A 57,671-nucleotide genomic window follows, 5' to 3' on the forward strand; every position below is an offset into this window, starting at 1 on the left:
ATTCGTTTTCCAAGGGTTGAATATCCGTCAACTGAATCTGCGAAAACCACCTAATTTTGTGCAAATGATAGACGGTGAAACTCTATCTGCTACTGATGATTTAGCTAGAGATCCCGAAGCAATTCGCCAATTTATCAGTAAAACCATGACATCTATGTTTAATTGGTCAGGAACGCTACCCATACAAACTATTGAAGCAGCCGCTAAACCTCAACCAGATCCCGGAATTCCGGTAAAAACCTTACAGGGTGGAAATCAAAAAGTGACTACTAGTAGTTGGGTAGCTAGTTTTGCGATATCTGAGGATTTTCGTAAAGGTTTCTTAAGTGCGATCGCACAAATGACTCCATCAGAAGTTTTCTCTAACAATCCTAGCCAAGCTATATCAGCAGAGTTAATCATCAAGCGGATTTATCCACCAGAAAAAATTGCCCCTGGTAAGTGGCGAGTGGGGATGGTAGCGGACTTGATTCAAAAAAAACGCACAGATGATAGAAGAACAATAACGCCCTTTAATAAAGATTTATTAGTCCGTGCAGTAGATTATTATCCCTATCCCCTACCTGAAATTAGCACTAATATTCAAAAAGCAATTTATAGCAACCGCGCTCAAAAATTAGAAATTTATGAAATTAGAAATTTATGCTTGATAGATAACTATAGTAATCTCAATCAGGATCAATCAAACCCCTGTGGAAATAGAAGCACATCTGATAGCTTTCTTAGATAAATTGTAAATTCCCATTCCCAATTACCTAAATTATGCAACTTGTAAAATCAGAAACTAAAAAAAGTAGCATCTTACCACTTTTAGCAGTTGGAACATTTGGATTACATTTATTTACTCTGCTATTACTTTTATTTAACGGTTCTATGTTACAGGATTTAAAACGACAATTAACACCCCAAAGTTTAGTGCAACTTGTTGATGGTCGTGCCATCACTGTAGACCCCAAACCAAGTTATGACCGACATTCAGAAACAATTCGCCATTTTGTTGGTGAAACCATGACCCTCATGCTTACCTGGTCACGACAACAGCCACCACTTACGGTATGGGAAATTAGTTCACAACTCTTATCCCCTGAATTGAAACCGAAATTTCAATCAGAAATTACTAATTTAAATGCTAACAATCAATTTGCCAATATTAATCAAGATAATGAATATGTATTAGTCATAGAAAAAATTTCTCAGCCCACACCAATAGCTAATGGTAAATGGAAAGTAGAGATACTTGCTAATCAATTAAATTTTAGCGGTTATAATAATTTGGGAACATCAATTCCGTTTAATAAACAAATATTAGTTAGAGCCATTGATCAATCAAAAACGTTTCTGCCAACTAAACCACTACCTTGGCATTTAGCCGCTTACCGTCTTGGTGAAGCTAGACTAGAAATTTACGATATATGTGATCTCAAAGATAAAAAATGTTCTGGAAAATCTAACTAATTAATAAATTATGACTTCCTATTCAATTCAATCACCAATTCCTACACAACCTGTCATTGAACCCGATGCTGTTAACTCTCAGTTGGAAGTAGATTCTACAGATTGGGAATCTAAAATGGCCAAATTAGTTGGTTTTGAGGAAGAATCACCAATTTTCAATATTGACGCATTAGAAGCAGATATAGATAGTTTAGAACCGTCCCAGTCTCCAGTTCAAGAAGTTGCAACTGCACAATCTCTATCATCTAATCCTTTTGCTAAGTTAGCTTTGGTCGGCGGTGCTACTTTGGTTGTAGTGCTAGTAGCTGGGGTGTTTTTATCGCAGATTATGAGTACAGCCAATCAAAAACCAAAAAATAATCTTGTTTCTTCGGCAGCTTCGTTACCACCAAAAATTGAACCCATTGAGCAAAATTTAGAACAAGAAATAGAGATTCTCAAAACGAAATTGGCTCTTGCTGAACAAGCACAGGCTGTAACAGCAGCCCAACAAAATCTGAGAAATAGAGTTATTTCATCGTTGGCAACTCCACGAGTTAATAACAGAACACAAACACCTGTGCAAACTGCTTCTGTTCCTCGCGTAGTCACGGTTGAGCGCATCATTGATAGACCATCCTATTCTCCACCAGCAGTTGTACCACCAGTTGCTGTTGTTCCGACTGTTGCACCACCAACTCCCCCAATAGAACCAAGCCCAAAAGCCCAACCATCTCCACCTGATCCTCTCCAAGAATGGACACAGTTAGCCAAGTTAGGTAGTTATGGTCAGGTGTACACGACTGGCGAATCTAGTGAGAATACAGCTAAATCTGCGGCTGCTAATAATACTAATGTTGCTCAAGAGCCAACTGAGTCTAACTCTGAAACAACACCATCAGAGGAAGATGTTTTAGTCAACCAAGCACAACCACAAAACTCGAAATCGGTCAAAGTAGGAACTAGTGCTAAAGCTGTTTTGGCAACGGCCGTTTTTGGGGAAACTACGAGGGCAAGGAATAATCAAAGGAATAATGAACAAGAAGAAAATACCGAAATCTTTGTGGTGCGGTTGAAAGAACCACTAAAATCTATAGATGGTGCGATCGCATTACCGGCTAATACTGAGTTGTTAGCTCAAGTTCGGTCTATCTCTGAACGAGGATTAATGCGCTTGGATGTAGTCAAAGTGATCTCACAAGATAAAGACCAACTTCAAGAGAGAAGCTTACCCAACAATGCTATTATTGTTCGCGCTCCCCAAGGTAGACCACTAGTAGCAAATAAATTTCCTAATAATGGGTCATCTATAGCCAGAATGGATGCCAGTTTATTTGTTTTGGGCGGTGTCAGCAAAGCCGCTGAGTTATTGAATCGTATTGATACTGAAGTTACCACAAATGCTGGTAGCACTATAGTCAGCAATAATAACGCCCAACGTAATCTAGCAGCGGGGATTGTTGAAGGTGGTTTAAAGTCGGTGGTTCCACAAATTTTACAACGTAATCAACAGTCAGTTTCGCAAATGATGCAACAAACGAATGTTTGGTTGATACCCGCTGGCCAAGAAGTGGAAATATACATCAATAGCACCATGCAGTTTTAGCTATAGTGCTTCTTGGTTGAGTGAGATACAAGAACCCCACCCCCAACCCCCTCCTCCTTCGGATTCACCAGTCGCCTACGGTGGGAAACCCGCCTACAGCGCTGGTTCACCGCAAGCGATGAGGGGGCTATGATGTATTTCATTCAAATGCAATCCACTGTAATTTACGAAAAACTTTAAATTACACCAATGTGAAAAATGATGGTGAAAGCTAGATTTATAGACTTATACTGTATATGCAGAAAAGGATTCCCAATCCAAAATCCCAAATGGTATGATCCTCATTTCTTACCTCTGGCTGCTCTAATTTTCTCAGGGGCTATGTTATTATTGGCAGGTCGTGCTGTAGCGAATAATGCTGTTCTCCGTTCCATGTTTTCCTGTCAAGCCCAAGGTTTAGGGGGAGTTGTACCGACTATCGACGTTTCTTATCAACAAGGTACAAATTTAAGCTTTCTTCCTGCTGGCGAAACCATTAAAAAAGTTTGGTTAAATGATCCGTCACAGGTAACTATGGATTTTGATGGCGCAATGTGTATGCAGTTCGGACAAGAACGTAATTTGAGTTCAGGGGATTGTAAAAATTCAGCAGCAAATGTCATACAACTGCGGCGAATTGAAAGGATAAAAATCCCCGGATTATCCAAAATGGAAAATACACTTTTAACTGTGATTACTGAAGGGCAAGGTGAAACTAAGCTTTATACTTTCAGAATACTTTATCAAGATGCTGCTCCTGGATATCACACTTTAGCTATTTATCCAGATTCATCTGCTGCTAATGGCGCAAATTGTGCGAGAACGGCATCTTAATCAAGAATATAGCTATCTGAGGCTGGAGTCCTGTAGCGGTAGGGAGGTGTTTAGCCCGTATAAACCCGGTTGCTATAAGAATCCTGCTATTTTATTGTCAATTAAGGAAAATCTCAACAACGCCAGCAAAAATTTATTTAAGCAACAAATGAAGTTGAGTAAAGAAGACAGAATAGACGCTAAAATCGATTCAGCCTTTGTATTTTCGTGGTTTTGTCCCAGATAAATCAGAGTGCGGTTCACTGCATAAATCCTAACTGTCAACGACCCTATCCTCAACCTTGGGGAAACAAATTTTGTAATAGCTGTGGCGCACCGTTACAGTTGTTAGACCGCTACGACCCTATTAATCCTTTGGGTTCAGGAGGGTTTGCCCAAATTTACACGGTTTGGGATGAAAAAACCGAGACTGAAAAAGTTCTGAAAGTCTTAGTAGAAGATTCTCCTAAGGCTTTGGAATTGTTTATCCAGGAAGCGGAGGTTTTAAGTAGTTTCCGACATCCGGGTGTTCCCAAAGTTGATGCTGACGGGTATTTTCAAATTAATTTAACTAGTCCTAAACCGCACCAGTTGGCTTGTCTGGTGATGGAAAAAATTGATGGGCAAAATTTGGAGGAAATTCGCAAAAATTATCCTCAAGGATGTCCAGAAGATTTGGTGTTAAATTGGTTCGCCCAGGCTGTAAAAATTTTACAGGAACTGCACAAACGCCAAATTATTCATAGGGATATTAAACCTTCTAATTTAATGCTGCGGAACCCTTCACCAAGCGCCCTTCTGCAAGTAGAACAATTGGTACTAATTGATTTTGGTGGTGCTAAACAATTTAGTGGGGCAATATTGCGATCGCACTCTCCCTCCACAAGACTATTTTCCTCTGGTTACAGTCCCCCAGAACAGGTAATTGGCGGGAATGTGGGACCAGCAGCGGATTTTTACGCCTTGGGGCGAACAATGATTGAATTACTCACCGGTAAGCATCCGCAAAATTTAGAAGATCCCATCACTGGGGAATTACGTTGGCGCAATTGCTGCAATGTTAATCCCCGGTTAGCAGACTTATTGGATGAAATGGTAAAAACGGATGTGCGATCGCGTCCCGCCCATGCAGCTATAATTCAAAAACGCTTACTGAAAATTGTCCCCGCAGCATCACAACCAAATTTATTTATCCAACTCAAAACCACTGTTATTCAATCTGTCACCCAATTTACCCAAGCTGTGGGTAGCACAACTCTATTTACAGTCCAGGCAATTTTCAAATTCTTACTAGCTTGTCTGTCAACAATTTGGGCGATGATTTTAGGCGGTATTGGCGCTAGTTTAGGTACTATCGTCGGTTTTATCTTGGCTTATCAAAGCAAATTAGGCGCTTTCGTTGAGGAATTTATATCCCGCCAATTGCCAGCATTAATCCAAAATTCTCAACCAGCTTCAGCCAAAGAAATGATAGTATTTGCGATCGCAGGTTTAGGAACCGCTTGGGGAATTACCGTATCTGGCAGTTTTGGTCAAAAACGGCGATTTTTGATAGCAGCACTCATGGGTTTAATTGGCAATAGTTTAGGCTGGATAGCTTGGCAATTCATCACCCCACATCATAGCGCCGAGGGTTTAGTTGCATGGATGTTAGTCTCAATTTCCATACTCACCTTGGGTTTAGGTCTGCGTACCCATTATCTAGCTTACGCCTTCATAGCTTCCTTTGGGAGTGCAAACATCTTAGCAGCCTTAATTCATCTAGGTTTACCAGTCCCTTCTATCCATTTCTCCTCCAGTCAACCAGGCTGGTTAGAGTTATTTGTACCCATAGCTTTTTTTGGTTTTGTGGGTATTTTAATAAGTCTTTGTTTAGGGTTGAGTTTCTACCTTATTGTTCCTTGTTTGCGTTGGTTAGGATGGCGATAATTTGTAAATAACCTGAGTTCGGGTTAAAAATTATAAAGGAACATAGAACAGTTTGAACTTATTAAAAAAATACATATTTTCCAAGAAAGCTTAAAGTAAAAATATGGGGAATTTTCTGATTTGACAGAATTATTGCGAGAAGATAGAGACAGATGCTCACAGATAAAATTGTCAAGGATGTTGTAAATGAACTTTAGTTGATAATTCTTCTTAATCCATCACGAAAAACCTGAAAACTTCTAGATTGGTTATTTTCTACATTCATGTGGGGTGATACTTTCTGAGCGAAGTCCATTTTTTGTAACCCTGTCTCATAGCCATACTTTTTTAGTATCTTATCTAATTCTTCCCATGTCCCACCTTTGATAGCATCTGGATTGCGAAATTTGGCTTGCTGGGATAAAGAAACAGGTATTTTTTCATATTCAGCCCTGATTGCTGCTACATCACCTATAAACCAAGATTCAAGTTCTTCTACAACAATTCGATGAAGAACAATATTTCCTTTTTTTCCGGTTACAACACTACTAGCATCACAGAGCTTCTTTTTTAATTCTTGACAATTTGCTCTATCTTCATCTACTAAAATCACTATTCGCCAGTCATCAGGTATAAAATTAGCATAGGCTTTCATCCGGTCAGGCAATCTTTTTAAAAGTCTATCTTTATTTTGAAAGTTATGAATTCTAAAAGAATGATTTTTACCTATAATTTTAGGAACAATTAAATTTAAAGCAATTTCAGTTGAAGATTCTTCTACTAAAAACTCTATGTGCATAATTGGTACTATTAATAAGGTAATCCTCTAAGATATCCTTCAGACCAGAGATCACCTAAACCAGCCTCAGATTCTATAAAATTTTTAGCATCCTCGATTTTATCAGCCCTGGTAACAGTTGCATAACCATTATCATCTCGTTGAAAAATCCAGAGTTGTTTGGCATCTGTGATAGTATTAACAAAAAATGGTGAGTGGGTAGAAACAAAAACTTGTGCGCGTTGTGAATAAGCCTTTAATTCTTCACTCAAAGGATCAAGAAGCCGATGATGAAGCCCATTTTCTGGTTCTTCAATACAAAGTAGTTGGGGTGGATTTGGATCATTTAATAATATCAAATATGCTAGTAACTTGAGAGTCCCATCTGAGGAAAATCTTGCTAAAAATGGTTTACTAAAAGGCGCATCTTTAAATAAAAGAGCCAGCCTCCCATCAATTGTCGTTTCAGATTCTACTTTTTCTAATTTAGGAATACGTTTGGCTAATAACTCCAAAATTTTGGATAAAGTTTCTCGATGTTCATCAGCAAGATATTGAACTACATTGGCAATATTGTCTCCTTCACGAGTAAGATGTTCCGTTGCACCAGCCGTTGCTAATTGACGAGCTTGATCTGGTATGAAATAAGAGAGAAACCAACCTTCAATAAAACGTCGCAAACTAGCAATGCGTGGGTTATCTGACAATTGCCCAATAGTTTTAATTGCTAGAGAACTTGGATCATCCATTTGATAATGAATTCTACGGTCATTTATTTCTGGATCTTCACCACTGATGACTTCACCTTCACCATTTTCAAACTTTAGAAAATCAAAGGGTTTGCCATGACTACCTCGTTTCCATCTGAGGGCTTCTCTAGAAACTATTGGCGCTCCATTTTGTAAAGCAATAGCAACTGTATAGGTAATAATAGGAGATTTTTTTTTCTTATCTTCACGATACTTAATTATAATTTCAATTTCCTGACCTTCACAATCACGGGAGATGACTTCTTGAAATCTTCCCCGCTTTTCCAAGGCTTTTCTCACATTAGTAGTTAGGCAATCTGAAAGAAAACCTATAACATCAAAAAAAGTAGTTTTGCCACTACCATTAGGACCCAGGAAGACTGAAAAAGGTTTAATATCTTTTAGAGTAATATTTTGCAAAACCCTATAATTTTTGACGGAAATTTCTTCAATTCTGGCCATTACATCATCACTTATATAACTCTGGTGCTGCTAAAACTATTAACTATAGACAATGGCAAGGGTACGGCATACCGCACCCCTACTCAAATTGTCATTAGTTAGTGAACTTTAACAACTTACGCTTCATCTAAAGCTGCAATACCAGGTAAAATCTTACCTTCTAGCAACTCCAAACTAGCACCACCACCGGTAGAAATGTGGCTCATTTGATCAGCCAAACCTACCTTTTCAACTGCTGCTACAGAGTCACCACCACCGATAATGGTAGTTGTGCCGGTTTTGCCGATTTCTGCTAGAGTATGTGCGATCGCTTCCGTACCCGCAGCAAACTTATCAAACTCAAACACACCCATAGGCCCGTTCCAAATCACAGTCTTACAATCAGCCAAAGCCGCTTGGAAAACCTTGATAGAATCAGGACCAATATCTAAACCCATGCCATCAGCAGGAATATTCTCAATGCTGACAGTAGTAGCATTAGCATCAGGAGCAAACTTATCTGCTGAGACAATATCTGTAGGTAGCAACAAAGCCACACCGCGTTCTTTCGCCTTTGCTTCCAAAGCCTTAGCCAATTCCAGCTTGTCTTCTTCCACCAAAGACTTACCAACACTCAAACCACGGGCTTTGTAGAAAGTGAAAATCATCCCACCGCCGATGATCAGCTTATCGCACTTTTCCAACAAAGTTTCAATTACGCCGATTTTGCTAGAAACCTTAGAACCGCCGATAATAGCCGCCAAAGGCCGCTTAGGTTCTTCAATTGCACTTTGCAGATATTGCAATTCCTTCTCAACCAAATAACCAGCTACAGAAGGACTTAAGAATTTAGTTACACCTTCAGTTGAAGCATGGGCGCGGTGAGCAGTACCAAATGCATCATTTACATAAAAATCAGCGTTTGCTGCCAATTTCTTCGCAAATTCAGGATCGTTCTTTTCTTCTTCTTTGTAGAAGCGGACATTTTCCAATAACAGCACTTGGCCATTTTGCAACGCCGCAACCGAAGCCGCCACATCATCACCAATACAGTCATCAGTCTTGACAACTTCTTGTCCTAACAACTCAGAAAGGCGTTTAGCAACAGGTGTTAAACGTAATTTGTCATCTACACCCTTGGGACGGCCGAAATGACTTGCTAGAATGACTTTAGCACCCTTTTTGGTCAAATCCTGGATAGTTGGCAGCGCAGCCCGAATCCGGGTATCATCGGTAATGCTGCCTTGATCATCCACAGGCACGTTAAAATCAACCCGCACTAAAGCGCGTTTTCCAGATATATCCGCCGCAGATAAACTTGCTAAACTTTTTTTCGACACAGCCAAACTCTCCTGATTGCCTTTTTGTTATGGTTTTGGAATATAACTATCAAGATTTTACCGGAGTGAGGGGTGCTGAGGTGATCTATGTTTAAAACAGTTCTGTTTCCAATTGATCAAAGTCGCGCTGCGCGGGAAGCTGCCGAAGTAGTTACCAACGTTGTGCAGAAATATGGCAGTCGCTTGATACTGCTCTCTGTGGTGGAAGAACCAGCCGCAGACGCGCCCAATAGCGATCCTATGATGTCTCCAGAGGCTGTTGCTAAACTTCTGGAAAATGCCCAAGCTTTATTTTCCCAGCAGGGTATTACAGCCGAAGTCATGGAAAGACAAGGTAAACCAGCCTTTACTATCTGTGATGTTGCAGATGAAATTGAGGCCAGTTTAATTATTATGGGCTGTCGGGGTTTAGGCTTAACTGATGAGGGTGCAACTGATAGCGTCACTAGTCGCGTTATTAATCTTTCCCCTTGTCCAGTTTTGATTGTTCCTTAAAAACCTGTAGGGTGCGTTAATCAAATAATGCACCGTCTGAAGTTATCGCTTATAAAAATACTGGTTGAAAACGCCAGTTTTTATCCCTCAAAAACTTTAGAGTTTTGAGGGATAAATTTTTTTTTCTCGTTCCCATACTCTGTACGGGAATGGCTTCTAGAAGGCTCTGCCTTCCTTTTGAAAGTAGAGTCAGAGCCTCTATGATAGCATTCCCAGCCAGAGACATCTTTTATATCTTAAATAGACATAGGCGTGAAAATTAAATGTGCGTTTCCTAGAACCCTTGTAGAGACGTTACATGGAATGTCTCTACATTCTTTTCTGGAGATGTCTAATAGGCGATCGCAATTGAACTGAGAATAAATACCTCTTAGGGAGGTTTACAGAGAAGCTGTCTTATATTTAATCTGAACTACGTATTTAATTCTCATGGATGTTTAATTTTTTATGGTTCAAATTACTGGGTCTCAGTCTTCACCAGAACAGTACAAAGTCGGTTCAGAAAAGACATCTGTAGAAGCGATTATACAAGCGACAACATCAGATACAGAGATTGATCTAGAGTTTCTTTACACCAGAGATATCGAATTTCGCCAAGAAACGATTTACTTTCTTGTAGTTGATCGCTTTCATGACGGTGATCCAGATAATAGTGAAGGTGCTAACTCAGAACTATATGATCCCACTGGAAAAGATTGGGGTAAGTATTGGGGTGGCGACTTACAAGGTGTAATTGATAAATTAGACTATTTGCAAAAAATGGGAGTAACTACTCTTTGGTTAACTCCCCTATTTGAGCAGGTAGAAGATTTATTTATTAGCAATGCGGCAATGCATGGCTATTGGACTAAAGACTTTAAGCGAATAAATCTGCGCTACATTGCTGAAGGAGAAGATCCTTCCTTAAATAATACCCAAGAAGAAAGAAATACGACATTTGACCGCTTAATTGCCGAACTGCATCACCGCAAAATGAAGTTGGTGTTGGATATTGTCTGCAACCATAGCAGCCCTGATACTAATGGTAGTAAGGGTGAATTGTATGATGATGGAGTCAAAATTGCTGACTTCAACAACGATGTCAATAATTGGTATCACCACTATGGGGAAGTGCAGAATTGGGAAGATGAATGGCAGGTGCAGAACTGTGAATTAGCCGGTTTAGCTACATTCAATGAAAATAATAGTGAATATCGTCAATACATCAAGTCAGCGATTAAACAATGGCTAGATAGGGGTGTGGATGCACTGCGGGTAGATACTGTCAAGCATATGCCGATTTGGTTTTGGCAAGAATTTACCGGCGATATGATGAACCACAAGCCGGATGTATTTATTTTTGGGGAATGGATTTATAACCATCCTAGTGACGATCGCTCGGTGGAATTTGCTAACCACTCCGGAATGACTATTTTGGATTTTGGCCTGTGTACGGCGATTCGGGCAGCACTAGGACAAGGTTCTGAAGATGGATTCCAAGCAATTCAAGATATCTTTGATCAAGACCATGCTTACAACGGGGCGACTGAGTTAGTTACCTTCATTGATAACCATGATATGTCCCGTTTTCAATCGCTGAATTCTGATCCAGCGATGTTGAAAGTGGCGATCGCTCTCATTATGACTTCTCGCGGTATTCCCTGCATCTATTACGGCACAGAACAATATCTGCACGACGATACCGATGGCGGTAATGATCCCTACAACCGCCCAATGATGGATAAATGGGATAACGATACAGAAATCTATCGCACTATCAGACTGCTATCTGGTTTGCGACGACTAAATCCCGCTGTCGCAATGGGTAGCCAATGGCCAAAACACCTCACACCTGACGTTTACTGCTACATACGCCGTTATCGTGATTCTCTGTGTTTTGTGGCACTCAATCGGGGAGGAGCAGTCACTCTCCCAGAAGTTGAAACCGAATTACCCGACGGTGAACATACCTGTGTAGTGACTCGCAATAAGTATGAAGTCAAAGATGGCAAGATTTATAATTTGCAACTGGAAGAACGGGGAGTAATTGTTTTCAGCCGCGTTGGAGAACGCATTCAAGCGGAAACAATTGTCCGTGTGCAACTCAATGGGGTAAATACCCAACCAGGAGAAACCATTGTTGTGATTGGAGACTGTCCAGAGTTGGGTAACTGGGATATTAGCAAGGCATATCCTCTAGAGTACATCAACGCCAATACTTGGTTTGGGGAAATTCCCTTTGATGAGAGTACTGGTAACTTAATCAGTTATAAATATGCCATGTTGCGGGAAGGGCAATCCCCTCTGCGGGAAAATCTCGTCAATCGTCGTTGGGTAATTGCCAAAGAAGGTACTGTTAAATGGCGTGATACTTGGGCTTCGGGTAGGGAATCTTAGGGAACACCAGAAAATAAATTATTCAATCTTGTGGGATGGGCATCCTGCCCGTCCTTGATAATTTGCGGGCAAGACTTGTACTGAGCTTGTCGAAGTATGCCCGCACCACAAGAAATTTTTGTACATTTTTTTATTTGGAAGTCCCTTAATTCAGAAATTTTGTAGAAACTTTCTTTTTTCGGCGTTGCTGATTAAGAGTATGATTTTGTTTCACGCAGAGGCGCAGAGTCACAGAGAGTAAGAGTTTGAAATCATTGATTTTTCAATTTCATACTTCAGTTCAGCAATGCCCTTTTTTCAGAGATATCTAAATATACTCCAGACGGCTGAGATTGGAACTTTTACAAGATTACGAAAAAACATAAAAGTGTTGTAGGGGTTTAGCATTGCTAAACCCTTACTTTATGAAATCAAACAATTAAGCATTATTAAAATCATTTAACACCAACACACGTAATTCTGTAATGCGTTTGAAGGTGACATCATTGGTCAAAAATGCTTCACACTCTGCTGCTAAAGCTACAGCAATTTGGAAAGCATCAGGTAACTGTAGATTGTATCTGGCTCTGATTTTAGCAGCTTCTATTGCTAGATGAGCGTTATTAATTGGCACAAATTCAATATTATCATTTTCAGTCATTAACTCTATAAACTCTTGCTGTAATTCTGTTTGTCCTAAACGATAGGGTTGAACTAAACATTCAGCTAAAGTAATAGGTGAAACAACACCAATTAGGGGTGTATTCTGAAGCTGCTCAAACACTTTTCTAGCCAAAGGAAAGTATTGTGGGTGTTGTTCCAAGAAGTAAATAACTGGTGCAGTATCCAGAAACAAGCGTCTCACACCCTGTAAACTGTTGGTAATATTCACTCCTTTTTACCTAATTGCTTTTCTGCAAGTTCTAAATCAGGGAACTCTCCATGCCTCATGCGAGTGACATATTCCTGAGCATCCATACCACCTAGTAGATTAGGTGCTATTCCCGCAAATTCCATCAAGTCACGGCTTGGTTTACGTTTGATTTCACAATGTTGTAGTCTTTGGGTTAGGTAAGCAATGAAACTCAATTGTTCATCGGGTGTGAGTGCATCTGCTAGTCGCATCAACTCAATTAATTCTTTAGACATTTGGGTTAATGGTTATTTATTTAATCCTATCTTAATCAATGACACTTTTAATTTAGCCATCAAGATAAAAAACTACACCCCAATATCTCACATCACCTTATTCCCCCAACTTCTCAAACAAATCTGCCAACACCACATTAGAAAACAAAAACCCATTAGGATCAATTAAACGCAATCTTTCCCCCACAACTTCCACCCAACCCTTCGCAAAATAAGGTTGCAAACACTGTTGAATTTCCTCTACTTTTCCTTCTCCAAACTTCTCCACCAACACCGTTAAATTCAAACCTTCTGCTAAACGCAACCCCAACATTAAAGTTTCTAACAATTCTTCCGCTGGTGGGGTGACTTCACAATCAATCACAGCGCCATTTTCCAACCATTCATAATATTCTTTAGTTTTTCGGGGACGCGTAAAGCGTTTACCTTGCACATAACTAGCTGCACCCATGCCAAAAGCATAATAAGGACGATTTTGCCAATAAACCCGATTATGTTTACATTGATGTCCTCTTTTGGCATAGTTGGAAATTTCATAATGTTCATAACCTGCATTGGTTAAGACTTTTTGCGCCTGTTGGTACATTTGAACAGTGGTTTCATCTGTCGGTAGGGGATTATCTCCCGGTTTGTAATAACGCCCAAAAGCTGTCCCTGGTTCAATGGTTAAATCATAAATAGAGATATGGGTGGGGGCAATTTCTACTGCTTTAGTAAGGGAATCTTGCCATTGAACCAAAGACTGATGTGGCAACCCGGAAATTAGGTCTAAGCTAAATTCGGGTATCTCGACTTGGTGGATTAACTCTATAGCTGCAAAGATATCTTTAACTGAGTGCGATCGCCCAGCAATTTTTAACAACTCTGCCTGAAACGCTTGTACACCCAAACTTACCCGGTTCACACCTGCACTGCAATAACCCGCAATATGTGCCAAATCAAATGTACCGGGGTCCATTTCCATAGAAATTTCTACCCCAGCCACAATCCCAAAACGCCCCTCTAACGCTGTTAATATACATTGCAACTGTTCTGTCGATAACAGCGAAGGCGTACCACCACCAAAAAAAATCGTCTCTAGGGGTTGACTAAAGACTGGTGAAATGCTGATTTCGTGACAAACTGCCTCAACATAATGGGCAATAGTACCAGAATTTTCTCCCCGCGAGCTATCGCCCACCACAAACACCGGGAAATCACAATAAAAACACCGTCGCCGACAAAAGGGAATATGCACGTAAGCCGCACTGGGAAATTGAACAGCAATATCTTTTAGGCTCATTATGATCAAAAATTAAATTAATTTCATGGACAAATACAAATCATGAAAATGAGTAGTTTGTTTACAACTTGTTATCTTTTTACAACAAAAATAAGAATAGTTATGCAGCGAAAACTCTTTAGTTATAATGTTTGCATATATTGTATTAACTGCCGAAACCCCTAGCTTAAGTCCATATTTCTCAATCAATCTCACCGTTGATCTAAAAAATACCTGACTCTACTGGGTAAATCACAGTTGTAGGAAAAAACCACAATCATGCTTGATTTCATTATCATTATCTCATTTATTCTGGCTGCATCGGGAATAGGTTACTACAGCACCGAACTACTTCCCCCTGGAACCCTCAACGGAGTCACAAACCTAGACGCATTGCGCTTAGTTGTTGCTGTCTTTGCTGCAATTCTCGGTGGTGCAATTGGGCTGAGTTTCCAAACGGCATATCGTCGCTTAGAAGCGCAAGTCCGCGAAATGCCCCTAGAAGTCATCTTAACCCGTGCCATTGGCTTAGTAATTGGGCTATTACTCGCCAATTTAATGTTAGCCCCGCTATTTTTACTACCCATTCCCGCAGATTTTGGATTTATTAAACCTCTCGTGGCAGTTGTCGGCAGCATCATACTTTCCGTCACTGGCATGAATTTGGCAGATACTCACGGACGGGGTTTATTACGGTTAATTAATCCCAACACCGTAGAAACCTTAGTGGTAGAAGGAACCCTGAAACCAGCTAATACCAAAGTCTTAGATACTAGTTGCATTATTGATGGTCGCATTGAAACCCTACTAGAAACAGGATTTTTGGAAGGAGTTATACTTGTACCGCAATTTGTTTTACAAGAATTACAACAAGTTGCTGATGCCAGCAAAGATCAAAAGCGGGTGCGGGGAAGACGGGGACTAGAAATACTCAACCGCATTAAAGAAACTTACCCAGAACGCATTCTCATCAACCCAGCAGACTACGAAGACATTGCCACAGTTGATGCTAAATTGGTAAAATTTGCCCAAGAAATCAACGGTACGCTATTAACTAATGACTACAATTTATCTAAAGTTGCTAGTGTGCAGAAAGTCCCAGTTTTAAATGTCAATGATTTAGTAAATGCAGTTCGTCCTTCTTATTTACCCGGAGATAATCTAGATTTGAAAATTCTCAAAGAAGGTAAAGAACCAACTCAAGGTGTCGGCTATTTAGACGACGGAACAATGGTAGTCGTTGAAGAAGGCCGCAGTTATGTTGGTGGTGAATTACGGGTAGTTGTCACCAGTGCCTTACAAACCTCCGCTGGGAGGATGATTTTTGCCAAACCTCAAGCTTCCGCATTAGCGTGAGGGAAATGTGCGGAAAACAGAATTAATCCTAAAAATCGGTGCAGTTTCCTACACCGATTTTTATTTGGAAATCCCTTATACAAATTTTATATGAGGCTGCACAGAATCCTGAAATTCATCTTTATTTGCGGTCAACTATTCTTGATATTTTATTCTATACAGCTTCATATTATAGCGTTTCCCACTAAGTATGATATACAAAATTACCCCTCCCCAACCCTCCCCTTACCAAGGGGAGGGTGCGCGATAGCGCGGGTGGGGTGCATTTCATGAGCTTGGGAATTGCTATAATTTATTATTAAGTCTCGTAAATTTCTAAGGGTAAATTATCTGGGTCTTGAAAAAATGTAAATCTCTTGCCTGTAATTTCATCAACTCTAATATTTTCAACTTCGATATTGTGAGATTTTAAATAACTCACACTTTCCTCAATATCCTCAACAGTAAAAGCTAAATGTCTTAAACCACAAGCTTCAGGATTGCTAACTCTTTGGGGAGGATGGGGAAAAGAGAATAATTCAATTTGGATATTTCCTATTTTTAAATCTAATTTATAAGAATTCCTTTCGCTGCGAAAAGTTTCTTGAATAATCTCAAAACCTAAAACTTCAACATAAAATCGTTTTGAGTTTTGATAATCAGCACAAATAATAGCAACATGATGAACACCTAAAATTTTCATACAAGTATATTAGATATAGAACTCTGGTTTGATTCGTGAAAATATCTGTAGAGTTTTTAGCTAAGTGCAAACCATACAGCATAACGCACCAAACCTTTGATTATGGTGCGTTATAGCGTTTCTCGGTTGAGTAAGACACAAGAACCCCACCCCCAACCCCCTCCCCGCAAGCGATGAGAGGGCTATGATGTATTTCATTCAAATGCATACCGCTATAGCGATTTTATCGAAATCTTGATTTAGCGACAAAATCCAAAAGTTCTAGGGACAAAATAAAGTTTCCCGTGTATCCCTACCTGTCACAGGATTAGTACCTTTAGCCAGTTTGCACAATTTTTTTTGCTCATCTCCGCGTAGCAGTGCATCAGTAAAATCCGCTCCGTCAACAATAGCACCATCAAATTTGGCACTAGCTGCAAATGCTCCTTCTAAAACTGCATTGGTTAAATTGGCTCTAATTAGACGAGCCGAATCCAAGGTAGCATTAGTTAAATCAGCCCCCTCCAAGTTAGCCGATTCTAGATTGGCTGCAAAGAAGCTCACACCACGCAAGTTCGCATGACTGAAATTACTCTGACGCAGATTAGCTTTGGTAAAACTGGAGTCTGTTAAATCACGTCCAGAAAAATCAGCTTCAATCAAGATTTCTTTGTTGTATTCGAGTCCCAACGCCGTTGGTGCTAAACCTATTAATGCTGTCATAGGAATGATTGCCCAAAGCGATAAACTGAGTATGAGTGACAAAATCCGATACTTAGTATTCATGATATTTTTAATTTAATGCCTAAACATCCACCATCTAATTATCTAGATATCGGTGACTTAGGAGAAGACCTAGTAGCCCAATGGTTACAATCTACAGGTTGGGAGATTCTGCACCGTCGCTTTTCTTGTCGCTGGGGAGAAATTGATATTATTGCCCAGTATCACGATCAAAAAGTAACAGCAACCCAGAAAAATGGCAATCGACAGGAGATAATACTAGCCTTTGTGGAAGTGAAAACCCGGAGTGCAGGCAATTGGGATGCAGGAGGCAGAATTGCCATTACCCAACAAAAGCAAGCAAAACTCTGTAGCACGGCACAAATATTTTTATCTCAGTATCCTGAAAAGGCTGATTGTTATTGTCGTTTTGATGTAGCTCTTGTTTATTGTCAACGGTTATCAAAAAAGCTTGTTGGGGCTATAGTTACCCCAGAATCCCCAGCTAGTTTATCAATTGCTGGGTATCAGTTAACGCTGCAAGAGTATATTGCCGCAGCTTTTGATAGTGTCAATTTGTAATTAAAAATAGATCAAGTTTGCTAACTTTTAAGCCAGTGTTTCTGGGCAATAGCCCAAACCTCGAACAAATTGTTGGCGGAATGCTTCGATTTCTTCTTTTTCCGAGCTACCATGAGATACAATTGCTACTTGGTAACGGCGCATTACGTCCACAGGATATTGTCCTGCTTCCAAGCTCCAAAGTGCCATTTGCACTCTCATGGGTGGTTCGTAACTAATTCCTAATTCATTGAAAAAAGCCCGCAAATCGCCATCTTCTTGGGATGAAACTGGTTCTTTAAGTTTGATTCTCACTACCCAACCATCAATTTGATGAATTACGCTGATGAAGGAAACAGGGGTTTGGGGTCTGTTGTGCAGATGTTGAACTATTCTAAGTGTCAGGCTGGCATTTGCCAGATAGTATAAATATTCCATGATGGTGTTTGGGAGCAAATCCAATCCTACTTCTTTATTTTCGTGAATAAAGTACAGTTCCCGGTAGGGTAAAAGCACCCGTTTTTATATGGGGAGATTTACCCAATTTTGATCCTGATGCCAAGTGCTTAGGGACTTCCAAATAAAAAAATGTTCAATTAATTTTTGTGGGGTAGTCCGAAAAGCCTGCCCTTAAACCCGGACGGACGGGCTAGAAGCCCATCCCACAAGATTGGATAATTTATTTCTTGGAAGTCTATTAGGGACTGGGGACTAGAAATTTTATCTTTCTCCTGTACCCTGCCTTCAATACCCAATACTTATTAATCTAATACATGGAGCCACAAATCTCACAAGCTAATTTACAGGAAACGTCTAGCCTAGAAACACTAGATTTGAGTTTAGACCGTTCTTTATCTGGCTATGACTATGAACTCCCAACGGAACTGATTGCCCAAAATCCGGCTGTTCCCAGAGATAGTTCACGTTTATTGGTGGTTAATTCTCCCAATGCAGGCCAGGAAATGTTAGCCCTAAATCACATTTTCCGGGATTTGCCTGAACTGCTGCAACCTGGAGATTTGTTGGTGATGAATAATACGAAAGTCATGCCAGCACGTTTGTATGGACGCAAGTCAACGGGGGCAAAGGTGGAAGTTTTGCTGTTGGAAGAAAGACGGCATAATTGTTGGTTGGCGTTGGTGAAGCCAGGAAGGCACTTTAAAGTTGGAACTCAGATTGTTTTTGATGGGAACAAATTAGCACGGGCTAAACGCTCCACTACTACTCTAGGCGCAACTATGCCTGCGGGGCTTGACAGTACTCAAGACTCAGCACTCAATACTGGACTCACGGCTAAGGTTTTGGAGACTGATGCAGCAACTGGAGGACGGTTGTTGCAATTTGATTTACCTGAAAATATTTCTTTGGTGCAAGTTTTAGAGGATTTTGGGGAAATACCTCTGCCTCCTTATATTACGACTTCTACGGCTGCGGATGAACAGTATCAAACTGTGTATGCTCAAGAACAAGGTGCGATCGCAGCTCCGACGGCAGGATTACACTTTACACCAGAACTTTTACAAAAATTGCGCGATCGCTCTATCAATCAAGCTTTTGTCACGCTGCACGTTGGTGTGGGGACTTTTCGCCCTGTGGAAGTCGATGATGTTACCACTCACCAAATGCATGAAGAATGGATTGAAGTCAGCGCTGCTACAGTTGAGCAAATCCGGGCTACTAAAGCCGCTGGGGGGCGGATTATCGCCGTGGGGACTACGGTTGTCCGTGCTTTAGAAGGTGCGGCTCAATTTGGCGATTTACAGCCTTATGTAGGCAAGGTAAATTTGTTTATCTATCCTGGCTTTCAATGGCGGGTTGTAGAGGGTTTAATTACTAATTTTCACCTGCCTCGTTCCAGTTTGTTGATGCTAGTCAGCGCTCTAATTGGGAGAGAAAGGTTATTGAAAATTTATCAACAAGCGATCGCATCTCAATATCGTTTCTATTCCTTTGGTGATGCCATGCTTATTCTTCCAGAAGGAGTAACGAGTAACGAGTAATGAGTACCGAGTACCGAGTAATGAGTAATGGGTAATGGGTAATGGGTAATGAATTAAATTGTGAATTTTTGATGTAGTTATGGGTACTCTGATTGTGTCAGGATTTCAATTACAAATATAAGGTTACAAGTTATGGCTAAAAAAAATCTACTTACTGAGTGCTTACACAGTTCATTTCCAGCCGATTTTTACAAAAGTTCCGCACAGCGATTAGGACTTTTGTTTGCTTCTTCGGCATTTTTGGTGTTGGGTTTACCGACAATTATTGATTTACCAGAAAGCAAGCTGTTGGCGCAGAATGTGGTTTCTCAGGATTTGGACGCAGCTATTTTGTATCAATTGGGAGTTACTCGCTATCACCGCAAAGACTTTAAAAGTGCTGAATATGCCTTTAGGCAAGCTTTACAGCGAGATATTAATATTGGTTTAGCACGGAATTATTTAGGTAATATCTTGATGGAGCAAAATCGCCTAGATTTAGCTGTACAAGAATATGCGGAAGCAATTAAACTTAATCCCAATTTTGGCGATGCTTATTACAACTTGGGGTTAGCTCTGCAAAAACAAGGACAAAAAGAAGCGGCAGTTAGTGCTTACCGGCAAGCGTTGGTAGTCAGTCCGACGATGGCAGCAGCCCAGTATAATTTGGGAGTTGTTTTGTATGAACAAGAACAGCGAGAAGAAGCAATAGCGGCTTATCAACAAGCGATTAATTTAGATGGTAGCAATGCCAATGCTTATTTTAATTTAGCGATCGCACTCCAGCAAGAAGGACAAGTAGAAAATGCGATCGCAGCCTATCGTCAAACCTTAACGCTAAATCCTGAAAATACCGTAGCTTACAACAATTTAGGCAGTCTCTTCGTAATTCAAAATCAGCCCTTAGAAGCTATTGCCATTTACCAAAAAGCTATTCGCCAAAATCCCAAAAATGCCTTAGCTTACTATAACTTAGGAGTAACTTTATATAATCAAGGCGATCTCAAGACAGCGAATCAAGCATTTAAACGCGCTCGTCAAGAGTATAGCGAACAAGGAAATACTGAGCAAACCGCAAAAATTGACGAAATCACCCAGAAAATTACCGAATATTTAACACCTAAAAAACCACAAACCACAACCCCCACTCCTAAGAATGATGTAATATTACCCGCACCTGAAGAAATAATGCCCGTCAACTCTACTGTTATGCCTAACACTGTAGAACAACAGCCAAAAACACCCTAAGTAGGGTTTGCTGTTTGCGTAGCGTGCCGTTAGGCATAAAAGTTGTTGGTGAGGACAGGGAATAGGGAATAGGCAATAGGGAACAGTTTCAGCTATCTGATAGCCTGCGTGGCGTAGCCATACATCCTCAAGGAGAATATTTATCTTTCTGCTTCCTGTTCCCTGTTTCAAATTGGCAAGCGATTAATATCCTTGTTACAGCCAATAACTACCATTGCTGTACCGCGTTCTAAACGCCTAGTAGGGTCAGGATTAATCTTAAATTTACCATCCTGACTCACTGCCAACAAATTCAAACCATAACGATTACGAAGTTGGATTTCAGCAACAGTTTTACCGTGAAATTCATCAGGGACAATCAACTCAACAATGCTGTGATCTGGGTCGAGGTCAAATCGATCTAGAATTGATGGTTTAGTGAGTGTTCTAGCTAAAGCACAACCAGCTTCAAACTCTGGAAAAACAACATGATCTGCTCCCACTCTTTTTAATAACTTGCGGTGAACTTCACTAGAAGCTTTAGCAACTACATGAGGTACACCAGCTTCTTTGACATTGAGAGTGGTGATAATACTCTCTTGAATATAGTTACCAATTGCTACAATTACTGTATCAAATTCAAAAATACCAGCTTCTTTAAGTGCCGCAGGTTCAGTTGAATCTAGTTGCACAGCATGGCTAACAATTTCATCAGTTAATGCTTCTGAAACTAGCTTTTCATCAACATCAGTAGCCAAAACTTGATAACCTAAATTATGCAGTGTAGAACAAACAGAACGACCAAAGCGACCTAAACCAATTACAGCAAATTGGTTGTTGTCTTGGCGTAAACTGCGAAAAAACTTTAATGATGAAAGATTCATGATTTTGTCAGTTTTTAGGGAATAGGGAATAGGGAATAGGGAACAGGAAAGATAAGAGGTAGAAGTTTTCCTAATCACCGTTCGGCTGACGCTCACGGCGGAAGCCAATTACCTATTAGCCAACAAGTAAATTTTCTTCAGGATAGTGAACTCTGCTAGGGCGAGGATCGCCTAATAAAGCTGACATCAATAATAAAACACCAACTCTACCAATATACATTGTGACAATTAAAATTAGTTTTGCTGCTGTGGAAATACCACCAGTTATACCTGTAGACAAACCAACTGTAGCGAACGCTGATACCACCTCAAACAAGATTTTAATAAACTCTAAGTTAGGATCTGTGAGACTAATTAAAATTGTTGCCCCAATCACGGTAGCTAGAGAACCAAAAACTACGCCGACAGCTTTTAAAATCAGTGATATCGCTATCTTACGATCATACAATAAAACTTCTTCTTTACCTTGAAGGATAGATTTTGTACAACTAGTCAGAACTCTCAGTGTTGTCGTTTTTATACCTCCTCCCGTACCTCCAGGACTTGCACCAATAAACATCAAAGCAATAGTAATAAATAAACCAGAATCTGTCATTTGCCCGATATCAATGGTGTTAAATCCAGCAGTTCGGGGAGTTACCGATTGAAACCAAGCTGATAATAATTGATTGGTAAAACTCAAATTACCAAATGTTTGAGTATTCCTGATTTCTATACAGAAAAAGGCTACTGTTCCCAATACTAAAAGTATCAAAGTTGTGCTGGTTGCTACTTTAAAATCGAGAGAAAATAAAATCGCATTGGGTTTTTTCAAAATTCTATCGCGTAACCACAGGTATATATCTAAAATTACCTGATAACCAATTCCTCCAAAAATAATTAAGCCTGTGATTGTGAAAACTACTAATCCAGAACTTTGATAGCCTATTAAGTTGTCTTTAAACAGACTAAAACCCGCATTATTCCAAGCATTGACGCTATGAAATATAGCCAACCACAATCCTTGATTCCAACCATAATCGGGAACAAAAGCTGGCAATAATAACAATATTCCCGTGATTTCAAAAATCATGGTTGTCGCGATAATTGAACGAATAATTTGTGTGCTACCGCTCATCCCTGGACGGTCTAAAGCTTGTTGAATTGCTACTTTTTGTCGCAGGTCAAATCTCCTGCCAATTAACAAAATCAAAAATGTGGTAGTTGTCATATACCCTAAACCACCAATTTGAGCCAATAGTGTGATAAACAATTGACCCCAAAAGGAGAAAAAAGTACCAGGATCAACTACTGATAACCCTGTAACACAAACTGCGGAAGTTGAGGTAAAAAGTGCTACAATCGGATCATTCCACATACCATTGCTAGTTGAGAAAGGCATCATTAACAGGATAGTTCCTAGCAGGATGACAGCCATAAATCCCAAGCAGATTGTGCGAGCAACAGTCATAAGTAATTTACAATTTTCTTCTGGAAGCAAAGTCGCCTTAAGCAAAATCGCCTTATCTAATTAAATACACAGATGGTAGCCTAACAATATGTTTTTTGAAATTCGGCTTTGTCTTCTCTGGTGACTCATGAGTACAACACTTTATCAGCAAATTCAACAATTTTACGATGCTTCCTCTGGTTTGTGGGAACAAATTTGGGGAGAACATATGCATCATGGTTACTATGGTCCCGACGGGAACCAGAGGAAAGACCGCCGTTTAGCCCAAATTGATTTAATCGAAGAACTGCTGAAATGGTCAGGGGTTAAGGGTGCGGAAAATATCCTGGATGTGGGTTGTGGTATTGGTGGCAGTTCTTTATACTTAGCTGAAAAGTTTAATGCTAAGTCAACAGGGATTACACTGAGTCCTGTACAAGCGGCTAGAGCGACGGCTAGAGCGAGGGAGGCTAATTTGAGCCAGAGAAGTCAATTCCTTGTGGCCAATGCTCAAGAAATGCCTTTTGCTGATGATTCTTTTGATTTGGTGTGGTCGCTGGAAAGTGGTGAACATATGCCAGATAAGACTCAGTTTTTGCAAGAGTGCTACCGGGTGTTAAAGCCTGGTGGGACTTTGATTATGGTGACTTGGTGTCATCGACCCACTGATAGAAAACCACTAAATGCAGATGAACAGAAGCATTTAGATGATATTTATCGCGTTTATTGTTTACCTTACGTGATTTCGTTGCCAGAGTATGAAGCGATCGCACGTCAACTACCATTAAACAACATCCGCACCGCCGATTGGTCAACCGCTGTCGCCCCATTTTGGAATATGGTAATTGATTCAGCATTCACTCCCCAAGCGGTTTTTGGGTTACTGGTTTCTGGTTGGAGTACAATTCAAGGGGCGCTTTCTTTAGGTCTAATGCGTCGGGGTTATGAACGGGGGTTAATTCGTTTTGGTTTATTGTGCGGTCATAAATAAGCAAATTTAAACGCTGTGTAGGGGCGGGGTCTCCCCGCCCTTTGGGTTATTTAGGATCTGCCTACCCTTTGTAATTTTTTTGTAGTTTCCACGTAGAGAGTAGAAAATGAATCAGTTTTATAAACAAATTGCGCCTATTTTTCCAGGAAACTGGCTTTATGCCTTTTGGAAATTTTCCCGACCGCACACAATTATCGGCACAAGTTTAAGTGTGTTGGGTTTATATCTAATTACCCTTGGTGTCACTTCCACAAACTTTTCTAATCCTCATTTCGGTCAAATTTTAGGAACTTGGATTGCTTGTATATCTGGCAATATCTACATTGTTGGTTTAAACCAATTAGAAGATGTTGATATTGACAAAATTAATAAACCTCATTTACCTATAGCATCAGGTGAATTTACCAGAGAACAAGGTAAATTAATTGTCATTATTACCGGAATTTTAGCACTGATTACAGCTTGGTTAAACGGCCCTTATTTATTGGGAATGGTGGCGATTAGTTTGGCAATTGGTACGGCTTATTCTTTACCACCAATTCGCTTAAAACAGTTTCCCTTTTGGGCTGCACTGTGTATCTTTTCTGTCAGGGGAACAATTGTTAATTTAGGACTGTTTTTGCATTTTAATTGGTTATTGCAAAAAAGCCAAAGTATTCCAGGTGCAGTATGGGCGCTGACTGTGTTTATATTGGTGTTTACATTTGCGATCGCAATTTTTAAAGATATCCCTGATATGGAAGGTGATAAACTTTACAACATTACGACATTTACCCTGCAACTGGGACAACAAGCAGTATTCAATCTTGCCCTTTGGGTGTTAACTGTTTGTTATGTAGGAATGATTATGGTAGCTGTGTTAGGTTTAGCCGAAGTAAATGCCATATTTATATTTATCACCCATATAGTAGCCTTAATTGTCATGTGGTGGCAAAGTAGAAAAGTAGACTTGCAAGATAAAAGTGCGATCGCAGGTTTTTATCAGTTTATCTGGAAACTGTTTTTCATCGAATATCTAATTTTCCCTTTCGCGTGTATTTTGGCTTAAAATCATGTTAGAAAATTTACCAGTTAGTAATATTTTTGCTATATCTTTAGTAATTGCCAGTATTGGGACTCTCATTTATTTCGCCTGGAGAACATTAATTACTTCAAACTTGTTTCAAAAAGGCATCAAGCTTTTTCAAGCCAAAGATTACGAAGGTGCAGAAGCAGCTTTTCGTCAAGTAATTGCCATCAACTCTACCAATGATATGGTGCGGTTGTTATTGGGCGATATTTTAAACCACAAAGGCGAAATTGATCAAGCCAAAGAATTATTCAGCGAAGTAATTATTCTTAATCCTAAAAATCCCAATGCTTACCTCCGCTTGGCAAATATTTTGCTACTCCAAAAAAATGAAGCAGAAGCAATAAATAACCTCCAACAAGCAAAAGATTTATTTCAAAAACAGCGTCAACCTCAAAAAGTAGAAACAATAGATAAAATTCTCCAAGATATAACAGGTGAAAGGGAATAGGAAACAGGCTTGCCGTGAGCGGAGCCGATAGCGTAGCGTGGCGTTAGCCATACGGGTGCAGGGAGAAAAAGGATTTTAGCTTTGTTCATACTCAAAACGGCTTAATTATTTGATTCTATAGGTAGGGGTTTAGCACTGCTAAACCCCTACACATCCAGGTTTTTCGTAATCTTGCAAAAGTCCATGTCCCAACCGTGTTCAGTATACTACAGTTTGATTTTATTCTGCCTACCTACTTAACCAATAACTAATGACCAATGACCAATGACTAATAGTAAAGTTTACCTTGTGGGTGCTGGCCCTGGAGATTTGGCATATTTAACTGTAAAAGCATATCGTCTCTTGGCATCTGCCCAAGTGTTAGTTTATGATGCTTTAGTAGATGCTCAATTGTTCGATTGTGTACCACCTGATTGTCTGAAATTAGATGTTGGTAAACGTGGTGGTAAACCCAGCACTCCCCAAGCTGAAATTAACAATTTACTAGTTAAGCATTGTCAAGAAGGTAAACAAGTTATTCGGCTGAAATCAGGAGATCCTTTTATTTTTGGCCGCTGTATTTCTGAAATAGAAGCTTTAAAATCTGCCGGTTGTGAATTTGAAGTGATACCAGGAATCTCTTCAGCTTTAGCAGCACCTTTACTTGCAGGAATTCCTCTGACAGATACTGTTCTCAGTCGCTGTTTTGCTGTATTGACAGCACATGAACCGGATGTTTTAGACTGGGAAGCACTATCAAGATTAGAAACTTTAGTAATTTTGATGGGGGGGAAAAATTTAGCAGAAATCGTTTATCAACTGCTACGCCATAACCTATCGCATTCCACACCAATTGCTATTATCCGTTGGGCAGGAACTCCCAGTCAAGAAATCTGCATAGGTGAATTAGGCAATATTTTGGCACAAACTGCGGGTTTATCTCTCTCCCCAGCAGTAATTGTCATTGGTGAAGTTGTTCGGTTACGCCAATATTTATAGTATAATTACTTATCGAAGGCAGGAGTTAGGGGGTAGGAGGCAGGAGGGAAACTGACCCTAACGTCAGATGCGAACCATTGCGGAGCATATTTAAATTCGGTCGATGTCTATTCGATCATCGCTCTTCCCAATTACCAATTGCAACAAATATAACCTGAGAAAAAATATCTTCTAAATAGCCAAAACTCTTGTATTTTCCCTATGTCAAGCAATCTTCCTCTTTCAGGTAAAACCATTCTAGTCACACGTTCGGTTGGACAGTCAAGCCAATTTAGCGATCGCTTGTCGTCAGCAGGTGCTACAGTCATTGAAATGCCAGCTTTAGAAATTGGCCCCCCTTCTAGTTGGAAAGCTTTAGATGAGGCGATTGTTAATTTATCGACTTTCGACTGGTTAATTCTCACTTCCAGCAACGCTGTAGACTACTTTTTTCAGAGGCTTCATACCCAAGGTAAAAATAAAAATAATTTAAATAAGATTAAAATTGCCGTTGTTGGTGAAAAAACAGCCAAAAGTCTGAAAAAACACAATATCCGACCTAATTTTATTCCTCCTCACTTTATTGCTGACTCCTTAGTGGCCAACTTTCCTGAAAACTTAGCAGGTAAAAAGATTTTATTTCCTAGAGTTGAAACTGGGGGTAGAGAAGTTTTAGTTAAAGAATTAACCGCTAAAGGTGCAGAAGTTATCGAAGTTCCCGCTTATGAATCTTGTTGTCCCCAGAATATTCCCCCAGCAGCAGAATTAGCTTTGCAAAATCGTACCCTAGATGTAATTACCTTTGCTAGTTCTAAGACTGTGCAGTTTTTCTATCTATTAGCAACTAGTAAATTAACAAATGGGGTGACACCCTATTTAGACAAAATTTGCATTGCTTCTATCGGACCCCAAACTTCTAAAATTTGCTCCGATTTATTCGGACGTGTTGATATTGAAGCTGAGGAATATACTGTAGATGGTTTAATTAAAGCAATTATCAAATGGTCGAAAGGGTAATTGGGTAAGTAGGTAGGCATAGATAAACCTAACTATGTAACGAAAAGTAAAAATGCTGAAAACCTTGCGATTGCTTTACTCCACTTCGTTACGTATGGCTATAGCTTGCGTGACGACTTAGGAGTCATACGCCACGCTTCGCGAACGCAATGACATAGTTGTAAATTTTCTCAACCACCTAACTTATACTAAAAACGGGTTAAAAGTGTCATTCTGAACGAAGTGAAGAATCTCCGAGATACTTCTCTACGAGACGCTCCGCGAACGCTGCACTACGTTACGTATGGCTAACGCCACGCTACGCGAACAGTATGACATAAGTCCAGATTTCACCCGTTTGCAGTATATTAGGAACCGGGAACCAGAGAAAGACTTTTACCAATTACTAATGACAAAACGTTTAATCGGTTTAACTGGTGGTATAGCTACAGGTAAAAGTACAGTGGCTAATTATTTAGCTACTGCTTATAATTTACCAATTTTAGATGCAGATGTTTATGCTAGAGATGCAGTATCTGTTGGTTCACCTATCATTGCACAAATTTCCCAACGTTACGGCAAAGAAATTTTGCTACCAGATGGTAATTTAAATCGTTCTCAGTTGGGAGAAATTATTTTTAATCAGCCAAAAGAACGTAATTGGGTAGAAAATCTAATTCATCCTTATGTGAGGAATTGTTTTACTCAAGCTATCAATGAATCATCTGCAAATACCTTAGTTTTAGTTATTCCTTTGTTATTTGAAGCTGGTTTAGAGAATTTAGTTAGTGAAATTTGGGTTGTATCTTGTTCACCAGAACAGCAACAAGAGAGATTAATTCAGCGAAATCATTTAACTACTGAACAAGCTGTAGCTAGAATTAGTAGTCAATTATCTATTGCTGAAAAAGTAGCGCGTGCTGATGTGGTTTTGGATAATTCCTCAACTTTAGAATCACTTTTACAACAAATAGATTTGGTGATGAAAAGGGTTTATAGCGGTTATCGGTTGAGTGAGGTACAAAAACCCCACCCCCAACCCCCTCCCCGCAAGCGATGAGGGGGCTATTATGTGCCTTGTTATAATGAGGAAACGCTATATCCCAAATTGATATGAAGTTGCATAGAATTAAGATATCAAGAATAATTGACCGCAGATAAACGCAGATAAAGACTAATAATTCAATTGGTGTCATTATTCTGTGCAGTCTCATATAAAATTGGTATTATGAGATTCCCGATTTCTCTAAAAAATTGGAATAAATTTCAATCCCTAATAACGTAAGTTGCTACTTAGACACATTGTCTGAATCAGGATGTCCAAGATTAAAGGATGAACAGGATGAAAACAGAAGTTTTATTACCAATAACCAATAACCAATAACCAATAACCAGCCTCAACTAGATAACTAGCAACTTGAGTTAATAGGGAGTAATGAAAATTGCAATGGATCGTTTGCGGAGGCAAGACCAGACAATTTTAAGTTTCAATCCCTAATAGGGAGTAATAGAAATTGCAATATCCATCATGCCACCTCCCTTGCAAAGGGAAAGTAGTTTCAATCCCTAATAGGGAGTAATAGAAATTGCAATCTTAAATTCAGACTTTTTTATCTTTGTTAGATGCCGTCTAGTTTCAATCCCTAATAGAGAGTAATAGAAATTGCAATTCTGAAAGCACGTCAGGTAACACTTTCACTGGGTTCGTAGTTTCAATCCCTAATAGGGAGTAATAGAAATTGCAATTGCTAGTAGTTGCTTTACTGCTGAATGCTGGCGACGTTTCAATCCCTAATAGGGAGTAATAGAAATTGCAATTTTATTTTCTGGTATAGGTGGTTTTGCACTTGCTGGTTTCAATCCCTAATAGGGAGTAATAGAAATTGCAATTTAAGTCATTTAAGCTGTCCAAAACAATATCAATGTTTCAATCCCTAATAGGGAGTAATAGAAATTGCAATAGCGGGGGGCGGAAAGCCTATATATATATATGTAGTTTTCAAGGTTCAGTTGCGCGGACGATATCATCATAGTTCATTTCAGGAATTGTGTCAAGAGCAAAAATCGCTGAAACCCTTGCTGTGTAAGGTGCGCGGGAGTGTAGGCAAAAGAAAACCAGCAAAGCCTTGCCTAGAATTGATTTCAGGCATTTTCTGAGAAACTGGATTTTTTACACCCACCCCCTCGCGCATCAAGCGAAGAAAATACTGCTAAAAACGGTTTAAAAATGTCATTTTGATAGCGCAGCGTGACGACAGTATGACATAAGTTCAGATTTCACACGTTTGCAGTATACGGGACTTCCAAATAAAAAAATCCCCAATTCGTAGGGTGGGTTAGCGCCGCGTAACCCACGATTATCCCTAAATTTATGGTGGGTTACGGACTAACGTCCTAACCCACCCTACGATTTTTGGGTAATTTATTTTTTGGTGTTCCCTACCACCCAAGTTGCTAGTTATCTAATTAAGGCTGGTAATTGGTCATTAGTGAGAAAAAACTCTTAAATCCTGGAAATCCTGATTTTGACAGTTTCCCTAACTAGCAACTTAGGTTATTACGAATTAATCTGAACTTTCTCCCCCAACTACCACATCTTTGATTCGCAAACTCGGACCACCACAACCTACAGGTAAACCGTTTTGTCCACCTTTACCACAACCACCTGATTCATCCCAGTAAAAATCATCACCAATGCCTTCAATATCCGCGAGGGTTTGGAAAACGTTACCTGATAGGGTGACATCTTTCACGGGTTCGGCGATTTTGCCATTTCTAATCATCCAGGCTTCACCAGCGCTGAAGGTGAACATTTCCCCGTTTGTCATTCCACCTAACCAATTGCGGGCATATACCCCTTCTTTAATATCAGTAAATAAGTCGGCGACGGGGGTATTACCTCTTTCAATCCAGGTATTTGTCATTCGCACAATGGGCGAAAAGTGATAATCGAGACAACGGGCATTACCTGTGGGCGCTTCTTCTAATTTGCCGGCAGTTTCACGAGAGTGCAAACGTCCGACTAAAACACCATCTTTGATTAATTGCGTAGTTGTAGCAGGTGTGCCTTCATCATCGTAATAATAACTACCACGATGACCTGCTGGGGCTGCACCATCAAAAATTTGCAGTTCTTCTGAACCAAAACGCCTTCCCAGGGTCATAACCTCTAGCAAATCAGGGTTTTCATAGGCCATATCAGCTTCGGAAAGATGACCAAATGCTTCATGAACAAATAAACCACTGAGTATGGGGTCAATAACTACGGTATAAGTATTACCTTTGACTGATGGTAAGGATAAGGCTGTAACTGCTCTTTCGGCGGCGCTTTTGACTTGGGTATCTAAATCAGTTAAATCTTGATAGGCTTTGCGAGAACCGATGGTTTCTCTACCAGTTTGTACGGTGTCGCCATTTCTGGCTGTGGCTGCAAAGCGCATTTCCATATCTACCCAAGATTGCTCAATTAGAGTGCCTTCAGAAGTAGCAATAATTACTCTTTGGGCGCTGTCACCGTAACGAACAGAGGTGGTGGTGATGCGGGAATCAACGCTTTTGAGTAATTGGGTATAGCGATCGCACAATTGTTTTTTCTGCTTCAGGGAAACTTGACGCGGATCTATCCCTGTCAAGGGTAATTCGCATATAGCTTGTATGGGATCAATGGGAGCTAAGATGGTTTCTTCGTCTCCCACTATCCGAGCTGCTGCGATCGCTTCTTCTATCCGTTCTTTAATAGTAGCCAACTGGTTAAAACTACTTAACCCCCAGCCACCTTTATAACAAGCGCGAATATGTCCACCAATAGAAATGCCCTCGCTGAGGGTTTCCACCTTGTCACCACGCAACAAGATATCCGTTCCTTCTGCCTCTTCTAAGCGAATCATCAAATAATCCACACGGGAGGAGTAACAAGCAATTAGCTCAGATAGTAAATTTTGTACGTCAGCAAGTAAGTTAGGCATTCTTGTTAGTGATCATGACGAACTGTATTTATTTTGCAACTATTTAGGTCAATTTTGCTAATAAAAGGCAATCTGCTTTCAAAAGCGTAAATTTTTCTGTTTCTAACACCGAACATTGTTTTTGTAACTGAGCTAAAGCCGGATTTATCCCCTGCTCTAAACTTGTGACAGCTTCTGTAAATGCTGGCTGAAAACTTTTCAGCCAAGTCTTTTGAGTTAGATATTCAGGTTGAAAAGCTGTCCGTTCCAGCAACCAGAACGTGACTCTATACTTTTGAATTACTTGTTGAACTACAGCTAAGTCTTGACTATATTGAGCATAAAGCAAATCAATAGTCCGTTGACGAATCTGACCATAGTAACCAAGATGGAATGGAAGAGCATATTCTCGACCTACTAAAATAGACCTTTTGCCAAAAGTTGGGATATAATCTGCCTCATCAGAGAGCGTAGCAATCATAATATTTTTTGGTTGCTTTTGCAAAAACTCATATATCGCAGACTGTTCTGATATTTTATAACCCGTTGTGGGAAATCGTCCTAAAAAATTAGGATAAAAAAGCAGTAACCCCATTAAAGTTGCTGTTAATAAAAGTTGCCAAAACCTGCGTTTTTGCTGATAAGCATGAAAAAAACCATCCAACATGACAGTGAAAGTTATTCCTCCAGCCAAAGCCATGATAATTCGGAATGTATGCACTGTATATCGAGTGGGAAAAAATAGTTTTAGTAAAACAATATGGGCAGCAAAATATAGAACTAAAGATACAATAGTAACTTGCTTGAAAAGTATAATTTTTTTATTAATTAAACTTACCAAAGGAAAGCGCGAACGAGATTTTAAAACCCAAGGGAAAAACAAGCCAAACCAAATTAACGGAGGCATCAATGGTGGGAGTATACCGCTATGTTGTCCAATTAGCCAAAATCGCCAAGGGTTTTGATCAAAAAAAGGATGTCTTCCTTCTGTCCAATGTTCAGGCATTTGCCAAGCTTGAGCAGCGGTGACAACTGGCCCAAACTCTGAGGAAGTCAAAGCATAAGGCAACATTGCTATTATTCCCAATCCTAAATAGCCTGCCAGCAGCAAATAATTCTTCCTGACTCTAACAATTAAAATTCCCAAAGAAATAAATAATAGTGGAGGATATAAAAATCCTTCTAAGACTATTATCAAGCTGATCATTAGTCTATTTTCGCGTAATAAATAATAGAGAAATGCTAACAACAAAGGATAAATAAAAGCTCTAGGTGTGGCAGAAACTAAATCATCTTTAAACCAAAGACTTTGATTGAGTAGCAAGGTGCTGATAAATCCCCCAGAAGGAACTGGTAAAAATTCCAGGGATAAATAAAAACAATAGATAGTTATAATTAAACCTAAAAAAATAGGCAATATTTTACTAAACAAAACTGGTTCAATACCTAGACTAGTCATTAATTTATAAACGGAGGCATACCCAATGGGAGTAATTGATTTAAAATAATCAGCAATCAAATCATTAGGTAGTAATTCTGAATCACTAAATCTTTGCATCCAAAATACATATTCTCTGGCATCATCTTGGACAACATAATTACCTTGAAATGCTTTTTTCAGTCCTAAGCAACTGTAAAATATTGAAAATATGATACTCCCAATCAAACAAAATATTATAGATTTTGAGATACGTTTACCATCAGCAGAAAATGTGTTATTAATTGGCGTAATTAATAAATTATGAAGATTATAAAATAACATCACTGTTGCAAATTTGTTAAATAAAACTTCTGAAGCGTTACTCTATAAGTATAGAGAAAATCTATGCAAAATTCAAATAAATATTTATTTGAATCATTTTAATTTTATTCAAAAACATATTTTTCAGCTACTTTCCAATAGCGTGAAAACCGCTTCAAGTCAATAAATCCATCATAATCAAAAAATGGTTCTATTGCCAAAACTTCTAAATTTAAATATTTTTCTTCAACTTGATTACAAATCTCCTCAAATCGTGGACTAGGACTATCAACAGTGACAACTAAATTAGCATCATGTTCTTGAGCAAAATTTAAAATCTCTTGTCCCACGTTCCCACGACGAATTTCTACAGGTAATTCTAGTAAACATTCATAGATAAAAGTGAGGCGTTTGAGGCTAAGTTGCCATTCTGCTATTAAAGCATCATCCCAAACCCAAATAGCTGGAGCATTTGGATATTTTTGAAATACCGGATTTTTGGGATTTAGGCAGTCTCCATGTATCCAAATAATTGCTTTATTCATGTTGATCATTAATAATTGATAATTATAAATTATTGTGTGCATTTTTGACTAATCAGATAGACTTTAACAAAGCCTCCTGAAGTGCGATCGCTCGTTGAGGGACAGCAAAACCTCACAAAATCCTTGATTATCTTGGGTTTCCTTGTGTCAACCCAACCTACTATATAACAACTTTGTAGCCTTAACCGAGCAGTATTGAATGTCTGGATAGGTGTGTTAATTGCCGTAAATTCGATTAATATTTAGTTTATCAAACGTCTATCATTCACCTGTAACAACCCAAACGTTAAACTTCATGACCACAAAACGGATTTTAATCACTGGTGCAAGTGGCTGTGTCGGTCACTATATAAGTGAGGCCTTAATTCAAAATACCAATCACGAATTATACTTACTTGTGAGAAACCCAAATAAACTGCAAGTTGATACAGCAGCACGTCCTGGTATCACCGTTTTGCAGGGCGATATGCGAGAAATTAGTAAGTATTCTAATTTACTCAAAACCATTGACACGGCAGTACTAACAGCTACTTCATGGGGTGGAGAGGGAATATTTGATATTAACGTCTTGAAAACATTAGAGTTAATCAACCTGCTAAATCCAGAAAGATGTCAACAGGTAATATATTTTTCAACTGCAAGCGTTTTAGGTTATGACAACCAACCCATGAAACAAGCTGGGGAAATCGGTACAGATTATATCCGGTCTAAATACGATTGTTTACACAAAATAGAAAAATTAGCTCTTGCACCCAAAATAACCACCGTTTTCCCCACCCTGGTTTTAGGTGGTGATGACAACAAACCTTACTCCCACCTCACAACAGGCATTCCCGAAGTTACCAAATATATTGATATAATTCGTTTCTTACAAGCAGATGGCAGTTTTCACTTTATTCATGGACGCGATATTGCTACTGTCGTTCAATATTTAATTGATTATCCACCCGAAAAAGGGGAACCACGTCGATTTGTTTTGGGTCAATCTGCATTAACTGTTAACCAAGCAGTCAAGGAAGTCTGCGGTTATTTAGGCAAAAAGATTTACTTTCGTATTCCTCTATCTTTATCATTAGCTAATTTGATTATTGTTTTGTTTCGTATTCAAATGGCTGCATGGGATAGATTTTGCATGAAATATAGACATTTTACCTATGCTAACACCATTAATCCCGCTAGTTTCGACTTACCAAATTACTGTGCAACTATGAGTGATGTATTGAAAATTAGCGGGATTAACAGTCCTTATTCAGAGGGGACAGGGAAATCCTCATCAGTACAGTGATTTTCAGGTAAATGAACCACATTTTTAATTCTCACGCAAAGACGCATTCGCGTAGCGTCCCGCAGGGAAGGCGCAAAGGAAGAAAGGAGGAGAATAAGAAGGTTGTGGTACCAATATATGAAACCTGCTGTAAAATACGAAGCATTTTTAGGACTTAAAGAACTCCACAAAAAGAAATGCCCAATGTCATAAAGAAATGCCCAATGTCATTCTGAACGGAACGAAGTGTAGTGAAGAAGCCTCCGAGATGCTTCGTTTCGCTTTGCTACACTCAGCATGACAAAACAGGATCATTTATTTTGTGGCTTACTCTTACGCAAAATACCTGTCAAACTCCCATTTCTCCGCGACCTCTGCGGTTCGTCATTCTGTGATTCGTGCGTAAGTCCTAATCTTGAAGAATTTTCTGTAAATTCATGGTCAAAGTCTGTTAAAATTCAGTGCTGCGGCATTTGCTCTGAGTCTTGGCGCTAGTTGCCCATGCAGCCTTTCAAACCATCCGTCCGCCTAAGACTGACGCTGATATTAGCGACAGGCCGATGTTATTTACGGAGTTTTATGTCTTTTTCTAATCTCGGCTTGTCCAATGAAATTATTCGTGCAGTCACTGAGAGGGGGTACACTAAACCCACACCAATTCAAATGCAGGCGATTCCTGCTGTATTGTCGGGTGGTGATTTATTAGCTGGCGCTCAAACTGGTACTGGAAAGACCGCGAGTTTTACTCTGCCACTTTTGCATAAGTTGTCATCAGACCAGAACATTAAAAGCAGTGCTATTGGATGGCTACCAATCCGGGCGTTGATTCTCACCCCTACACGGGAACTCGCTGCACAGGTAGAGGAAAGCGTGCATGATTATGGCAAGTACCTGAAGCTGAAATCAACAGTGGTATTCGGTGGAGTAAGTATCAATCCTCAAAAACGGCAGTTGAAGAGTGGTGTAGATATTCTGGTGGCTACTCCTGGAAGACTGCTAGACCATCTGCAACAGGGGACGGTGAACCTTTCGCGTGTTGAGATTTTGGTGTTGGATGAAGCTGATCGAATGTTGGATATGGGCTTTATTCGTGATATTCGGCGTATTCTGTCGGTATTGCCAAAACAGCGCCAAAATTTGCTATTCTTTGCTACCTTCTCCGATAAAATCAAGGAATTGGCCTCAGGGTTATTGAATCACCCGACGATGATTGAGGTGGCACGCCGCAACGTTACTGCTGATACGATCGCACAAAGAGCTTACCAGGTAGACCGTGATAAGAAGCGTCAATTACTAGCTCATCTGATTCGACAAGATAATTGGTATCAAGTTCTAGTGTTTACTCGTACTAAATATGGTGCAGATCGTCTGGTGAGGCAGTTGAATGACGATCGCATTCAAGCACTAGCAATTCACGGTAATAAGAGTCAGGGGGCGCGTACCCACGCTTTAGCAAAATTCAAAAATGGTAGTTTACAGGTACTAGTAGCCACAGATATTGCCGCTAGGGGTCTGGATATTAGCGAATTACCCCATGTGGTCAATTTCGATTTGCCCAATGTACCAGAGGATTATGTCCATCGTATTGGTCGTACAGGCCGCGCTGGTGCAAAAGGTGAAGCTGTTTCTCTAGTGTGTGTTGATGAGTTCCATTTGTTGGCAGATATCGAAAAACTGATCAAGCAACCGTTGTCATTAGAAATAGTTGCTGGTTTTGGAGTCAACCCCGACATTAAGCCTGAACCAATTCAAAATGGACGCAAACCAAAACCCCAGCCTGGACGTGATCAAGAGACGGCTGATTCTACTGGTAAACGTAAATCGGCACCACGGAGATCTGGTAAACGTAAGGCAGCACCACCAGCAACAGATGGTAAAAAGTATGGTGGTAGTTCATCTGCATCGCGCCGGACTAAAAAAAGCGATCGCTAATCGCCGACATATAAGGTTGGCGTTAAAAATTGTCGTTGGGATAAGGCAGCCCTTATGCTGATGAAATGAAGAATAGAGAAAAGTGAAATTTTATCAAAATCATCAAATTTGACTAAAAAAGCCTTTATTCTCCTGACTTCGATTATGCTCTACTTAGGGCTTGCTGAATAAACCAAAAACCTAGATATATCAACAGTTTCAGGCTGAAAAAGTAGGAGAAGGTGCCAGAAATAAGCGATGAAATCATCAAAAACCGTTCATTTACCCAGATTTGAGAATATTCTGATCTCCTTCTAATTCTTCCTCCTGACTCCTGACTCCTGACTCCTAGCCCTAACGGAAAGACTTTTTCAGCAAGCCCTACTTAGCTCTTAATGATTTTGTAAATCTTTGTTTGAGACGATTTTTGCCATCTTCTAATTTTTGATTTAATTCATTACTTTCTGCTTTTGCTGATGAATTAGAAGATTCATTTTGGTTTAGATAATTCGCTAAAAGCCTAATTGTTGGGTACTTAAACAAATCAACTACTGATAAAGAATTTGAATCTTTCGTCCAAGATTTTTTTAGCTGAGAGTAGACTTTGGTAATTGTTAAAGAATTACCACCAATATCAAAGAAATTATGATTTACGCCTACTTTTTCTAAACCTAAAACTTCTTCCCAAATTTTTGCAATCATCTGTTGAACATCATTTTGGGGTTCTACATAAGTAACTGCAAATTCTTGAAGCAAACTTTCTTGAGTTGGCAGTGCCAAACGATCTACTTTCCCATTAGCAGAAAGTGGTAAATGATCGAGAAATATAAAAGCTGATGGCAACATATACTCTGGTAACTTTTCTCTGAGGAAATTGTGTAAATCTTCAACTGGGGGGTTCTGGTTTTTGCTCAGAATATAGGCTACCAAACGCTCTTTACTATTATGTTTACCTGTGGCAGTGATCACAGCAGTGCGTACTGCTGGATGTTGCATTAATGCTGCTTCGATTTCTCCAGCTTCAATGCGGTATCCGCGAATCTTAATTTGAAAATCTGCTCGTCCACAAAATTCAATATTTCCGTCAGGTAAATAGCGACCCAAATCTCCTGTACGGTAAATGCGTTCGCCTGTGCGCGGATGAGTAATAAAATTAGCACTGGTCTTTTCTTCATTGCGCCAATAGCCTTGCGCTAACTGTACCCCAGCACAGTATATCTCCCCAGTCACCCAAACCGGACAATCTTCTAAGGCTGTATTCAAAATATAATATTGGGAATTAGCCATAGGTTTGCCGTAAGGAATACTCTGCCAATTTGGATTAACTTCTGCAATCAAATAGCCAATATTCCAAATAGTCGTTTCTGTGGGGCCGCCAATACTTAATATTTCTATTCCTTTCACTGAACTTTTGAGACAACGAGGTAGGGCAAGGGGTAGCCAATCTCCACCCAAAATTGCCAAACGCAAACTAGCAGGTAGGAATATAGATTCACTCTCCGCATATTCTACCAACATCTCCATCATGGCAGGGACAGAATTCCACAGTGTTACCTGTTGTTCCACTAGCAATTTAGCCCAGTGTGCAGGATCTTTCACCACTTCAGCATCAGGAATGATAATTTTGCCACCAGCGGCCAATAAACCAAAGATGTCATACACAGACAAATCATGGTTAAGGGCTGTCAAAGCTAGGATACTATCTTGAGAACCAATGTTAAATCGTTGGTTTGTATGGACAACAACATTAACGACGTTGCGATGAGTAATCATCACTCCTTTGGGTAAACCTGTAGAACCTGATGTATAAATCACATAAGCTAAATCATCTGGTGTTTGAACTGGTTGCAGTGGCTGTTTACTTTCGGTTGCTAATTCATCTGCGTCTATACATAAACATTGCATTTGTGATGGCAATTCTAATTTTTCCTGCAACCAAGATTGAGTGAGAATAATTTGGACTTCACTGTTTTCTAGAAGATATTTCTGGCGTTGCTGGGGTAATTGGGGATCTATAGGAACATAAGCACCACCAGCGGCTAAAATACCCAGAACTGCGACAATTTGCTCCCATCCCTTTTCCATGAATACGGCAACTAATTGATTAGGAGTAACTCCTAGTTGGCGCAGTTGATGACCAAGTTGATTGGATAGTTGATATAACTCTTGGTAAGTTAGGGTACGCTGGGCGGAAATAATTGCGGGTTCTGTTCCTCGCTGCTGTGCTTGAGTTGCAAATAAAGTGTGTAGGAGTTCTTCAGAAATTGGTGCAGCGGTAAAATTGATTGCTTCTCGTTGTGCTAGTTGAGCCGGAGGAATTAATTGTCGAGAAGTAACTAGCCAAGCTGATTCGGAGGTAGCTAACAGTTTGAGGAAGTTTCTATAAGCCTCAAACATATCTGCAATTAGTCCTTCAGGAAAAAGTTCTTCTACCACGTCCCAGTTGAATGTTAGTTCTTCCTTTTCTTCCCAAACTTGTACATCCATCCAAGCTTGAGAAGCTTGACTGATACCATAAACTAATTCGCCAAAATGGCTAAAGGTCATGGTTTTTTGTCCTAAGGAACTGAAACCCAAGGTGCTGGTAAAGACAACTGGCATGGCGCTGGGGCCTGTGCCTTTTCTCCGAGCTAATTCCCGGACTACGCGCACTCCACTAATGTAGCGGTGTTCTAAATCTTGCCAGAGTTGTTGCTGGATGCGGCGCGATCGCTCGGTAAATGGTTCAGGGGTGGAATTGTCTACTGCTAAGAGGATGACTGATGTGAAGTCTCCTAAGATATCGTTGACTTGGGGATGGAGTGGTAGACGATTAAATTGGGCTAGATTGATGGTAAATTGGGGATTATTACCCCAAACTGTCAAAATTTCGGCAAAAGCAGCTAATAAGACTCCAGAAGGCGTTAAACCGGCTTGTGCGGCTTTCTGCTTTAATTGCTGCCATTCCGGTTGGGGGAGGGATGCTTGATAGCGCCGACAGCGATGTTGTTTGAGTTGTTTGGGATTTTTGGCTAGGGGTAAGTCTGGGGCTGGGGGGAAATTATCTAGACGACTGAACCAATAATCTTGCGATCGCTTGTATAATTCTGTTTGTTGTAGCGATCGCTCTGCCAAGACATAATCCCGGAAGGATAAATCCAGCGATGGCAATACGGCATCAGGATTTTGATACAGTGCAAACCATTCATCAAATAACCGAAACAAACTCCAAGCATCAAATACTTGCAAATCATAGCTGACGTGTAGCCGCACACGTTCTTGATCCAATTTGGTAGCGCGAAATTCAAATAAAGGCCATTGGTCAGCGGGGAGAACTTGATGAGATAAGCGATCGCGAATTTTTTCTAACTCTAATTTGACACTTTCTTCATCTTTTTCTCTTAAGTCTAAAACCTCCATTTCGTAAGCGGGTACTTGTTCTAGAATTTGCTGCTGACCATCTGCTAACACTACAGACCGCAGCATATCATGACGTGAAATTAATTTTTGCAGCCCCCAATTTAATCTTTCTAGGTTTAAATCATGGCCTTCTATTTCGTAATAACCATGATTAGAAACACTGCCTAAATCTAATACATTACTACGACCCACCCAGAATGCGTGTTGCATATCAGTGAGGGGAAAAGGTTCATAACATAGCTCTGGTTTTGGCACAACAACTGGTAAAGCTTTATCGTTAGCATCTTGACTATTTTGATGCAGCAATCTCAGCAAATCTGCTTTATGCTCAGTTAGTAAATCTCGCAATTCTGGTGTAATTATTCCCTTGGGTGCATCAATTAAAAGTGCATCTTCGTTAGCAGATAGTTTTACACCTTTGTTAGCAAGATTATTTAACAGTAAATGTAAGTTCATATTTTTAACCAAATAATAGATTATACGAAATTGATATGAAGTTGCATGGAATCAGATATCAAGAATAATTGACCGCAGATAAACACAGATAAAGATTGATAATTCGGCTTTGCTGAATGAAAGTATGATTTTATCTCGCAGAGGTGCAGAGGTACAGAGAGTAAGAGTTTGAGAGATGAAAGCCTCACATAAAATTGGTATTAGACTATAAACTCAATATTTCTCTTTCTTCTGTGGTGATTGCTTCTTTAGCGATTAATTTTGTTAAAGCTAATTGATTGAGCAGTTCTGTTGCCAATGTATTTATATTTTGTTCACCTAAAAGTTGATTTAATGAAACTTGTAACTGTAAATCAGATTCAATTTTATTCTTCAACATAATTGCCATTAAGGAATCAAGCAATGTAGCAAAAAATTGTTTTTTATCTAAATTTTCTAAAGGAATTTGTAATAAATTAATCATGGATTCTAAAAGATACATTTCCAACATTTGCTGTTGTGAATCGGTCGCAGCAGCGAGAATTTTTTCTCGATAAAAGGTATTGAGTGGTGTTGATAAATTACTAATTTTTGCTGGCTTAACTATTTCATCCTCCCAAGTCACGCTGATGGGATCAGCCGGAACTTGACCCAAGGCTACATCACCCCAACGCATCACAGTTGCTGCCGCAGTTGCTGCCGCACCTTTTGTATAAACAAGAACTAAATCATTTTCACGAATCTTACCCGTGTGGACAGCGTGATACAAATTGGCGATGGGAAGCACAGGGCCAATATTTGCATAGCGAGGGTAGAGATTAATGGTGCGCTCTGGATTGATACCTAAAGCTCTAGTACAAACACTGGCATACCAAGCAGTAGGAGTATTGAAGGCAAAAAAATCAATTTGGTCAAGGGTCACACCAGCCGCAGCCACAGCCGCATTACAGCATTGACGGACAAAATCTACAGCTGTTTCGGCGAGGGTGTTGGCGTTTGTTCCAGTACGAGTACGTATCTGCGGTTGTTTTTGAGCATCAGTTACCAGTTCATGTACGTAAGCACCACAAGTTTCAGCAGTATGAACAATTTTGTTACCGAGGATTCCTTGATGAGGTTTCAGCAAACCAACTACAAAAGCACCAGCACCATCACCCATTGACCAAGAGAGGGTATCTTCTTCATCGACAGTGTTAGATCCGATTTGGGAAACAACTACTAAAATATTGCGGTATGCACCTACTTGCACCAGTGCATGAGCATTTTCTAAAGCAACTAAGGCGCTAGAACAGGTGGATTCTAAATTCCAAGCCGGACATTGTAATTCTAGTTGGTGAGCGAGGTAAGAGGCATGACCAGGGCCAATATGTTCGCTGAAGAGTGAAGCTACAATCAGCAGATCAATTTCATTATGGGAGAGTTTAGCAGATGCGATCGCATCTTTTGCTGCATGACACTCCAACTTTAATGATGACTCGTCCTCACCAAGCACTCGGCGCTCAACGTTCCCCCGAAATGCATCAGACAAATAAGGTGCTACTTCTTGTGACCAAATATCAATCCCGTTATTGTCCGAGGTAGATTCTATAGCAGGAGAAACTCTTGTTTTTCTGAGCTTTTCTTTAGCGAACAAATTGGGGTATTTATTACGCCAATAATCATTTGTACGGATGATACTAGGAAAGCTAACTGCAAGTGAGCGAATACCTACTGGACAATTGTTCATGACAGAATTATTTCTAAATAGTAACAAGTTGAAAAGTAGGGTGTATTATGCAGCAGAGTAACGCACCTTCAATTTCAGGACTTACGCAAGATGTGACCGAAAACCTGATTCTTCCGTAGGGGTAATTCATGTAGCTTGCTTCCCGAAGGGTATTACCCCTACTTTCGTTGTGTTGTGCGTAAGTCCTAAATTTATGATGATGCTGTAATCAATGGTGATAATATACCCTAAAATCGTCAATAAATATCTGAGTTTTTTAAGCCTCCAAAACTAAATTATTTAACATCGTATTCATCTTATTAACTGACTCAATATACTCTTTTTCTGGAACTGATTCGGCAACAATTCCAGCGCCAGCATTCAAGTGAATTTTATTGCCGTATTGGTAAACCGAGCGAATAGCGATCGCAATATCTGCTGCCCCATTACTATCTACCCAACCAATACCACCAGCATAAATTCCTCTCGGTTCATCTTCTAGATTGTTAATCCATTCCAAGGCTTGTTTTTTATCAATTCCAGAAACAGTAATTCCAGGGAATAAAACTTTCAAAGCATCCCACAAAGTATTTCCTGGTAGGAGTTGACCACCGACTCGTGAGGATAAATGTTGTACACAACGGTATTTTTTGACTTCCATAAAATCAAAAACTCGCACAGTTTCTGGTAAACAAAGTGAAGTAATCTCATTTTGTGCTAACCAGGCAGAAAGTGAATGTTCTTTCACCTCTTTTGCATCTGTAAACAGTTCACCACTTAATCGTGTATCTTCTTCTGAGTCTGCACCACGAGGTCGAGTTGCTGCTAGGGGATTTGTAACTACAAAACCATCTTCGTTCACTTGCATGAGAATCTCAGGACTAAAACCAACAGCGCGAATATCTTCTAAATTCAGACAGTAGGAACGCGCAGAATTGTTGGCTTTAGAACCGACCACATAAGTCCCTAAGATATCTAAATTACCCGTTACTTTAACGGAACGGGAAATAATTGCTTTTTGCAAATCACCGTTTTGAATTGCTGTAATTAAAGTACCAACACGGTTTTTGTAATTTTCGTTATCACTAAAGTCAACTACTAAAGAAGTTAAGTCATAATCTGGTAAAAAAGTCTCAACAAATAATAGTTCTTCAATCTGGTCTAATGACTTAGTAGTTTTGAGATGAACTCCTGTTTCTGTAAAGCGTAATTCAGTCTCAGGAATCAAAAAATAAAGCAGTTCTTGAGAAATTGCTTTAGAATATGCCGAATAAAAACGAGCTATATCAAATGCAATATAACCATAAGCCGTCCAATTTTTAATATTCAAAGACTTGAGCAAAGTCTCTACTTGTTTCAAAGGATCGCTGACTGGTTCAGAGTGAAACTTTCCTAAACCATTAATGACTACAGAGTCTTGGCTTACCGAAACCCTAACAAGTTCATTACCAGCAATCCGAACTTCATTATTGCCTTCATACATCACATAGTTAGAAAAAATCCCAGCTTCTAGCAGATTCTTTAAAACCAGAATAGGCTCTCTTCGACCTGGTATAAATGTTTCATGATACTTTATTTCAGTCTTTAGTTCAGCTACCATCAACTTGATCCTTTTTGATAAATTCTTAAGTAATACCAATTCTCTAAACCGAGATATAGCGATTTTCGGTTGAGTGAGATAAAAGAACCCCACCCCCAACCCCCTCCCCGCAAGCGATGAGGGGGCTATGATGTATTTCATTCAAATGCATACCGCTATAATCCCTAGGACTTACGCAACTGGCACATTGGTAAGGTGCATCAGATATCCAAAATCTGTTGATTTACTAGATTTATGCAGTCTGACGTGGTTGGTGAGCTTGCCGAACCACACCCTACAATAGATTTCTGGTGTGACACGCAGCTTTAGTCCTAATCCTTCCCATCAAAGATTACCTATCTACTTCCTTCTTCCCTCTTCCTTCTTCCTTCGCGCTCTTCGCGCCTTCGCGGTTCATTTAATCCATATTCCTTGAGTATCTAAAATTCCCCCAACTACGAATTAAGAACAAGATTTTGTTGCTTAAATAATAAATGACGGTGAATTTTGCCAGTTGCCGTGCGGGGTAAACATTCTACAAAGCGAACTATTTTTGGAGCCTTGAAGTGAGGTAATTGCTGTTTAGCAAATCTCCGAATACTACTTTCTAATTCAGGTGATGCTTCCTGTCCCGACTGAAGGCTAACATAAGCCACAATTTGAGTTAACTGTTCACCACCTTCAGATTCTGGGACTACAGCTACTTCTAAAATCTGGGGATGTTGATGCAAAACATCCTCAATTTCTATAGGTGATATCCACTGACCATTGACCTTAAATAGGTCGTCAGATCGCCCGATGAATCGGAAATAATTATCTGCATCACGCACATATTTATCCCCAGTCCGCATAGTCTGTCCATAAATAGCTTTGCGCGTTTGCGATAGCCGATTCCAATAACCCAACATCAGGCTTTCTCCACTCACCTGTAAGTTACCAATCGTGCCTGGAGGACAAGGAATACCATCGTCGTCAACAATTTCAACATCATAACCAGGGACTGGACGACCTGAAGTTCCTGTTCTGCACTCTCCTATGCGATTGGAGAGAAATATGTGTAAAAACTCTGTAGTACCAATGCCTTCACAAATTTCGTGGTTGTAAGTTTTCAGCCATTGTTGCCAAATACTTTTGGGTAGTTGTTCAGCAGCGGATACACATAAACGCAAAGAAGAAACATCTAAAGGTGAGATTTCATCAACAGCGAGAATAGCTGCATAAATACTAGGTATTCCAAACAGTACCGTCGGTCGATATCGCTGGATGTCGGTAATAATTTCAAAAGCATTGTTACCATTCGATAGTACAGCTGCTGCACCAACTGCCATTGGCATATATAAGGTGTTACCCAAGCCATAGGCAAAGGACATATTCGCAACTGAATAGGTGATGTCATCTGGATGCAGACCTAGGGTGTTTTTAGCGTACTGTTCTGCACAAACCACCATACTTTGATGGAGATGAATTACACCTTTAGGTCGTCCTGTACTACCAGAAGTGTAAAGCCAAAAAGCTGGTTCATCCCGCGATGTTTTCGCCCAATCTAATAATTCACCTTGCTGGGTTAGTTGGGATAAAAATGAATTTTCCCCATCTATGGATAGAATACTACGCAAATACGGCGACTGGATAGGAGCTAATTTTTGTTGCCATTCTTCGGTTGTGAGTAAGACTTTAGCACGGCAGTCTTGCAAAATATACTGAATGTCATCAGCATTGTAAGCAGTATTAATGGGGATAGGCACAGCGCCTAACCAAATAGCACCCCAAAAGGCAAAGACAAATTCTGGTGTATCTGGGACAAGAATTGCGATGCGGTTTTCTGATTCTAAACCAAGATGAGAAAGTAATTTAGCAGTGCGTCGGACAAAACTACTCACTTGAGTGTAAGTATAAGTCTGATCTTGATAGTAAAATGCTGTTCTCTCGCTGCGTTCCTGGGCTAAATTGCCTTCTATAAAGTAAGCTGCAACGTTAAATAATGGAGGCAAAAGTTCAGAAATACTGTCCATCCAACTTTCCTTTTAGGCTAAATATTAGGTTTTGTTAGCGATCGCCGCCTCGACTACATTGCAGACTTGAGCCAATGTCATATTTTGCCAAGCTTCTAGTTTGATGTTGACCCCTAGTTTTCGTTTTAGTCCCAAAGCAATTTCTACTGTTTCTACGGAATCAATCTGTAAATCTTTGCTTAAAAAGGTGTCTTCACACAGCGATTCTTCGGGAATACCTAAATCAGTCAGTATTGTTTTCAAGGTATTCATCACGTTTAAGGTATCCATGAAGCAAAAAACTCCCCAGCTTATGACTCGAAGTCAAGCGCAGATTTCTGGCTGTATTTAATTAGACCTTTTGCAAAAGACTCCCTGGACGATGCCTGGGGTGTTTGCTAGTAGCTGGCGCTCACAACAAACAATTTGATTCGAGCTAATTAATGCAACTAATTTTCAATTATGCCTGTAGATACTCTAATAGTAATTAATTGCATTTGCAATCAATATTACATAGAAAATGATTATCGAAAAATATTTTATACATCATTATAGATTATATTTTGGTTTATCTATGTCTTAAGATAGATGCCAAATGCCAAAAAATAAAAATCTTCGTTTTTCTAGGAATTACAACTCTTTTTTCTAGATAATTTAGGTAAAACTACTTTGCTGAAGAGGCTGAAAGAATTGCATAGACGGCATTTTGCATGAGAATATACCGGAACACCAATTTTTTTGTACCTATATTTTCTGGGTTTAGGCTTGCCAAAATTGTTCACCTGTATTAATCTAATGAAAGTTACTTGCAATAAGTAGCTTTTTGATGTCAATCTAGGTTTCAGGAAGATCACTAAAATTGAGACTCTAATAAAAATAACTTTCAATAGATTCTCAAGTATCTATCCATCAACACCTAGCTTGCTTCCCGCTGAGTGGGATAACCTCTCTCATGCTCAGAAATAAATGTCTAGTAGTCTGTCAAATACAGAGTTTGATGGATAAAGAGAAATGAACCGCAAAGGACGCGAAGAGCGCGAAGGAAAGAAGGAAGAAGGAAGATTTATTTGCCCGTCAATTAGTTTTGGATAAACTACTAGACTTGTCTAGTATTGAACACAGATGGATACAGATAAGGGACTTCCAAATAAAAAAATATTCAATTGATTCTTGTGGGGTAGGCATCTTGCCTGCCCTTAAACCCGGACAGGCTAGACTTGTACTGAGCTTGTCGAAGTAAGCCCATCCCACAAGATTGGATAATTTATTTCCTGGAAGTCCCTAAAGATGGATTAATCAAGGGATTTCATGATTATGTGCAGCCTCACATAAAATTGCTATAAGAGGGAAATTTGATCTGAAGCATCAAGTTTCCACTATAAAAATTTTTCCACAACTAACTTTTATGAATTTCCAGCACAATGGTTTAGAGATTGCAATTATTGGTATGTCTGGGCGGTTTCCTGGCTGCAATAATATTGATGAATTTTGGGAAAAGCTGAAAGCAGGAGTTGAGTTAACTTCAGTTTTTACAAATACAAAATTAGCTAAAACGGACACAGAACAAAAAATTAAAGCTGGTGGGATTCTGAGTGATGTAGAATTATTTGATGCTGCTTTTTTTGGTTTCAATCCTAGAGAAGCGGAAGCAATAGATCCTCAACATCGTTTATTTTTAGAATGTGCTTGGGAAGCTTTAGAAAATGCTGGCTATAACTCGCAGTTAGAAACTAGACCCATAGGAGTTTATGCTGGTGTGGGTATGGGGACTTACTTGCTTTATAACTTAATTCCCAACCAAGGCTGGATAGAATCAAAAGGCTTTTTACAAACTTTAGTTGGCGTTGATAAAGATTATCTTGCTAGTCGTGTTTCTTATAAATTAAATCTTACGGGTCCGAGTGTCAGTATAGGAACAGCTTGCTCTAGTTCATTGGTGGCAATTCATTTAGCTTGTCAAAGTTTGTTGAGTGGCGAATGTGATATGGCTTTAGGGGCTGGTGTTGCCGTCAAAGTGCCGCAAAATGAATTAACTTTATCGCCAGATGAAATTGTGGCTGCTGATGGACATTGTAAAGCCTTTGATGCTAGGGCGAATGGTACTGTAGGAGGGAATGGGATTGGGGTTGTAGTTTTAAAAAGATTAGAAGATGCGATCGCAGATCGCGATCGTATTTACGCAGTCATCAAAGGTTCTGCTATTAATAACGATGGTGCTGGCAAGGTTGGTTATACAGCACCTAGTCAAGAGGGTCAAACCAGAGTTATTCGTACAGCCCAAATGATGGCTGAAGTTGAGCCAGAAACCATTACCTATATTGAAGCTCACGGGACTGGCACAGCTTTAGGCGATCCCATTGAAATTGCGGCGATGACACAAGCTTTTCGCGCTACCACTGACGAAAAAAACTATTGTGCTATTGGTTCAGTGAAAACCAATGTCGGACATTTAGATGCAGCTGCGGGAATCGTCGGTTTAATCAAAACAGTTTTAGCACTCGACCACAAACTTATACCACCCAGCATTAACTTCGAGAGTCCTAATCCGCAAATTGATTTTGAAAATAGCCCGTTTTACGTCAACACAAAACTTCTGGAGTGGAAAACTAACGATAGTCCTCGTCGTGCTGGAGTTAGTTCCTTTGGCTTTGGTGGGACAAATGCCCATGTCATTTTAGAAGAAGCGCCTCCTTTAGAAACCTCTAGTTCTGCTCGTCAGCAGCAGTTATTGGTACTGTCTGCTAAAACTAGTTCTGCTTTGGAAACAGCCACCAAAAATTTAGCTGCATATTTAAAACAGCATCCAGATTTGAACTTAGCCGATGTTGCTTATACCTTGCAAATTGGTCGTCAAGACTTCAATTATCGACGGATGGTAGTGGGAGAGAATCTTGAGGATGTAGTGAAAAAGCTGGACTCCGTTGATAACGAAGTTTTAGCATCTAGCGATCGCTCTGTAGTGTTCATGTTCACAGGACAAGGATCGCAGTATGTCAACATGGGCAAAGAACTCTATCAGCAGGAGACTATATTTAGGGAAGAGTGCGATCGCTGTTTTGACTATCTCCAACATCATCTCCACATTGATTTACGCTCCTATTTATACCCAACTGACACAGATATTCAAACAGCAACCCAGCAATTACAGCAAACAGCTATCACTCAACCAGCCTTATTTGTCATTGAATACGCCCTAGCTAAATTGTGGATATCTTGGGGAGTGTCTCCTGTAGCCATGATTGGTCATAGCATAGGGGAATATGTAGCAGCTTGTATCGCTGGTGTTTTCTCATTAGAAGATGCTTTATCACTGGTAGTAACTCGTGGGCAGATGATGCAACAACTACCTGAAGGAGCGATGCTTTCCATCAGCTTACCTGCTCAAAAAGTGCAATCATTTTTAGGTGACAACCTCTCTCTAGCAGCCAGCAACGCACCATCATTGAGTGTCGTATCTGGAACAATAGCAGATATAGCCGCACTAGAACAACAACTCACAGCAAAAAGCATAGAATACCGGCGGTTACATACTTCTCACGCCTTCCATTCCTCAATGATGGCAGCGGTAGTTGAGCCTTTTACCTTAGCAGTTCAAAAAATTAAACTTCATCCCCCACAAATTCCCTTTATTTCCAATCTGACGGGGACTTGGATGACACCAGAAGCAGCCACAGATCCCAATTATTGGGCGCGACACCTACGGCAGGGTGTACGATTTGCGGAAGGAATTGCTCAATTGCTGCAAAATGCAGAATCAATTTTTCTAGAAATTGGACCAGGACGGACATTAACCACCTTAACTAAACAACAAGCATCTGCAAGAGTCATACTTTCTTCCCTGCGTCATCCCCAGGAAAAACATTCTGATGTGGGATTTTTGCTCAATACTTTAGGCAAATTGTGGTTAACAGGAGTACAAATAAATTGGGCTGGTTTTTATCAGCATGAAAAACGCCATCGCCTACCATTACCAGCTTACCCCTTTGAGCGCCAGCGTTATTGGATTGATCCACCACAACAAGGCAATCATCACAGCCAAAGACTAAAACTAGATGATTGGTTTTACCTCCCTTCTTGGCAACGTTCCATTATACCTACACAAGATTTAGCAACAGTAAATGTTTCTTGGCTAGTTTTTGTAGATGATACTGGCTTTGGTGATGCTTTTTGTCAACGCTTAAAAACTCACTATCAACATGAATTTATTCAAGTTAAAATTGGCAATTGCTTCTCTCAGGTAAACGAGCAAGTCTATACAATTAATCCACAAGTTAGAGATGACTATGAAAAATTATTCCAGAAAATATCTCAATTAGGAAAAGTACCCCTGATTGCTCACCTATGGAGTCTTAATCCCCACGAATCTTTTGAGAAATCTCAAGAACTAGGTTTAAACAGCCTACTCAATTTATCTTATGTAATTGCTAAACAAAAGATAACTGAATCTTTAAAAATTGGCGTTATATCTAGTGATATCCAAATAGTTATAGGTGATGAAAATATTCACCCAGAAAAAGCTACAGTTTTAGGTGGCTGCAAAGTTATTCCGCAAGAACAGCCAAATATAACTTGTCGTAGCATTGATATTGTCATTAGCAAATTAGGTGAAAATGAACTTATAGATAAACTCATAGTAGAAATTGTTGCAGATACTAGCGAAGATGTGATCGCTTATAGAAATAACTATCGTTGGGTACAAACCTTTGCAGCAATACCTTTAGAAAAGACAGCAACAACAAAACAACTGCGACAAAAAGGAGTTTATCTAATTGTTGGTGGACTTGGTGGTTTAGGCTTAGGAATTGCTGAATATTTAGCCAAGACAGCACAAGCCAAACTAGCTTTAATTGGGCGTTCAACTTTACCAGAAAAATCAGCATGGGAAAATTGGCTAGTGACCCATGATGAGCAAGATATTTCTAGTCAAAAGATTCGCAAACTACAAGAAATAGAAAAACTTGGTGCAGAAGTATTAGTTTTGAGTGCTGATGTTGCTGATGAAGTCCAAATGCGATCAGCAGTAACTCAAATAAACGCAAAATTTGGTGCAATTCATGGAGTAATTCATGCAGCTGGAATACGTGGGGGAGGTTTAGCTCAACTCAAAACATCGGCAATGTTGAAAGCCGTATTTGCGCCGAAAGTTCAAGGAACATTAGTACTTGATACTATCTTCAAAGATGTGCCATTAGACTTCTTAGTTTTTTGGTCTTCTATAGCAGCTTTCGCTGGTGGATATGGAAATGTCGATTATGTTGCTGCACATACATTTCTTGATAGATTTGCTCAATGCTCATCACTTCCAACCATAACTATTAACTGGAATGCTTGGCAAGAAGTGGGAATGGCAATTCAACTGCAAGAAGAATATAAATTACAACAATCTCATCTAGAAATACTCAAAAATGGCATTACCTTAAAAGAAGGTATAGAAGCATTTAACCGCATTTTTGAAAGTGGATTATCTCAAATTATTGTTACTCCCCAAAATATGCAAGACACAATGGCTCAATATGCCAATATGGGAGTTATTTTTGCAGACAAACTAGCAGATAAAACTACGGTTAAAGCTAATTATCCTCGTCCTCATCTTAGTAACTCTTATGTTTTGCCTCGTAATCAAGTAGAGCAAACTATTGCTGATATCTGGCAAGAAGTTATAGGTATTGAAAAGGTAGGAATTTATGATAACTTTTTTGATTTAGGTGGTGACTCGTTAATTGGTGTTCGAGTTATTAACAAAGTCCAAGAAGAGTTTCATATTCAACTATCCACAGTCAGTATTTTTGAAGCTCCGACAGTTAGTCAACTAGCTCAATTATTAAATCCAGAAGAAAAAGAACAACCTGCACTGCAACAAAGACGTTCTCGTGGCGAGATGCGTAGACAGAAAATGCAAATGCAAAAATAATAAATTGATATTAAAAATTTGAGGCTTTATTTCAAAATGGAAACAAGTAATTCTGTCGATAAATTTGGGGATACGGATATAGCAGTTATTGGTATGTCGTGTCGGTTTCCAGGGGCAAAAAATATTGCTCAATTCTGGGATAATTTAGTTAATGGGGTAGAGTCTATATCTCAATTTTCTCAAGCAAGTCTAGCGGCATCTGGTATACCTCCATCCCTATTTAGTAAAGATAATTATGTCAAAGCTAGACCTGTTTTAGAAGATATAGAACTTTTTGATGCTGCCTTTTTTGGTTATAACCCAGCAGAAGCCGAGTTAATTGATCCGCAACAACGGATATTTTTAGAAACTGCTTGGGAAGCACTAGAAGATGCTGGTTATGTAACAGAGAATTATCAGGGATTAATTGGTGTTTATGCAGGAGGAATTTTTAATAATTATTCACTAGGAAAAATCTCTAAAGAGGATAATATAGATGACCATGAAATGGGAAATTTATTACTAGCAAATGACAAAGATTATTTGCCTACAAAAGTTTGTTATAAATTAAATTTAAAAGGGCCAGGAATTAATGTCCAAACTGCCTGTTCTACTTCATTAGTAGCGACTCATTTAGCCTGCCAAAGTTTACTTAATTATGAAGTAGATATCGCCTTAGCGGGTGCCATTGCCATCAGTTTGCCACATAAAGCGGGTTATTTTTATCAAGAGGGTGGCATCCTTTCACCAGACGGTCACTGTCGAGCCTTTGATGCCAAAGCACAGGGAACACTGTTTGGTAGTGGAGTTGGTATTGTAGTTTTAAAGCGGTTAGAAGAAGCCTTGAGAGATGGCGATCGCATTCATGCAGTGATCAAAGGCTCGGCTATTAATAATGATGGTTCATTAAAAGTCAGTTATACAGCACCTAGTGTAGAAGGACAGGCAGAGGTAATTGCAGAAGCCTTAGCGAATGCCGGGTTAAATCCAGAAACTATTAGTTATATTGAAGCTCACGGGACTGGGACTCCAATGGGAGATCCGATTGAAATTGCCGCTCTCACTAAAGCTTTTCGTGCTAGTACTCAAAATAAAGGTTACTGTGCCATTGGTTCAGTTAAAACTAATGTGGGACATCTGAATGCAGCTGCTGGGATAGCAGGTTTAATCAAAACCATTTTGGCACTCAAATATAAGATGATTCCCCCTAGTTTGCATTTTGAGCAACCTAATCCGCAAATTGATTTTGCCAATAGTCCCTTCTACGTCAATAGCAAACTATCAGCATGGAACACTGAGGATAGTCCTCGTCGCGCCGGTGTGAGTTCTTTTGGTGTCGGTGGTACGAATGCCCACATTGTTCTAGAAGAAGCTCCTGAACCAGCAATATCTGGGCAATCACGCCCTTGGCAGTTGCTTGTTCTCTCCGCTAAAACTGCTACAGCCGTTGATACAGCTACTGCTAACCTTGCTGAATATTTAGAACAGCATCAAGAACTCAACTTGGCTGATATTGCTTACACCCTGAGTATTGGTCGTCAAGCTTTTAGCGATCGCTGTATAGTAGTATCTCAAAACCTGGACGCAGCTGTCAAAGCACTTAAATCACAAGATTCCTCAACAGTGTTCAGCCAATTTCAGGCATCACAAGAACGGCCAGTTATCTTCATGTTTCCAGGTCAGGGTACACAATATGTGAACATGACCAAAGAACTCTACCAAGTTGAACCCACATTTCGTCAACATATTGATATCTGCTGTGAACTACTCCAACCTGATTTAGGAATTGATCTGCGTCAAGTTATCTATTCTGAAAAATCCCCAGAAACAGCAATTACTCAATCAGTATTATTTGTAATTGAATATGCTTTAGCTCAATTATGGATATCTTGGGGAATACATCCTGTAGGCATGATTGGGTATGGGATGGGAGAATATGTTGCTGCGACCTTAGCCGGAGTATTTTCTCTGAAAGAAGCTTTAAAATTAGTCGCAAATAGGGAAAAAATCGCCGAAATTCACCTACAACCACCACAAATTCCCTACATCTCTAATTTGACTGGAACTTGGATTACTACCCAAGAAGCAACAGACCCCCATTACTGGTTAAAACATTTAGGGAAAGGTGAGAATTTTAATGCAGGTTTACAAGAGTTATGCCAACAACCTGGACAAATTCTGCTAGAGGTAGGGATAGGAAATACTTTAAGTACCTTAGCCAATCAGCATCCAACTAAATCTGCTCAACAGGTGGTGCTATCTTCAATAGGCGAGGATCAATCAGCAGTAGCATTTTTACTGAATACTTTAGGTCAATTGTGGTTAGCTGGGGCATCTGTAGACTGGTCAGGATTTTATGCTCATGAACGCCGTCAGCGTGTGCCTTTGCCTACTTATCCCTTTGAGCGTCAGCGTTATTGGATTGAACCGCAAACACCGATATCAAAGGTGAAAAAGTCGGATATTGCCGATTGGTTTTATTTACCTTTGTGGAAACAATCTATACTGGCAACGCAATATCAAGAACTAGCACCGCAGCAGTCTAGCTATTTGGTCTTTTTGGATGAATGCGGCTTGGGTTGGCAATTAGTAGAACGACTACAACAGCAAGGTCACGATGTGATCACAGTCCAAGTGGGAACGGAATTTGACAAATTAAGCTCTTACTCTCTCAATCCTCAATCTTGTGATGATTATGATGCCCTAGTCCAACAACTCCTACTCAAACAGCAACTACCCCACACAATTGTACATCTGTGCAATGTCACATTAGACCCGGAAGTAATTGAGCAAGAGCAAACCACAGGATTTAATAGTCTGTTATTTTTAGCCCAGGCATTGGGCAAACATCCTCTTATTGGTGAGTATCGGTTGGTGGTGATTTCTAATCACTTGCAATCAGTTGTTGGGGATGAAATTCTATCTCCCCAAAAGTCAACTTTGCTTGGGCCTGTTCAGGTGATACCGCAAGAATACCCCAATTTTAATTGTTGCAGCATTGATATTGTCTTGCCTGTGGTTGGAACTTGGCAATATGACAAACTTCTAGAAAATCTGCTGACTGAATTGAGAGTTGCATCATCTGAGCAATTAATTGCTTACCGTGGTGTTTCTCGCTGGGTGCAAACTTTTGAACCAGTCCGTTTACAAAAAGCAAAAGATGAAACCCCACGATTACGTCAAGGGGGAGTTTATCTGATTACTGGTGGATTGGGTGGAATTGGACTAGTTTTAGCAGAGTATTTGGCTAAGACAGTGCAAGGGAAGTTGATTCTGACCGGACGTTCAGCTTTTCCCCAGCGCGACGAGTGGGAACAATGGTTAGCTACCCATGATCAGCAAAATTCCATCACCGCAACAATTCGCAAAATCCAGGAATTGGAAACATTTGGTGCGGAAATATTGGTTGTTACTGCTGATGTAGCTTCATTAGCACAGATGAAAAAAGCGATCGCTTGCGGACAGCATCAATTCGGCACTATTAATGGTGTCATCCACGCTGCCGGTGTTCCTGGTGGTGGTGTGATGCAAATCAAAACCGTGGAGGAGGTGCAAAAGGTTCTGTCTCCCAAAGTTACGGGAACATTAGTCTTAGAAAATATCTTCCAGGATGTGAAATTAGATTTTCTAGTTTTGTGTTCATCAATTGCCGCAATTAAAGGCATATTCGGGCAAGTAGATTATACAGCAGCCAACTCCTTTTTAGATGCTTTCGCTCGCTCCAAAAATTCTACAAACAGCACATTTACAGTCTCCATTAATTGGGATGCTTGGCAACAAGTCGGCATGGCTGCTCAAGCATCCATGCAACTATTCGTTTCTCCACCTCAAGCTCAACAAGTTACACATCCCTTATTTGATCAATATATAGTTAATAGCTCCGAAGAAGAGATATATATTTCTCATTTGAGTACCAATAGGCATTGGGTATTAAATGAACATCAGGTAATGGGAAAAGCTACCCTTCCAGGAACAGCCTATTTAGAAATAGTTAGAGCCGCCAGTGAACGCCATGCTCATAACAGAGTATTGGAAATTAAAGAAGTAAATTTCTTAGCTCCCTTAATAATAGAACCAGATGCAGAAAAAGAAGTACATACAGTTCTGAAAAAACAGGGAGATGGGTTTGAATTTGTAATTATGAGTAGGTCAAATTCAAGCACACAATCGTGGCAAGAACATAGTATAGGTAAAATAGCTTTTGTAGAGGCACAACTGCCACAAACTCATCACATTGCTTCCATTGAAGCAAATTGTAATCAGCCAGAAATTATGATTGGTGAACCAGAATTAAAAACCCAATCAGACTTGATAGAATTTGGAGCTAGATGGAACAACATTAAACAAGTGAAGTTGGGCATAGATCAGGGCATCGCTTTATTGGAGTTACCAGCAGCATTTGTCGATGATATCAATTTATATAAATTGCATCCAGCCCTATTAGATCAAGCAACTGGATTTATGACTAGCCAATTCCTGAAATCAGGAACATATCTCCCCTTTTCATATAAAAAACTCAGGATTAAAGGACATTTACCGACCAAAATATATAGCTACATCAGATACATCAATCAGCACCAATCCATCACCGATAATCTCTGCTTCAATATCACGATATTCGATGAAGAAGGAAACGAATTAGTAGAAATAGAAGAATATACTCTACGGAAGTTAAATTTGGATATTTCTACTATTAGCAAATCGCAGCAGCCAGTATTTAGTGCTGAATTGCCAAACAAATATACTACCTTATCAAAGGATTTTATTCAGACAGGATTATTACCCTCAGAAGGTATTAATGTCTTTCTCAGAATTTTGGCAAGTACACTATCTCAGGTTGTGGTTTCTACCACTAATTTAGAAACTCAGGTTGGTCAGAAAAATATTCATAATCAATCACTGAGTTTTCTAGAAGCATTAGAAAAAGTTAATCTTTCTCAACCAGCACATCCACGACCTGCACTCAGTAGTGCTTATCTTGCTTCTCGTAACGAGATTGAGCAAATCCTTGTCAACATCTGGCAAGAAATACTTGGCGTAAAACAGATAGGTATTAATGATAACTTCTTTGAGTTAGGAGGAGACTCCCTACTAGCCGTGCGCTTCATTTCTCAAGTGCGGGAAAAACTGCACATAGAGTTACCCATCAACAGTTTATTTGAAGCACCTACTATAGCTGGGTTATCACAGTACTTTGAACAAGAGGCTGATGGTTCTGGATTGAGCGATGTCTACGACGAGCTAAACCTACGAGAAGAGGGAGAAATATGAAAACTACTAGAGAATTTTTAGCTTATCTGAAGAGTCTAGATGTACAATTTTGGGTCAACGGTGACAAGCTGCGTTATAGCGCCCCCACAGGAACATTAACACCCACCTTACTGGGGCAGATCAAAGAGTACAAAGCAGAGATTATTCAGCTTTTACAAAACACAGATATTAACTCTAGTTCTAGCAATGGGGCAATTGTACCTATACCTAGAGACACAGACATACCTTTGTCATTTGCCCAGCAAAGATTGTGGTTAATAGAGCAAATAGAAGGTAAAAGTGCGATTTATAACGAATCTGCGGTAGTAAAAATTAGTGGTTCTCTACAAATAGCAGTTTTAAAGCAGAGCTTCGCAGAAATTGTACAGCGTCATGAAGTCTTGCGGACAAGCTTTAAAAATGTA

General features: G+C 39.7%; 39 protein-coding genes, 1 pseudogene and 1 CRISPR repeat array (2 of these 41 cut by a window edge). Of the genes and pseudogenes, 21 read left to right on the forward strand and 19 right to left on the reverse strand.

Annotated elements, in window-relative coordinates; genetic code table 11:
- From ACSQ6I_RS18885 to ACSQ6I_RS18905, 5 genes are all read left to right on the forward strand, one after another.
- A protein-coding gene (locus tag ACSQ6I_RS18885; RefSeq protein WP_438891839.1) for a hypothetical protein crosses the window boundary here: on the forward strand, positions 1-730 show its 3' portion. 95 nt of this gene lie to the left of the window's left edge; only the last 730 of its 825 coding nucleotides appear in the window; its start codon lies off the left edge, out of view; it ends in the stop codon at positions 728-730.
- 32 nt (positions 731-762) lie between these two features.
- Complete coding sequence (locus ACSQ6I_RS18890; protein WP_438891840.1) at positions 763-1,455, forward strand: hypothetical protein; 693 nt, start codon at positions 763-765, stop codon at positions 1,453-1,455.
- Positions 1,456-1,465: 10 nt separating this feature from the next.
- On the forward strand, positions 1,466-3,040 hold the full coding sequence (locus ACSQ6I_RS18895) for a TrbI/VirB10 family protein (protein ID WP_438891841.1): 1,575 nt from the start codon (positions 1,466-1,468) through the stop codon (positions 3,038-3,040).
- A gap of 321 nt (positions 3,041-3,361) precedes the next feature.
- Entirely contained in the window at positions 3,362-3,853 is a 492-nt protein-coding gene (locus tag ACSQ6I_RS18900; protein WP_438891842.1) for a hypothetical protein, read from the forward strand.
- A 207-nt stretch (positions 3,854-4,060) separates the two neighbouring features.
- Complete coding sequence (locus ACSQ6I_RS18905; protein ID WP_438891843.1) at positions 4,061-5,761, forward strand: protein kinase domain-containing protein; 1,701 nt, start codon at positions 4,061-4,063, stop codon at positions 5,759-5,761.
- Between the two features lie 193 nt (positions 5,762-5,954).
- Here the strand turns inward: ACSQ6I_RS18905 and ACSQ6I_RS18910 are convergent, their stop codons facing one another.
- From ACSQ6I_RS18910 to ACSQ6I_RS18920, 3 genes are all read right to left on the reverse strand, one after another.
- The gene (locus ACSQ6I_RS18910) at positions 5,955-6,539 is read right to left on the reverse strand and encodes a DUF4276 family protein (protein WP_438891844.1); all 585 of its coding nucleotides are present in this window, start codon (positions 6,537-6,539) and stop codon (positions 5,955-5,957) included.
- Positions 6,540-6,550: 11 nt separating this feature from the next.
- The gene (locus ACSQ6I_RS18915) at positions 6,551-7,729 is read right to left on the reverse strand and encodes an AAA family ATPase (protein ID WP_438891845.1); all 1,179 of its coding nucleotides are present in this window, start codon (positions 7,727-7,729) and stop codon (positions 6,551-6,553) included.
- A gap of 116 nt (positions 7,730-7,845) precedes the next feature.
- Entirely contained in the window at positions 7,846-9,048 is a 1,203-nt protein-coding gene (locus ACSQ6I_RS18920) for a phosphoglycerate kinase (RefSeq protein WP_438891846.1), read from the reverse strand.
- A gap of 87 nt (positions 9,049-9,135) precedes the next feature.
- Between ACSQ6I_RS18920 and ACSQ6I_RS18925 the strand changes: the two genes are divergently transcribed.
- Both ACSQ6I_RS18925 and ACSQ6I_RS18930 read left to right on the forward strand, forming a co-directional pair.
- Complete coding sequence (locus ACSQ6I_RS18925) at positions 9,136-9,543, forward strand: universal stress protein (RefSeq protein WP_438891847.1); 408 nt, start codon at positions 9,136-9,138, stop codon at positions 9,541-9,543.
- 447 nt (positions 9,544-9,990) lie between these two features.
- A complete protein-coding gene (locus ACSQ6I_RS18930; RefSeq protein WP_438891848.1) occupies positions 9,991-11,919 on the forward strand; it encodes an alpha-amylase family glycosyl hydrolase in 1,929 nt (642 codons plus the stop codon).
- Between the two features lie 418 nt (positions 11,920-12,337).
- On the opposite strand, the gene ACSQ6I_RS18935 is transcribed toward ACSQ6I_RS18930, so the two are convergent.
- From ACSQ6I_RS18935 to hemW, 3 genes are all read right to left on the reverse strand, one after another.
- Positions 12,338-12,790 (reverse strand): type II toxin-antitoxin system VapC family toxin, encoded by a 453-nt coding sequence (locus tag ACSQ6I_RS18935; RefSeq protein ID WP_438891849.1) that lies wholly within the window; start codon positions 12,788-12,790, stop codon positions 12,338-12,340.
- Positions 12,787-13,047, reverse strand: coding sequence for a hypothetical protein (locus tag ACSQ6I_RS18940; protein ID WP_438891850.1), 261 nt, complete (start codon positions 13,045-13,047; stop codon positions 12,787-12,789). Before ACSQ6I_RS18940 ends, ACSQ6I_RS18935 begins: the two co-directional genes overlap by 4 nt.
- Before the next feature lie 97 nt (positions 13,048-13,144).
- Positions 13,145-14,329, reverse strand: a complete 1,185-nt coding sequence (gene hemW, locus ACSQ6I_RS18945) for a radical SAM family heme chaperone HemW (protein WP_438891851.1) — start codon at positions 14,327-14,329, stop codon at positions 13,145-13,147.
- 258 nt (positions 14,330-14,587) lie between these two features.
- Between hemW and ACSQ6I_RS18950 the strand changes: the two genes are divergently transcribed.
- Entirely contained in the window at positions 14,588-15,664 is a 1,077-nt protein-coding gene (locus ACSQ6I_RS18950; protein ID WP_015217217.1) for a PIN/TRAM domain-containing protein, read from the forward strand.
- Between the two features lie 298 nt (positions 15,665-15,962).
- Here ACSQ6I_RS18950 and gloA2 read toward each other — a convergent pair whose 3' ends face one another.
- Entirely contained in the window at positions 15,963-16,346 is a 384-nt protein-coding gene (gene gloA2, locus ACSQ6I_RS18955; RefSeq protein ID WP_438891852.1) for an SMU1112c/YaeR family gloxylase I-like metalloprotein, read from the reverse strand.
- 261 nt (positions 16,347-16,607) lie between these two features.
- Complete coding sequence (locus ACSQ6I_RS18960; RefSeq protein WP_438891853.1) at positions 16,608-17,111, reverse strand: pentapeptide repeat-containing protein; 504 nt, start codon at positions 17,109-17,111, stop codon at positions 16,608-16,610.
- 15 nt (positions 17,112-17,126) lie between these two features.
- On the opposite strand from ACSQ6I_RS18960, the gene ACSQ6I_RS18965 reads away from it, so the two are divergent.
- The gene (locus ACSQ6I_RS18965; protein WP_438891854.1) at positions 17,127-17,630 is read left to right on the forward strand and encodes a YraN family protein; all 504 of its coding nucleotides are present in this window, start codon (positions 17,127-17,129) and stop codon (positions 17,628-17,630) included.
- A 27-nt stretch (positions 17,631-17,657) separates the two neighbouring features.
- Here ACSQ6I_RS18965 and ACSQ6I_RS18970 read toward each other — a convergent pair whose 3' ends face one another.
- The gene (locus ACSQ6I_RS18970) at positions 17,658-18,047 is read right to left on the reverse strand and encodes a hypothetical protein (RefSeq protein WP_015217221.1); all 390 of its coding nucleotides are present in this window, start codon (positions 18,045-18,047) and stop codon (positions 17,658-17,660) included.
- Positions 18,048-18,382: 335 nt separating this feature from the next.
- On the opposite strand from ACSQ6I_RS18970, the gene queA reads away from it, so the two are divergent.
- Complete coding sequence (gene queA / locus ACSQ6I_RS18975) at positions 18,383-19,609, forward strand: tRNA preQ1(34) S-adenosylmethionine ribosyltransferase-isomerase QueA (RefSeq protein WP_438891855.1); 1,227 nt, start codon at positions 18,383-18,385, stop codon at positions 19,607-19,609.
- 132 nt (positions 19,610-19,741) lie between these two features.
- A complete protein-coding gene (locus tag ACSQ6I_RS18980; protein ID WP_438891856.1) occupies positions 19,742-20,836 on the forward strand; it encodes a tetratricopeptide repeat protein in 1,095 nt (364 codons plus the stop codon).
- A gap of 167 nt (positions 20,837-21,003) precedes the next feature.
- Here the strand turns inward: ACSQ6I_RS18980 and ACSQ6I_RS18985 are convergent, their stop codons facing one another.
- Both ACSQ6I_RS18985 and ACSQ6I_RS18990 read right to left on the reverse strand, forming a co-directional pair.
- Complete coding sequence (locus tag ACSQ6I_RS18985) at positions 21,004-21,699, reverse strand: potassium channel family protein (RefSeq protein WP_015217225.1); 696 nt, start codon at positions 21,697-21,699, stop codon at positions 21,004-21,006.
- Positions 21,700-21,814: 115 nt separating this feature from the next.
- Positions 21,815-23,149, reverse strand: a complete 1,335-nt coding sequence (locus ACSQ6I_RS18990; RefSeq protein ID WP_438891857.1) for a TrkH family potassium uptake protein — start codon at positions 23,147-23,149, stop codon at positions 21,815-21,817.
- Between the two features lie 127 nt (positions 23,150-23,276).
- Here ACSQ6I_RS18990 and ACSQ6I_RS18995 point away from each other — a divergent pair, with 127 nt between their 5' ends.
- The 5 genes and pseudogenes from ACSQ6I_RS18995 (at position 23,277) to coaE (ending at position 28,652) form a co-directional block, all read left to right on the forward strand.
- Entirely contained in the window at positions 23,277-24,119 is an 843-nt protein-coding gene (locus ACSQ6I_RS18995) for a methyltransferase domain-containing protein (RefSeq protein WP_438891858.1), read from the forward strand.
- Positions 24,120-24,225: 106 nt separating this feature from the next.
- Positions 24,226-25,167 (forward strand): homogentisate phytyltransferase, encoded by a 942-nt coding sequence (locus ACSQ6I_RS19000; RefSeq protein WP_438891859.1) that lies wholly within the window; start codon positions 24,226-24,228, stop codon positions 25,165-25,167.
- Positions 25,168-25,171: 4 nt separating this feature from the next.
- Entirely contained in the window at positions 25,172-25,639 is a 468-nt protein-coding gene (locus ACSQ6I_RS19005) for a tetratricopeptide repeat protein (RefSeq protein ID WP_438891860.1), read from the forward strand.
- Positions 25,640-25,903: 264 nt separating this feature from the next.
- A pseudogene (gene cobA, locus ACSQ6I_RS19010) lies at positions 25,904-27,613 on the forward strand (uroporphyrinogen-III C-methyltransferase).
- Between the two features lie 388 nt (positions 27,614-28,001).
- On the forward strand, positions 28,002-28,652 hold the full coding sequence (gene coaE, locus ACSQ6I_RS19015; protein WP_438891873.1) for a dephospho-CoA kinase: 651 nt from the start codon (positions 28,002-28,004) through the stop codon (positions 28,650-28,652).
- Between the two features lie 424 nt (positions 28,653-29,076).
- Positions 29,077-29,553: a CRISPR direct-repeat array (repeat unit 37 nt; unit sequence GTTTCAATCCCTAATAGGGAGTAATAGAAATTGCAAT).
- 603 nt (positions 29,554-30,156) lie between these two features.
- Here coaE and ACSQ6I_RS19020 read toward each other — a convergent pair.
- The 3 genes from ACSQ6I_RS19020 to ACSQ6I_RS19030 all read right to left on the reverse strand — a co-directional run bounded on the left by ACSQ6I_RS19020 (position 30,157) and on the right by ACSQ6I_RS19030 (position 33,822).
- Positions 30,157-31,557, reverse strand: coding sequence for a TldD/PmbA family protein (locus ACSQ6I_RS19020; protein WP_438891861.1), 1,401 nt, complete (start codon positions 31,555-31,557; stop codon positions 30,157-30,159).
- Between the two features lie 43 nt (positions 31,558-31,600).
- Positions 31,601-33,298, reverse strand: a complete 1,698-nt coding sequence (locus ACSQ6I_RS19025; RefSeq protein ID WP_438891874.1) for a hypothetical protein — start codon at positions 33,296-33,298, stop codon at positions 31,601-31,603.
- A gap of 104 nt (positions 33,299-33,402) precedes the next feature.
- Complete coding sequence (locus ACSQ6I_RS19030) at positions 33,403-33,822, reverse strand: hypothetical protein (RefSeq protein WP_438891875.1); 420 nt, start codon at positions 33,820-33,822, stop codon at positions 33,403-33,405.
- Between the two features lie 295 nt (positions 33,823-34,117).
- Here ACSQ6I_RS19030 and ACSQ6I_RS19035 point away from each other — a divergent pair, with 295 nt between their 5' ends.
- Together ACSQ6I_RS19035 and ACSQ6I_RS19040 are read left to right on the forward strand one after the other, a co-directional pair.
- Positions 34,118-35,107, forward strand: a complete 990-nt coding sequence (locus tag ACSQ6I_RS19035; RefSeq protein ID WP_438891862.1) for an NAD-dependent epimerase/dehydratase family protein — start codon at positions 34,118-34,120, stop codon at positions 35,105-35,107.
- Between the two features lie 558 nt (positions 35,108-35,665).
- Positions 35,666-37,018: a DEAD/DEAH box helicase gene (locus tag ACSQ6I_RS19040; RefSeq protein WP_438891863.1), complete on the forward strand. Its 1,353-nt coding sequence runs from the start codon at positions 35,666-35,668 to the stop codon at positions 37,016-37,018.
- A 360-nt stretch (positions 37,019-37,378) separates the two neighbouring features.
- Here the strand turns inward: ACSQ6I_RS19040 and ACSQ6I_RS19045 are convergent, their stop codons facing one another.
- The 5 genes from ACSQ6I_RS19045 to ACSQ6I_RS19065 all read right to left on the reverse strand — a co-directional run bounded on the left by ACSQ6I_RS19045 (position 37,379) and on the right by ACSQ6I_RS19065 (position 46,397).
- The gene (locus ACSQ6I_RS19045; protein ID WP_438891864.1) at positions 37,379-40,852 is read right to left on the reverse strand and encodes an amino acid adenylation domain-containing protein; all 3,474 of its coding nucleotides are present in this window, start codon (positions 40,850-40,852) and stop codon (positions 37,379-37,381) included.
- A 205-nt stretch (positions 40,853-41,057) separates the two neighbouring features.
- Positions 41,058-42,557, reverse strand: coding sequence for a 3-oxoacyl-[acyl-carrier-protein] synthase III C-terminal domain-containing protein (locus tag ACSQ6I_RS19050; RefSeq protein WP_438891865.1), 1,500 nt, complete (start codon positions 42,555-42,557; stop codon positions 41,058-41,060).
- 256 nt (positions 42,558-42,813) lie between these two features.
- Complete coding sequence (locus tag ACSQ6I_RS19055) at positions 42,814-44,136, reverse strand: salicylate synthase (RefSeq protein ID WP_438891866.1); 1,323 nt, start codon at positions 44,134-44,136, stop codon at positions 42,814-42,816.
- 434 nt (positions 44,137-44,570) lie between these two features.
- A complete protein-coding gene (locus ACSQ6I_RS19060; RefSeq protein ID WP_438891867.1) occupies positions 44,571-46,127 on the reverse strand; it encodes a benzoate-CoA ligase family protein in 1,557 nt (518 codons plus the stop codon).
- A 24-nt stretch (positions 46,128-46,151) separates the two neighbouring features.
- Positions 46,152-46,397 carry an acyl carrier protein gene (locus ACSQ6I_RS19065; RefSeq protein ID WP_015217390.1) on the reverse strand — a complete coding sequence of 82 codons (246 nt, stop codon included), beginning with the start codon at positions 46,395-46,397 and terminating at the stop codon, positions 46,152-46,154.
- 1,114 nt (positions 46,398-47,511) lie between these two features.
- Here ACSQ6I_RS19065 and ACSQ6I_RS19070 point away from each other — a divergent pair.
- The 3 genes from ACSQ6I_RS19070 to ACSQ6I_RS19080 form a co-directional block, all read left to right on the forward strand.
- Entirely contained in the window at positions 47,512-52,017 is a 4,506-nt protein-coding gene (locus tag ACSQ6I_RS19070; RefSeq protein ID WP_438891868.1) for an SDR family NAD(P)-dependent oxidoreductase, read from the forward strand.
- 36 nt (positions 52,018-52,053) lie between these two features.
- Positions 52,054-57,267: an SDR family NAD(P)-dependent oxidoreductase gene (locus tag ACSQ6I_RS19075; RefSeq protein ID WP_438891869.1), complete on the forward strand. Its 5,214-nt coding sequence runs from the start codon at positions 52,054-52,056 to the stop codon at positions 57,265-57,267.
- Positions 57,264-57,671: part of a condensation domain-containing protein coding region (locus ACSQ6I_RS19080; protein ID WP_438891870.1), annotated on the forward strand (this coding region is incomplete at its 3' end). Its footprint extends 2,132 nt past the window's final position; the window shows 408 of its 2,540 annotated nt. The genes ACSQ6I_RS19075 and ACSQ6I_RS19080, both read left to right, overlap by 4 nt.

This window comes from Anabaena sp. WFMT (assembly GCF_051781005.1).
In the GTDB taxonomy this organism is placed as follows: Bacteria; Cyanobacteriota; Cyanobacteriia; order Cyanobacteriales; family Nostocaceae; genus Anabaena.

Bases quoted from the DNA above. Each gene is read 5' to 3' on its own strand.
- ACSQ6I_RS18915 (WP_438891845.1), bottom strand. From the start codon at position 7,729: ATGGCCAGAATTGAAGAAATTTCCGTCAAAAATTATAGGGTTTTGCAA.
- ACSQ6I_RS19050 (WP_438891865.1), bottom strand. From the start codon at position 42,557: ATGAACAATTGTCCAGTAGGTATTCGCTCACTTGCAGTTAGCTTTCCT.
- ACSQ6I_RS18950 (WP_015217217.1), top strand. From the start codon at position 14,588: ATGCTTGATTTCATTATCATTATCTCATTTATTCTGGCTGCATCGGGA.
- ACSQ6I_RS18895 (WP_438891841.1), top strand. From the start codon at position 1,466: ATGACTTCCTATTCAATTCAATCACCAATTCCTACACAACCTGTCATT.
- ACSQ6I_RS18980 (WP_438891856.1), top strand. From the start codon at position 19,742: ATGGCTAAAAAAAATCTACTTACTGAGTGCTTACACAGTTCATTTCCA.
- ACSQ6I_RS18925 (WP_438891847.1), top strand. From the start codon at position 9,136: ATGTTTAAAACAGTTCTGTTTCCAATTGATCAAAGTCGCGCTGCGCGG.
- ACSQ6I_RS19055 (WP_438891866.1), bottom strand. From the start codon at position 44,136: ATGGTAGCTGAACTAAAGACTGAAATAAAGTATCATGAAACATTTATA.
- ACSQ6I_RS19020 (WP_438891861.1), bottom strand. From the start codon at position 31,557: ATGCCTAACTTACTTGCTGACGTACAAAATTTACTATCTGAGCTAATT.
- ACSQ6I_RS19005 (WP_438891860.1), top strand. From the start codon at position 25,172: ATGTTAGAAAATTTACCAGTTAGTAATATTTTTGCTATATCTTTAGTA.
- ACSQ6I_RS19030 (WP_438891875.1), bottom strand. From the start codon at position 33,822: ATGAATAAAGCAATTATTTGGATACATGGAGACTGCCTAAATCCCAAA.
- ACSQ6I_RS19000 (WP_438891859.1), top strand. From the start codon at position 24,226: ATGAATCAGTTTTATAAACAAATTGCGCCTATTTTTCCAGGAAACTGG.
- ACSQ6I_RS19025 (WP_438891874.1), bottom strand. From the start codon at position 33,298: ATGTTATTTTATAATCTTCATAATTTATTAATTACGCCAATTAATAAC.
- ACSQ6I_RS18985 (WP_015217225.1), bottom strand. From the start codon at position 21,699: ATGAATCTTTCATCATTAAAGTTTTTTCGCAGTTTACGCCAAGACAAC.
- ACSQ6I_RS18965 (WP_438891854.1), top strand. From the start codon at position 17,127: ATGCCTAAACATCCACCATCTAATTATCTAGATATCGGTGACTTAGGA.
- coaE (WP_438891873.1), top strand. From the start codon at position 28,002: ATGACAAAACGTTTAATCGGTTTAACTGGTGGTATAGCTACAGGTAAA.
- queA (WP_438891855.1), top strand. From the start codon at position 18,383: ATGGAGCCACAAATCTCACAAGCTAATTTACAGGAAACGTCTAGCCTA.
- ACSQ6I_RS19070 (WP_438891868.1), top strand. From the start codon at position 47,512: ATGAATTTCCAGCACAATGGTTTAGAGATTGCAATTATTGGTATGTCT.
- gloA2 (WP_438891852.1), bottom strand. From the start codon at position 16,346: ATGAAAATTTTAGGTGTTCATCATGTTGCTATTATTTGTGCTGATTAT.
- hemW (WP_438891851.1), bottom strand. From the start codon at position 14,329: ATGAGCCTAAAAGATATTGCTGTTCAATTTCCCAGTGCGGCTTACGTG.
- ACSQ6I_RS18930 (WP_438891848.1), top strand. From the start codon at position 9,991: ATGGTTCAAATTACTGGGTCTCAGTCTTCACCAGAACAGTACAAAGTC.
- ACSQ6I_RS18890 (WP_438891840.1), top strand. From the start codon at position 763: ATGCAACTTGTAAAATCAGAAACTAAAAAAAGTAGCATCTTACCACTT.
- ACSQ6I_RS18970 (WP_015217221.1), bottom strand. From the start codon at position 18,047: ATGGAATATTTATACTATCTGGCAAATGCCAGCCTGACACTTAGAATA.
- ACSQ6I_RS19065 (WP_015217390.1), bottom strand. From the start codon at position 46,397: ATGGATACCTTAAACGTGATGAATACCTTGAAAACAATACTGACTGAT.
- ACSQ6I_RS18910 (WP_438891844.1), bottom strand. From the start codon at position 6,539: ATGCACATAGAGTTTTTAGTAGAAGAATCTTCAACTGAAATTGCTTTA.
- ACSQ6I_RS19045 (WP_438891864.1), bottom strand. From the start codon at position 40,852: ATGAACTTACATTTACTGTTAAATAATCTTGCTAACAAAGGTGTAAAA.
- ACSQ6I_RS19040 (WP_438891863.1), top strand. From the start codon at position 35,666: ATGTCTTTTTCTAATCTCGGCTTGTCCAATGAAATTATTCGTGCAGTC.
- ACSQ6I_RS19060 (WP_438891867.1), bottom strand. From the start codon at position 46,127: ATGGACAGTATTTCTGAACTTTTGCCTCCATTATTTAACGTTGCAGCT.
- ACSQ6I_RS18960 (WP_438891853.1), bottom strand. From the start codon at position 17,111: ATGAATACTAAGTATCGGATTTTGTCACTCATACTCAGTTTATCGCTT.
- ACSQ6I_RS18900 (WP_438891842.1), top strand. From the start codon at position 3,362: ATGTTATTATTGGCAGGTCGTGCTGTAGCGAATAATGCTGTTCTCCGT.
- ACSQ6I_RS19035 (WP_438891862.1), top strand. From the start codon at position 34,118: ATGACCACAAAACGGATTTTAATCACTGGTGCAAGTGGCTGTGTCGGT.
- ACSQ6I_RS18995 (WP_438891858.1), top strand. From the start codon at position 23,277: ATGAGTACAACACTTTATCAGCAAATTCAACAATTTTACGATGCTTCC.
- ACSQ6I_RS19075 (WP_438891869.1), top strand. From the start codon at position 52,054: ATGGAAACAAGTAATTCTGTCGATAAATTTGGGGATACGGATATAGCA.
- ACSQ6I_RS18990 (WP_438891857.1), bottom strand. From the start codon at position 23,149: ATGACTGTTGCTCGCACAATCTGCTTGGGATTTATGGCTGTCATCCTG.
- ACSQ6I_RS18940 (WP_438891850.1), bottom strand. From the start codon at position 13,047: ATGTCTAAAGAATTAATTGAGTTGATGCGACTAGCAGATGCACTCACA.